46 protein-coding genes and 1 pseudogene (2 of these 47 running past the window's edge) are annotated in these 57,671 nt (G+C 72.1%); 28 read left to right on the top strand and 19 right to left on the bottom strand.

Translation table 11 applies throughout. The features are described from left to right. The 4 genes from gcvT to AC0B61_RS24425 form a co-directional block, all read left to right on the top strand. Positions 1-170, top strand: the 3' portion of a protein-coding gene (gene gcvT / locus AC0B61_RS24440; RefSeq protein WP_471742866.1) for a glycine cleavage system aminomethyltransferase GcvT. 952 nt of this gene lie to the left of the window's left edge; 170 of the gene's 1,122 nt are visible here — the last part of the coding sequence; its start codon lies beyond the left edge, outside the window; the stop codon is at positions 168-170. A 96-nt stretch (positions 171-266) separates the two neighbouring features. Then, on the top strand, positions 267-641 hold the full coding sequence (gene gcvH, locus AC0B61_RS24435; RefSeq protein ID WP_471742865.1) for a glycine cleavage system protein GcvH: 375 nt from the start codon (positions 267-269) through the stop codon (positions 639-641). 79 nt (positions 642-720) lie between these two features. Further along, positions 721-2,001 (top strand): serine hydroxymethyltransferase, encoded by a 1,281-nt coding sequence (gene glyA, locus AC0B61_RS24430; protein ID WP_471742864.1) that lies wholly within the window; start codon positions 721-723, stop codon positions 1,999-2,001. Between the two features lie 218 nt (positions 2,002-2,219). Beyond that, positions 2,220-3,587 (top strand): L-serine ammonia-lyase, encoded by a 1,368-nt coding sequence (locus AC0B61_RS24425; RefSeq protein ID WP_471742863.1) that lies wholly within the window; start codon positions 2,220-2,222, stop codon positions 3,585-3,587. 93 nt (positions 3,588-3,680) lie between these two features. Here the strand turns inward: AC0B61_RS24425 and AC0B61_RS24420 are convergent, their stop codons facing one another. Then, the gene (locus AC0B61_RS24420) at positions 3,681-4,274 is read right to left on the bottom strand and encodes an NADPH-dependent FMN reductase (protein WP_471742862.1); all 594 of its coding nucleotides are present in this window, start codon (positions 4,272-4,274) and stop codon (positions 3,681-3,683) included. 146 nt (positions 4,275-4,420) lie between these two features. Here AC0B61_RS24420 and AC0B61_RS24415 point away from each other — a divergent pair, with 146 nt between their 5' ends. Next, the gene (locus AC0B61_RS24415) at positions 4,421-5,221 is read left to right on the top strand and encodes a TetR/AcrR family transcriptional regulator C-terminal domain-containing protein (RefSeq protein WP_471742861.1); all 801 of its coding nucleotides are present in this window, start codon (positions 4,421-4,423) and stop codon (positions 5,219-5,221) included. Positions 5,222-5,312: 91 nt separating this feature from the next. On the opposite strand, the gene AC0B61_RS24410 is transcribed toward AC0B61_RS24415, so the two are convergent. Next, entirely contained in the window at positions 5,313-6,176 is an 864-nt protein-coding gene (locus AC0B61_RS24410) for a DMT family transporter (protein WP_471742860.1), read from the bottom strand. Between the two features lie 279 nt (positions 6,177-6,455). Between AC0B61_RS24410 and tnpA the strand changes: the two are divergent. After that, positions 6,456-6,635 (top strand): annotated as a pseudogene (tnpA, locus tag AC0B61_RS24405) (IS200/IS605 family transposase); the annotation flags it as partial. Between the two features lie 69 nt (positions 6,636-6,704). Here the strand turns inward: tnpA and AC0B61_RS24400 are convergent. Together AC0B61_RS24400 and AC0B61_RS24395 are read right to left on the bottom strand one after the other, a co-directional pair. Next, positions 6,705-6,953 (bottom strand): hypothetical protein, encoded by a 249-nt coding sequence (locus tag AC0B61_RS24400; RefSeq protein WP_471742859.1) that lies wholly within the window; start codon positions 6,951-6,953, stop codon positions 6,705-6,707. Between the two features lie 231 nt (positions 6,954-7,184). Next, positions 7,185-7,619 carry an ATP-binding protein gene (locus AC0B61_RS24395; protein WP_471742858.1) on the bottom strand — a complete coding sequence of 145 codons (435 nt, stop codon included), beginning with the start codon at positions 7,617-7,619 and terminating at the stop codon, positions 7,185-7,187. A 162-nt stretch (positions 7,620-7,781) separates the two neighbouring features. On the opposite strand from AC0B61_RS24395, the gene AC0B61_RS24390 reads away from it, so the two are divergent. The 3 genes from AC0B61_RS24390 (at position 7,782) to AC0B61_RS24380 (ending at position 9,838) form a co-directional block, all read left to right on the top strand. After that, positions 7,782-8,591, top strand: a complete 810-nt coding sequence (locus tag AC0B61_RS24390; protein ID WP_471742857.1) for a helix-turn-helix domain-containing protein — start codon at positions 7,782-7,784, stop codon at positions 8,589-8,591. Beyond that, positions 8,588-8,788 (top strand): DUF397 domain-containing protein, encoded by a 201-nt coding sequence (locus AC0B61_RS24385; RefSeq protein WP_471742856.1) that lies wholly within the window; start codon positions 8,588-8,590, stop codon positions 8,786-8,788. Before AC0B61_RS24390 ends, AC0B61_RS24385 begins: the two co-directional genes overlap by 4 nt. A 186-nt stretch (positions 8,789-8,974) precedes the next feature. Then, complete coding sequence (locus AC0B61_RS24380; RefSeq protein WP_471742855.1) at positions 8,975-9,838, top strand: hypothetical protein; 864 nt, start codon at positions 8,975-8,977, stop codon at positions 9,836-9,838. Between the two features lie 288 nt (positions 9,839-10,126). Here AC0B61_RS24380 and AC0B61_RS24375 read toward each other — a convergent pair whose 3' ends face one another. The 4 genes from AC0B61_RS24375 to AC0B61_RS24360 form a co-directional block, all read right to left on the bottom strand. Continuing rightward, positions 10,127-10,672 (bottom strand): ATP-binding protein, encoded by a 546-nt coding sequence (locus AC0B61_RS24375; protein ID WP_471742854.1) that lies wholly within the window; start codon positions 10,670-10,672, stop codon positions 10,127-10,129. A 139-nt stretch (positions 10,673-10,811) separates the two neighbouring features. Continuing rightward, positions 10,812-12,056 (bottom strand): L,D-transpeptidase, encoded by a 1,245-nt coding sequence (locus AC0B61_RS24370; protein ID WP_471742853.1) that lies wholly within the window; start codon positions 12,054-12,056, stop codon positions 10,812-10,814. Positions 12,057-12,361: 305 nt separating this feature from the next. After that, a complete protein-coding gene (locus tag AC0B61_RS24365) occupies positions 12,362-13,621 on the bottom strand; it encodes a L,D-transpeptidase (RefSeq protein ID WP_471742852.1) in 1,260 nt (419 codons plus the stop codon). Positions 13,622-13,865: 244 nt separating this feature from the next. Beyond that, positions 13,866-15,113 carry a L,D-transpeptidase gene (locus AC0B61_RS24360; RefSeq protein WP_471742851.1) on the bottom strand — a complete coding sequence of 416 codons (1,248 nt, stop codon included), beginning with the start codon at positions 15,111-15,113 and terminating at the stop codon, positions 13,866-13,868. Positions 15,114-15,336: 223 nt separating this feature from the next. Between AC0B61_RS24360 and glgX the strand changes: the two genes are divergently transcribed. The 3 genes from glgX to AC0B61_RS24345 all read left to right on the top strand — a co-directional run bounded on the left by glgX (position 15,337) and on the right by AC0B61_RS24345 (position 21,432). Further along, positions 15,337-17,598 (top strand): glycogen debranching protein GlgX, encoded by a 2,262-nt coding sequence (gene glgX / locus AC0B61_RS24355; RefSeq protein ID WP_471742850.1) that lies wholly within the window; start codon positions 15,337-15,339, stop codon positions 17,596-17,598. A gap of 115 nt (positions 17,599-17,713) precedes the next feature. Beyond that, the gene (locus AC0B61_RS24350) at positions 17,714-19,585 is read left to right on the top strand and encodes an ABC transporter ATP-binding protein (protein WP_471742849.1); all 1,872 of its coding nucleotides are present in this window, start codon (positions 17,714-17,716) and stop codon (positions 19,583-19,585) included. Then, on the top strand, positions 19,582-21,432 hold the full coding sequence (locus tag AC0B61_RS24345; RefSeq protein ID WP_471742848.1) for an ABC transporter ATP-binding protein: 1,851 nt from the start codon (positions 19,582-19,584) through the stop codon (positions 21,430-21,432). Before AC0B61_RS24350 ends, AC0B61_RS24345 begins: the two co-directional genes overlap by 4 nt. Before the next feature lie 96 nt (positions 21,433-21,528). On the opposite strand, the gene AC0B61_RS24340 is transcribed toward AC0B61_RS24345, so the two are convergent. Together AC0B61_RS24340 and glgP are read right to left on the bottom strand one after the other, a co-directional pair. Next, positions 21,529-22,428, bottom strand: coding sequence for a hypothetical protein (locus tag AC0B61_RS24340; RefSeq protein WP_471742847.1), 900 nt, complete (start codon positions 22,426-22,428; stop codon positions 21,529-21,531). A gap of 162 nt (positions 22,429-22,590) precedes the next feature. Beyond that, on the bottom strand, positions 22,591-25,260 hold the full coding sequence (glgP, locus tag AC0B61_RS24335; RefSeq protein WP_471742846.1) for an alpha-glucan family phosphorylase: 2,670 nt from the start codon (positions 25,258-25,260) through the stop codon (positions 22,591-22,593). A gap of 1,136 nt (positions 25,261-26,396) precedes the next feature. On the opposite strand from glgP, the gene AC0B61_RS24330 reads away from it, so the two are divergent. The 8 genes from AC0B61_RS24330 to pyk all read left to right on the top strand — a co-directional run bounded on the left by AC0B61_RS24330 (position 26,397) and on the right by pyk (position 39,944). Beyond that, complete coding sequence (locus AC0B61_RS24330; RefSeq protein ID WP_471742907.1) at positions 26,397-28,352, top strand: alpha-1,4-glucan--maltose-1-phosphate maltosyltransferase; 1,956 nt, start codon at positions 26,397-26,399, stop codon at positions 28,350-28,352. Beyond that, entirely contained in the window at positions 28,349-30,073 is a 1,725-nt protein-coding gene (treS, locus tag AC0B61_RS24325; RefSeq protein ID WP_471742845.1) for a maltose alpha-D-glucosyltransferase, read from the top strand. The genes AC0B61_RS24330 and treS overlap by 4 nt, the downstream gene beginning before the upstream one ends. Before the next feature lie 276 nt (positions 30,074-30,349). Further along, on the top strand, positions 30,350-31,840 hold the full coding sequence (locus tag AC0B61_RS24320) for a maltokinase N-terminal cap-like domain-containing protein (protein WP_471742844.1): 1,491 nt from the start codon (positions 30,350-30,352) through the stop codon (positions 31,838-31,840). A gap of 136 nt (positions 31,841-31,976) precedes the next feature. Next, positions 31,977-34,412 (top strand): 1,4-alpha-glucan branching enzyme, encoded by a 2,436-nt coding sequence (glgB, locus tag AC0B61_RS24315; RefSeq protein ID WP_471742843.1) that lies wholly within the window; start codon positions 31,977-31,979, stop codon positions 34,410-34,412. A gap of 50 nt (positions 34,413-34,462) precedes the next feature. Further along, positions 34,463-34,822, top strand: coding sequence for a hypothetical protein (locus AC0B61_RS24310; protein WP_471742842.1), 360 nt, complete (start codon positions 34,463-34,465; stop codon positions 34,820-34,822). A 151-nt stretch (positions 34,823-34,973) separates the two neighbouring features. Further along, positions 34,974-37,139 carry a phosphate acetyltransferase gene (pta, locus tag AC0B61_RS24305; RefSeq protein ID WP_471742841.1) on the top strand — a complete coding sequence of 722 codons (2,166 nt, stop codon included), beginning with the start codon at positions 34,974-34,976 and terminating at the stop codon, positions 37,137-37,139. Next, positions 37,136-38,422 (top strand): acetate kinase, encoded by a 1,287-nt coding sequence (locus tag AC0B61_RS24300; RefSeq protein ID WP_471742840.1) that lies wholly within the window; start codon positions 37,136-37,138, stop codon positions 38,420-38,422. Before pta ends, AC0B61_RS24300 begins: the two co-directional genes overlap by 4 nt. Before the next feature lie 94 nt (positions 38,423-38,516). Beyond that, entirely contained in the window at positions 38,517-39,944 is a 1,428-nt protein-coding gene (gene pyk, locus AC0B61_RS24295) for a pyruvate kinase (RefSeq protein ID WP_471742839.1), read from the top strand. 100 nt (positions 39,945-40,044) lie between these two features. On the opposite strand, the gene AC0B61_RS24290 is transcribed toward pyk, so the two are convergent. The 4 genes from AC0B61_RS24290 to AC0B61_RS24275 all read right to left on the bottom strand — a co-directional run bounded on the left by AC0B61_RS24290 (position 40,045) and on the right by AC0B61_RS24275 (position 44,715). Next, the gene (locus AC0B61_RS24290; RefSeq protein ID WP_471742838.1) at positions 40,045-41,526 is read right to left on the bottom strand and encodes a hypothetical protein; all 1,482 of its coding nucleotides are present in this window, start codon (positions 41,524-41,526) and stop codon (positions 40,045-40,047) included. Continuing rightward, complete coding sequence (locus tag AC0B61_RS24285) at positions 41,523-42,206, bottom strand: DUF6114 domain-containing protein (protein ID WP_471742837.1); 684 nt, start codon at positions 42,204-42,206, stop codon at positions 41,523-41,525. Before AC0B61_RS24285 ends, AC0B61_RS24290 begins: the two co-directional genes overlap by 4 nt. Positions 42,207-42,338: 132 nt before the next feature. After that, on the bottom strand, positions 42,339-43,007 hold the full coding sequence (locus tag AC0B61_RS24280) for a DUF6230 family protein (RefSeq protein WP_471742836.1): 669 nt from the start codon (positions 43,005-43,007) through the stop codon (positions 42,339-42,341). 700 nt (positions 43,008-43,707) lie between these two features. Continuing rightward, positions 43,708-44,715 carry a tetratricopeptide repeat protein gene (locus tag AC0B61_RS24275; RefSeq protein WP_471742835.1) on the bottom strand — a complete coding sequence of 336 codons (1,008 nt, stop codon included), beginning with the start codon at positions 44,713-44,715 and terminating at the stop codon, positions 43,708-43,710. 561 nt (positions 44,716-45,276) lie between these two features. Between AC0B61_RS24275 and AC0B61_RS24270 the strand changes: the two genes are divergently transcribed. Beyond that, positions 45,277-45,828: a TetR/AcrR family transcriptional regulator gene (locus AC0B61_RS24270; RefSeq protein ID WP_471742906.1), complete on the top strand. Its 552-nt coding sequence runs from the start codon at positions 45,277-45,279 to the stop codon at positions 45,826-45,828. A gap of 81 nt (positions 45,829-45,909) precedes the next feature. Here the strand turns inward: AC0B61_RS24270 and AC0B61_RS24265 are convergent, their stop codons facing one another. The 3 genes from AC0B61_RS24265 to AC0B61_RS24255 all read right to left on the bottom strand — a co-directional run bounded on the left by AC0B61_RS24265 (position 45,910) and on the right by AC0B61_RS24255 (position 48,762). Beyond that, positions 45,910-47,595 (bottom strand): acyl-CoA mutase large subunit family protein, encoded by a 1,686-nt coding sequence (locus AC0B61_RS24265; RefSeq protein ID WP_471742834.1) that lies wholly within the window; start codon positions 47,593-47,595, stop codon positions 45,910-45,912. A gap of 216 nt (positions 47,596-47,811) precedes the next feature. After that, the gene (locus AC0B61_RS24260; protein ID WP_471742833.1) at positions 47,812-48,153 is read right to left on the bottom strand and encodes a DUF3817 domain-containing protein; all 342 of its coding nucleotides are present in this window, start codon (positions 48,151-48,153) and stop codon (positions 47,812-47,814) included. Positions 48,154-48,225: 72 nt separating this feature from the next. After that, a complete protein-coding gene (locus tag AC0B61_RS24255) occupies positions 48,226-48,762 on the bottom strand; it encodes a MarR family winged helix-turn-helix transcriptional regulator (RefSeq protein WP_471742832.1) in 537 nt (178 codons plus the stop codon). A gap of 496 nt (positions 48,763-49,258) precedes the next feature. Between AC0B61_RS24255 and AC0B61_RS24250 the strand changes: the two genes are divergently transcribed. Then, on the top strand, positions 49,259-50,890 hold the full coding sequence (locus AC0B61_RS24250; protein ID WP_471742831.1) for a M4 family metallopeptidase: 1,632 nt from the start codon (positions 49,259-49,261) through the stop codon (positions 50,888-50,890). Positions 50,891-51,289: 399 nt separating this feature from the next. Next, entirely contained in the window at positions 51,290-52,915 is a 1,626-nt protein-coding gene (locus AC0B61_RS24245) for a M4 family metallopeptidase (RefSeq protein ID WP_471742830.1), read from the top strand. 197 nt (positions 52,916-53,112) lie between these two features. Here the strand turns inward: AC0B61_RS24245 and AC0B61_RS24240 are convergent, their stop codons facing one another. Continuing rightward, positions 53,113-53,424, bottom strand: coding sequence for a DUF3817 domain-containing protein (locus AC0B61_RS24240; RefSeq protein ID WP_471742829.1), 312 nt, complete (start codon positions 53,422-53,424; stop codon positions 53,113-53,115). 275 nt (positions 53,425-53,699) lie between these two features. On the opposite strand from AC0B61_RS24240, the gene AC0B61_RS24235 reads away from it, so the two are divergent. The 5 genes from AC0B61_RS24235 to AC0B61_RS24215 all read left to right on the top strand — a co-directional run bounded on the left by AC0B61_RS24235 (position 53,700) and on the right by AC0B61_RS24215 (position 57,439). Continuing rightward, positions 53,700-54,497, top strand: a complete 798-nt coding sequence (locus AC0B61_RS24235; protein ID WP_471742828.1) for a DUF2127 domain-containing protein — start codon at positions 53,700-53,702, stop codon at positions 54,495-54,497. A gap of 93 nt (positions 54,498-54,590) precedes the next feature. Then, a complete protein-coding gene (locus AC0B61_RS24230) occupies positions 54,591-55,229 on the top strand; it encodes an AIM24 family protein (RefSeq protein ID WP_471742827.1) in 639 nt (212 codons plus the stop codon). Further along, positions 55,229-55,879 (top strand): AIM24 family protein, encoded by a 651-nt coding sequence (locus AC0B61_RS24225; protein WP_471742826.1) that lies wholly within the window; start codon positions 55,229-55,231, stop codon positions 55,877-55,879. The genes AC0B61_RS24230 and AC0B61_RS24225 overlap by 1 nt, the downstream gene beginning before the upstream one ends. Positions 55,880-56,073: 194 nt before the next feature. After that, a complete protein-coding gene (locus AC0B61_RS24220) occupies positions 56,074-56,883 on the top strand; it encodes an AIM24 family protein (protein ID WP_471742905.1) in 810 nt (269 codons plus the stop codon). Positions 56,884-56,923: 40 nt separating this feature from the next. Continuing rightward, the gene (locus AC0B61_RS24215; protein WP_471742825.1) at positions 56,924-57,439 is read left to right on the top strand and encodes a MarR family winged helix-turn-helix transcriptional regulator; all 516 of its coding nucleotides are present in this window, start codon (positions 56,924-56,926) and stop codon (positions 57,437-57,439) included. A gap of 68 nt (positions 57,440-57,507) precedes the next feature. Here AC0B61_RS24215 and meaB read toward each other — a convergent pair whose 3' ends face one another. Continuing rightward, positions 57,508-57,671, bottom strand: the 3' end of a protein-coding gene (meaB, locus tag AC0B61_RS24210) for a methylmalonyl Co-A mutase-associated GTPase MeaB (RefSeq protein ID WP_471742824.1). 793 nt of this gene lie beyond the right edge of the window; 164 of the gene's 957 nt are visible here — the last part of the coding sequence; its start codon lies beyond the right edge, outside the window; it ends in the stop codon at positions 57,508-57,510.

Here is a 57,671-nt window from a genome sequence, read left to right as displayed (position 1 = left end):
TCGGCCGGATCACCTCCGGCGCGCCGTCCCCGACGCTGGGGCAGCCGATCGCGATGGCCTACGTCGACGCGGAGCACGCCGCCCCCGGCACCACCGTCGCGGTGGACGTGCGCGGCAAGCACGAGCCGGTGCGGGTCGTGGCGCTGCCGTTCTACAAGCGCGCCCGCTGAGGCCGGCCGCCCCCCTTTTCCCGTTCCCGCACGTCGAAGCCGTCCACGCGGCGGCCCGCTTCGCCGTACCCGCTTCCCATCCTGGAGAATGACGCCATGAGCAACCCCCAGCACCTGCAGTACACCGAAGAGCACGAGTGGCTGACCGCCCCCGTGGACGGTGTCTCCACGATCGGCATCACCAAGCACGCCGCCGACGCGCTCGGTGACATCGTCTACGTGCAGCTGCCCGAGGTCGGCGACACCGTGACGGCGGGCGACACCTGCGGCGAGCTGGAGTCCACCAAGTCGGTCAGCGACCTGTACTCCCCGGTGACCGGCGAGGTCGTCGAGACCAACCAGGACGTCGTGGACGACAACGGCCTGGTCAACAGCGCCCCCTTCGAGGGCGGCTGGCTGTTCAAGGTGCGCGTGGAGTCCACCGGCACGCTGCTCAGCGCGGACGAGTACGACGCCTTCATCAAGGCCTGACCCGCTCGTGTCCGGGCGGGCCGCGCGCGTCGGCCCGCCCCACCGTCCCTCCCCTCTCCTCCCCTGGGAAGACCACACCATGACGGTTCTCAACCAGTCCCTGCACGCCCTCGACCCGGAGATCGCCGCCGCGGTCGACGCCGAGCTGCACCGCCAGCAGACCACGCTGGAGATGATCGCCTCCGAGAACTTCGCCCCGGTGGCGGTCATGGAGGCCCAGGGTTCGGTGCTCACCAACAAGTACGCGGAGGGCTACCCCGGCCGCCGCTACTACGGCGGCTGTGAGCACGTCGACGTGGTCGAGCAGATCGCGATCGACCGCGTCAAGGCCCTGTTCGGCGCCGAGCACGCCAACGTCCAGCCGCACTCGGGCGCGCAGGCCAACGCCGCGGCGATGTTCGCGCTGATCCAGCCGGGCGACACCATCCTGGGCCTGAACCTGGCCCACGGCGGTCACCTGACCCACGGCATGAAGATCAACTTCTCCGGCAAGCTCTACAACGTGGTCGCCTACCACGTGGACGAGAAGACCGGCCAGGTCGACATGGCCGAGGTCGAGCGCCTCGCCAAGGAGCACCAGCCGAAGCTGATCATCGCCGGCTGGTCCGCCTACCCGCGCCAGCTCGACTTCGCCGAGTTCCGCCGCGTCGCCGACGAGGTCGGCGCGCTGCTCATGGTGGACATGGCGCACTTCGCCGGCCTGGTGGCCGCCGGGCTGCACCCGAACCCGGTGCCGTACGCGGACGTGGTCACCACCACCACCCACAAGACCCTGGGCGGCCCGCGCGGCGGCGTCATCCTGTCCAAGGCCGAGTGGGCCAAGAAGATCAACTCGGCGGTCTTCCCCGGCCAGCAGGGCGGCCCGCTGGAGCACGTGATCGCCGGCAAGGCCGTCGCCTTCAAGGTCGCCGCGTCCGAGGAGTTCAAGGAGCGCCAGCAGCGCACCCTGGACGGCGCCCGGATCCTCGCCGAGCGCCTGCTGCGGGACGACGTCGCCGAGGCCGGCGCGTCCGTGCTCTCCGGCGGCACCGACGTCCACCTGGTCCTGGTCGACCTGCGCAACAGCGTGCTCGACGGCCAGCAGGCCGAGGACCGGCTGCACGAGGTCGGCATCACGGTCAACCGCAACGCCATCCCGAACGACCCGCGCCCGCCGATGGTCACCTCGGGCCTGCGCATCGGCACCCCGGCCCTCGCCACCCGCGGCTTCCAGGCCGAGGACTTCCGCGAGGTCGCCGACATCATCGCCGAGGCGCTCAAGCCCGCCTTCGACGAGACCGTCGCCGCCGCGCTGAAGGCCCGCGTCACCGCGCTGGCCGACAAGTACCCGCTGTACCCGAACCTGGCCAACCAGGAATAGTCCGCACCGGCCGGTCCTGGGCGACCGGCCGCAGGTGACCGGCCTCACCCCTCCGGCGCACCGTGGACCCCGGGGCACCGCGCACACTGGACAGTGCGCGCGGTGCCCCGTCCCATGTCGGCCGCACACCGCCTCCCGCGCCCGCCGCGCAGCCCCGCCCAGCCCCGCCCAGCCCCGCCCGCAAGTCCTTCCACGAGACCAGACAAGGACGTCCCTCCGTGGCCATCAGCGTCTTCGACCTCTTCTCCATCGGCATCGGCCCGTCGAGCTCCCACACCGTGGGCCCGATGCGCGCCGCCCGGATGTTCGCCCGCCGGCTGCGGTCCGAAGGCCTGCTGGCCCAGGTGACGGGTGTGCGGGCCGAGCTGTACGGCTCCCTGGGCGCCACCGGTCACGGCCACGGCACCCCGAAGGCCGTCCTGCTGGGCCTGGAGGGCCACTCGCCCCGCACCGTCGACGTCGACCGGGCCGACCAGGACGTCGAGCGGATCACCACCGAGAAGCGGCTCAACCTGCTCGGCGAGCACCCCATCGACTTCGACCCGGACAGCCGGCTGGTCCTGCACCGCCGCCGCTCGCTGCCGTACCACGCCAACGGCATGACCCTCTGGGCGTTCGCGGCGGACGGCTCCACGCTGCTGGAGAAGACCTACTACTCGGTCGGCGGCGGCTTCGTCGTCGACGAGGACGCGATCGGCGCGGACCGGGTCAAGCCCGACGACACCGTGCTGAAGTACCCCTTCCGCACCGGCGACGAGCTGCTCCGCCTCAGCCGGGAGACCGGCCTGTCGATCTCCGGCCTGATGCTGGAGAACGAGAAGGCCTGGCGCAGCGAGGAGGAGATCCGCACCGGGCTGCTGGAGATCTGGGCCGTGATGCAGGAGTGCGTGCGGGCCGGTATGAGCCGCGAGGGCATCCTGCCGGGCGGTCTCAAGGTCCGCCGCCGGGCCGCCTCGGGCGCCCGGGCGCTGCGCGCCGAGGGCATCGGCCCGGCCAACGCGATGGAGTGGGTGACGCTCTACGCGATGGCGGTCAACGAGGAGAACGCCTCCGGGCGCCGGGTGGTCACCGCGCCGACCAACGGCGCGGCGGGCATCATCCCGGCCGTACTGCACTACTACCTGAACTTCATCCCGGGCGCCGACGAGGACGGCATCGTCCGCTTCCTGCTCGCGGCCGGCGCCATCGGCATGCTGTTCAAGGAGAACGCCTCCATCTCCGGCGCCGAGGTCGGCTGCCAGGGCGAGGTCGGCTCCGCCTGCTCGATGGCCGCGGGCGGCCTCGCCGAGGTCCTCGGCGGCACCCCCGAGCAGGTCGAGAACGCCGCCGAGATCGGTATCGAGCACAACCTCGGCCTCACCTGCGACCCGGTCGGCGGCCTCGTCCAGATCCCCTGCATCGAGCGCAACGGCATGGCCTCGGTCAAGGCCGTCACCGCGGCCCGGATGGCGCTGCGCGGCGACGGGCGGCACCACGTCTCGCTGGACAAGGCGATCAAGACGATGAAGGAGACCGGCGCCGACATGAAGATCAAGTACAAGGAGACCTCGCGCGGCGGCCTCGCCGTGAACGTCATCGAGTGCTGAGCACCGGCTGACCGCTCGCCGGTCACGGGCCCCCGGGCGGAATCCCCCTTCCACCCGGGGGCTTTCGCGTGCCCGGCGGCCGACGCCCTCGGGTCAGGCGGCGAACGGGCGGGCCTGGCGGGCCTCGCGCAGCGCCCCGGCCCACCAGGCGAGCTGGTCGAGCAAGGTCTTGGCGGCGGCGTCGGCAGCCGGGTCGAGGGCCTTGCCGTCGGCGTCGAAGCACTGGGCACCGCCGTGGAAGCTGACCGTGTTGCGGATCGTCACCGCGTTCAACTCGGCCATCACCACGCGCAGTTGCTCGACGGCCCGAAGGCCGCCGGAGAGGCCGCCGTAGGAGACGAAGGCGACCGGCTTGCCGTGCCACTGCCGGTTGTGCCAGTCGATGGCGTTCTTCAGCGGGGCCGGGAAGCTGTGGTTGTACTCGGGCGTGACGAACACGAACGCGTCGGCGTCCTCCAGCCGGGGCGACACGGCGGCGAGCAGCGCGGCCTCGTCCGCCGGCAGTTCGCCGCCGAAGGACGGGAAGGTGGTCGGCAGCGGGGTCTCCACCAGGTCGACCAGGTCGACGGTCATGTCGCCGCGGGCGTCGAGGTGGCCGCGCAGCCAGTCGGCGACGACCGGCCCGAACCGGCCGTTGCGGGTGCTTCCGACGATGACGGCGACCTTCAGGTGCTGCTCCGTGGACATGGTGGTCCCCCTCCGGGATGGGCGTTGTGTACGACGTATCTGTTGGATACAACGTACACACTGGCGCGTACGGCGTCTACTACTGATACGCCGTACACATGGGGTGCTACGGTCGGACGGACCCGCAGTCGAAAGGAGCCCGCCCCATGCCCGCTCAGCAGGCCCCCGCCGGGGACACCCCCGCGAACGGCGACGACAAGGCCGGTGACGGCAGAACCGGTGACGACAAGGCCCGTGACGACAAGGCCCAGGTCTCACTGTGGGAGCGCCTCGCCCGCCCGGCCCCCGCACCGCGCACCACCCTGACTCCGCAGCGGATCGCCGAGGCCGCCGTGGCCATCGCCGACGCCGAGGGCCTGGACGCCGTCACCATGCGCCGCCTGGCCGGCGACCTCGGCGTCGCCCCGATGGCCGCCTACCGGTACGTCTCCGGCAAGGACGAACTCATCGAGCTGATGGTCGACTTCGCCTACGGGAGGCTTCCCCTCGACGCCCCCGCCGACGGCTGGCGGGACACCATGCGCGCACTCGCCGTGCACCTGCGGGCGATGAACCTGGCCCACCCGTGGACCGTCCGGGCGGCCACCCCGTTCGCCCTCAGCCCCAACCAACTCGCCGTCCCCGAGCACGCGTTCGCGGCCCTGGCCGAACAGGGCCTGGACGCCGACACCACCATGGCGGTGTTCCGCACCGTCACCGGCTACGTCCACGGCTCAGTCGCCGCCGAAGTCGCCCTGGCAACGCTCCGCCGCGAGCGCGGCTGGTCCGACGGCGACCAGACCAGGGCCGGCCTCGCCCCCCGGATGACCTGGCTGATGAACACCGGCCGCTACCCCAGCTACCACCGGTACCTGCACGAGGCCACCCGCAAGGACGACCCCGACTGGCAGTTCGAGACCGGCCTCGACTGCGTCCTCGACGGCATCGCCGCCCACTTCGGCATCTGACCCGCCGATCAGGCCTTGGAGAGCGCAGGAAGTCGGCCGGGCCAGCAGAGTCGCCGGCCGGACTTCCTGCGCAGCGCCGGCGGCAGGCGGGTTATCGGCGTCCGGGGAGGGCCAGGACGGCCAGTCCTCCGGCAAGGACGGCGAGGCCGCACCAGGAGGCGGCGGGCAGTCGCTCGCCCAGGACGGCCACGCCGAGGACGGCGGCGACGGCGGGCTCGGTGAGGGTGAGGGTGGTGGCCGTCTGGGCGGTGGTGTGCCGCAGGCCGTGGCCGAACAGGCGGTAGGCGAGGAAGGTGGTGATCACCGCGAGGTGCAGCACCACGCCCGCCCCGCGCACCGAGGCGAGCCAGGCCTGGTCACCGGCGAGCAGCACCGGCAGGACGATCAGCGCCCCGCCGCCGAACATCGCGCCCATCACCCCGCCCGAGGGGTGCCCGGCCGCGATCAGCCGCCCGCCGATCAGCGAGTACACCGCGTACGAGAGCCCAGCGAGCGCGGCCAGCAGCACCCCGAGGAGGTCCACGGCCGGGCCGCGCCCGGCGAGTTCGGGGCCCAGCACCAGGACGCCGCAGCCGAGCACGGCCAGCGCCGTCGCCCCGGCCCACCGCCCGCCGGGCCGCCCCTGCCGGGCGAGCCACCCGAGCAGCCCGGTGAACACCGGCGCGCCGCCGAGGGCGATCACGGTGGCCACCGCCACGCCCGTACGGCTCACCGCCGGGTAGAAGGTCAGCGGGTAGCCGGCCACCGCGACCGCACCGGCCACGAGCAGCCACCGCTCGCGGGGCCCGCACGCCCGGGGCAGCGCGCGGGCGGCACGGTCGGTGAGGAAGAGGAGGAGCCCGCCGAGCACCAGCCCGGCGGCCCCGATCCCCGCTGCCGGGGCCCCGCCGGGCGCCAGCGAACCGGCCGTCCCGGTGGTGCCCCAGAGCACGGCGGCGAGCAGGATCGGCCCCACGCCGCCCCGCGAGCGGACGCAGGCGCGGGCGGACCGGGGGGTCGTGGGCAGGGAACGGGCAGGCGAGGACAAACGATTCGGCACAGTCGTGAACTTCCGTCGTCGAAGACCATCAGGGGGACTGGTTCCAAGAACGGACGCACGCCATCAGCCCACGGCGGCCGCCATCAGGCCGGGCCGGGGACGAAGGGGATCAAGCCGCCGAAGCGCGCGCCCGTTCAGGCGCCGAGCGGCGGCAACACGACGTGCCAGTACAGGTTCACGGGTCGATGGTACCCCTCCAAGCTGGTCAACAGCCTCAAGGGCGTCAGCTCTCGCAGGATGCGCCAGGAGTTCCCCGAACTGCTCCGCCACTACTGGCGCGCACAGAAACTGTGGTCCGGTTCGTACTTCGCGGGCTCAGTCGGCGGCACGCCGATCAGCGCCCTGCACCAGTACATCGAGCAACAGAACCACCCCGTCCGGCCTGCGGGTCAGAGCATCACTCGGAATCGCTTCACCCCCAGCCCGAAGGCCGGAGCACTGCGATTAGCTCTGGTAGCGCTTCCGTAGTTCTTCTACATCGAGCAGCACGCGCTCTGTGCCGCATTCCGCGATCTCGAGGTCTGCGGCACGCAGCAGCGCGATGAATTCCGGGTGCTGGTCCGGGTTCTCAAGGATTCGCGCCGTACCGATGCCGCCCGCGCCCTGCAGCCGTCTGCTGAACTGGAGGCCCCGGGCGAACCAGTCGTACACCGGACGGAAGTCGTCCTGCCAGGAACGGGCCGCGAGGGTCATGAAGAGGACGTTGGGTTCGGTGATGTTCTCGACCAGCTCCAGCTCTCGCCGGTGCTGTGAGTCACCGATCTCCAGCAGGCCTTCGGCAATCCTGAAAGGGCTGCCACGCGCCGGCGGCTCTCGAACCGGTTCACTCCGGTGAACCCGGCTTCTCCGCGAGACCTCCGCCGGGTGCGGGCGCCGGAAGTCGGGTGGGCCGACTTCCGGCGTGGGGGGTGGCGGTGGGAGTGGTCAGTCGTGCGGGTTGGCCGGGGTGGGGAGGGCGAGTTCGCACCAGATGGTCTTGCCGATGTAGCCCTCGCCCCGGGGTTCGGCGCCCCAGGAGGTGGCGAGGGCCGCGACGAGTTCGAGGCCCCGGCCGGACTCGTCGTCCGGGGTGGCGTGGCGGATGGTCGGGATGACCGAGTTCGCGTCGGAGACCTCGATGCGGAGCACGGAGCACGTGGGGAGGAGGACGCGGACGCCGATCATCCGGTCACGCGGGGAGCGGGCGTGGCGGCAGGCGTTGGTGACGAGTTCGCTGAGGAGGATGAGGCCGGTCTCGGCGGCGTCGACGGGCACCTCCCACTCGAAGGCCTGCCGGATGAAGCGGATCCGGGCACGGCCGGCACTGCGGGGGAGGCGGGGGAACATCCACTCGACGGCGTCGACGGGCTGAGTGAGCATCAGGATCCTTGAGGGCGTGTACGGACGGCGTCACTCGCGAGTGCTGAGTTCGGCCATTTCACCCTTCAAGAGTCGGCAGGCGGGCATAGCCTCGGGAGTGACACCGCAGGTACAACGACAGCTTGACCGCCCTGTGACCAGGGCAGGGAGGGGCGCCGGGCGATGAGCACGCCGAAGGAGTACCCGATGTCGTGGAAGTACTGCGGCGATCAGCTCAAGCGGTGGCGCATTCGCGCGGGTGTGACCCGGGAGCAGTTGAGCCAGGCGTCCAACTACGACATCGAGAGCGTGCGGTCGATGGAGGCCGGGAGGCGGCGGCCAACGCTCAAGGTGCTTCAGGCGGCGGATGAATTGTGCGACGCGAAGGGGATGTTGGTGGGGGCTCATCCATACCTGGCCCCGGAGACCAAGTCCGCCCGCAGCGACGTCTTCTTTGATGTCGAGGAGGAGGCGGTTGCCTGCTACTCCTACGAAGCCCTTCACATCCCAGGCTTGTTGCAGACCGAGGCCTACGCAAGGACACTTCTCAGCTACCACATGCCGCCAGTGAACAGCGCTACCGTTGAAGAACGCCTGGCAATCCGCCTCAAGCGACAGGCGCGACTCGACCTACCCGAGGTGTTGTTCAGCTTCACGATCTACGAAGCCGCCTTCCACACCTCCATCGGCGGCAGGGAAGTCATGAAGGAGCAGCTCCGCCGGTTGCTGGAGGTCGAACACTCGCGCAACATTCAGATCCAGGTCGTGCCCATCGGACAGATCGCTCCCTCCGGGCTCGCAGGGTGTCTGATCATCCTGGAAACGCTCGACAATGCGCAATTTGCATATGTTGAGACACATGGAACGAATGCACTCCACTCCGAACCTCGACTCGTCGGCGAGCTCAGCCGACGCCACGCAATGATCCGCGCGCAAGCCTTGAACGCGCAGGAATCGGCACAGCTCATCAGGAAGACACTGGAGCAACTATGAACACCGCGCTGCTGTGGTTCCGCTCTAGCTACAGCAACTTCGAGGGCGGCGCTTGCGTCGAGGTCGCCTCCTTCCCCTCCGCCATCCACGTCCGGGACTCCAAGGACAAGGCCGGCCCGACCCTCATCTTCTCCCCCGAGGCCTGGTCCGCCTTCGTCTCCTTCGCGGCCGAAGCTCAAGCCGCGCGAGCCGAGTGACCCCTTAATGGAACGGTGAGGTAACCACCTCCCAACCACCCTCGCGTGCAGCACATATGACTTATCGTCACGACTACGCCACAGCCAGTTCCCCCGTGTAGCGTGCGCATCAACGAAACAACCCCCGCCGGTGCTACCAACACCGAACGGGGGTCTGACCGACACGATCGAAAGAGACTCGATCCCGTGGCTACCCACGACTCTACCGCCATGGCCTCCCCCGGGTACGGCAAGCAGTCCGCTCCGGACCAACGCCCCTGCGCCGCCGCCGACTTCGCCCATCTCCCGGCGCGCGAGGCGTACCTCGCCTCGCTCGTCGACCGGCTTCCCGACGGTGCCGCCATGGACGCGAAGACCCTCGCCGTCCTCCAGCCGCACTACGGGCAGATGGCCTGCCGTACGGCCCTCAACCGGCTTTCCGCCGCCGGTCACCTACGCCGCGTCCGCGAGCGGGTCGGTGAGCGGCAGTGCCGTTGGGTGTTCCGCACCTACTTCTCGCGGACTCCGCGTTCCGACGCCTGGTGGGCGCACTTCCTCACCGCCGGGGAGGCGTCAACGCCCGCCGCACCCGATCCCCCGGAGGAGCGAAAGCTCAACCGCACTTCGCCCGTCTCGGCCGCCTATGCCGCCCTCGCCGGTCTCGGTCTCGCGGATTCCCGCCTCGCGCTCTCCGCCGCCGACTGTGCCGCGCTGGAACCGCTGGCCGCCGAGTGGCTGGACCGGGGCGCCACGCCCGCCCTCTTCACTGCCGCGCTCACCGCGGGTCTGCCGCCGGACGGCGTCCACAGCCCGGTCGGCTTCACCCGCCGCCGGCTGCTCGACAAGATGCCCCCGGAACGCCCACTGCTCCCACAGCGGGCCACCCGCCTCATCGAGTGCACCGACTGCCGTACCCCGTGCCGACCACCCGCGCTGCTCGGCGGCCTCTGCCGTGCCTGTCGCGGCAACGAGGCGATCATCCCGCCGCCCCGCCGGCGGCCCTCCGCCACCGCCGTCCGCCGCCATGCCGACCGCGTCCGGCAGGCCATGGCCACATCGCCCTCGCCATGAATATTCACAGGAATCTGCGTGAACCTATGCAAAATCCAAAGGTGAACTAGGTTACAAACCTTGCATTCCAAGTCGGCCGGTTTGCCCACATGCTGAGATCATGGGATAGTCGAGACATCGACTTCGGCGGGCCCGACCTGGCACTGCCGACGCCCATCGCGCGGCACGCACCCCCTTGGCCGGCGCGATGACTTGCAGGGGCCCCCATCCGCCGGACCACGGCGAATCCCGGGGGCCCTGCGCGTATCCGCTCGCACTCGCGCGAGGCCGCGCCAAGCCGCTCAGCTCTCAGTGCCGCTCGCGCACCTTCAGCTCGAACCAGACGCCCTTCCCGCGCGGCAGCAGGTCCGCCCCCCAGCGGTCGGAGAGCTCGTCGACGATCTTCAGCCCCCGCCCGCACTCGTTCACCGGCTTGGGTTCGGCGAGGATCATGCAGGGCAGCGCCCGGGATGAGTCGCGGACCTCGATGCGCAGCCAGCCGGGCTTGCGGCTGACGTGCAGGCCGATGGTGCGCCCGGCGGCGTGCCGCACGGCGTTGGACACCAGCTCGCTGGTGAGTAACTCACCGGCTTCCAGGAGCTGGTGGAGGTCCCAGGACTCCAGGACGGACAGCACCAGCCGCCGGGCCACCGGCCCCGACTCCGGCCGGGACGGCAGTCGCACCTCGCTCGGCGAGGACTGATCGCACAGCCTGCCGGAATACATCTCCTCCAGCTCCGCGGAGCTGAGCCGTTCCAGCGCCGAGAGCGATCCCTGGACGTCGATCCAGAACGCCGCGGCGACAGTTCCGGCCCCGGGAACTGATGACTGATCTGTTTCGCCCCAACCCGCCATGCGGACCATCATTGCGGAACGCAAGCGGCCGCGTACGGACAATGAGCAAACGATCTCCCCCGAGTCGGCATATGCCGCATGCAAGAAGGGGTCGACCCGAGCCTCTGTACGTCAAGCCCGAGTTGACCCCCGAGCCGTCCTACCAGGAGCTCCACGGCAGGTTCCAGCCACTCAGCCCGTTCGAGGGGTCGAGCGTCTCCTTCTTGACGGAGTTCTTGACGATCACCACGTCCCCGACGATCGAGCCGTCGTAGAACTTTCCCATCGAGGTGGAGTCGCCGCCGCCCTCGACGTCCTTGAGGCCGACACAGCCGTGGCTGACGTTGTCGCCGCCGAAGATGCTGTTCTTGGCCCACCAGTTGCCGTGTACGTACGTCCCGCTGGTGGTGAGCCGCATCGAGTGCGGCACCTGGAGGTCGTAGGGCGCGCCGGTCATGCCGGGCAGGGTGCTGGACTGCATCCGCACCGTGCCCTCCTTGGACATGACGACCATGGTGCCGTTCCAGGTGGGGTGGTCCTCGGAGCCGGAGGTGATGTCGATCTCGGAGTTCTGGCCGTCCCCACGCGCGACGGTCATCTTGTGCGCGGCGGCGTCAACCGTCGAAATCTGGGATCGCCCGATCGTGAAGGGCTCGTCCCGGTCCCCGCCGTACACCCCGGGGGTGATCTCGACGCTCTTGAGGCGGTAGTGCACGACCACCTTGGTGCCGGGCGCCCAGTACTGCTCCGGACGGAAGTCCAGCCGGCGGTCGCCGAACCAGTGGCCCTTCACCGCGGTGCCGTTGGTGGTCTCGAAGGTGATGCCCTTGGCGACGTCGTCCTTGTTCTTGACGTCCTTGCTGAACTCCACCGAGACGATCATGCCGACGCCGTACGTCGCGTCGTTGTCCACGTTGTCGGAGGCCTTGGCGAGCGCCGTCGGGGTCAGCGTCGTGAAGTTGCTGTCCGCCGTGGCGACCGCGCCGTCGGCGTCCGCGGCCATCGCGCTGACCTGGTAGGCGGTGCCCACCGCCAGGGCGGCCGAGGGCGTCCAGGAGGAGCCGTCGGCGGAGATCGTGCCGGGGACCTCCTTGCCGGCCTTGTCGCTCACCTTCACGGTGGTGAGCTTGCCGCCGGTGGCGCCGACCTTGACCGTGTTCGGCGCCACGTCCACCGAACCGGCCTTGGGCTCGATGCTCACCGCGGCCTTCGAGACCTTCGGCACCGCGCTGGTGGGCGCCGCCGCCGGCGGGGAGGCGGCCGCACCGGCCCCCAGATCGGCCTTGGCCGCGCTGCCGCCCCCGCCCCCGTTACCGCCCCCGCCACTGCCACCGCCACAGGCGGCCGTCAGTGTCATCGCCCCGCCGACCAGGCCGGCGACCACCACTCTGCGTATCGACCTCAACGTCGAATCCCTCCCTCGGAACTGACCGAACTGACCGAACTGCCCGCATTGCCCGCACTGCTCGCACTGCTCGCACTGCTCGCACTGCCCGCACTGCCCGAACCCTGAACGCCGTGAACGCCGTGAACGCCGTGAACGCCGTGAACTCCCCGGGGGCCCGCGACGGCCCTGCCGGAAAGGTTGCGCCATGCCCGGGGCCGCACGCCCCGGAAACCGGAGCGGCCCGACCCCAACGGGTGAGGATCGGACCGCTCCGCGAGAACACCGGAGTGCCCGGACTACCCGGGCGAACCTCCGGGTAGGGCCTACCAGTTGGCCCAGGCCACGTTCCAGCCGCCGAGCCCGTTGTCGGGGGCGACGGTCTTCTCCTTGGTGTTCACGATCTTGACGACGTCACCGACCATCGAGTCGTTGAAGAACTTGCCCGCCACCGAGGTGTCGCTACCGCCCTTCACGTCCTGCATCGACACGCAGCCGTGGCTGGCGTTGGTCTTGCCGAACGGGCTGGCCCAGTAGTTGCCGTGGACGAAGGTGCCGGAGGTGGTCAGCCGCATCGCGTGCGGCACGTCCTGGATGTCGTACTCGCCGCCGAGACCGACGGTCTGCGAGTTCATCCGGGTGACCTTCTCCTTGGACATGACCACCATGGCCCCGCCCCAGGACGGCGTGGCGTCCGCGCCCAGGGTGACCGGCACCGTGGTGCTCTGGCCGCCCCGCTCGATCGTCATCTGGTGCGTCTTGGCGTCCGCGGTGGCGATCTGCGAACGGCCGATGGTGAACGGCTCGTCCTTGTCCACGTCGCCGTAGACGCCCGGGGAGACCTCGACGTTCTTCAGCCGGTACTTGATGGTCACCTTGGTGTCCGGCGCCCAGTACTGCTCCGGGCGGAAGTCCACCCGGCGGTCGCCGAACCAGTGGCCCTTCACCACGGCGCCGTTGCTGGTCTCGAAGGAGATGCCCTGGACCACGGCGTCCTTGTTCTTGACCGCCTTGTTGAACTCCACCGAGACGATCATGCCGACGCCGTAGGTGGCGCCGTCGCTGATGTTGTCGTTGGTGGAGACCTTCTTGTCCGGCGTCAACGTCGTGAACGAGGTGGTGGACGCGGCCACCAGCCCGTCGGCGTCCTTGGCCTGCGCGTTCACCTTGTACGCCATGCCGACGGTGAGCGCCGCGGCGGGCTTCCAGCCGGCGCCGTCCGGGGTGATCGCGCCCGCGACCGGCTTGCCGTCCTTGTCGGTCACGTCGACCGTCGTGAGCTTGCCGTTGGCGACGGACACCTGCAGCCCGGTCGGCTGGACGTCCTGGGCTCCGTCCTTCGGCTCGACCGCGATCACCGCGGCCGAGGTCTTCGGCGCCGCCGAACCGCCCGCGTCCCCCGACGCCGGCGCACTGGCCGCGCTGCCCCCGCCCGAACCGGCCGATCCGCCGGAACCACTGCCCTTGTCGTCGTTGCAGGCCGCGGTGAAAAGCAGCACCCCGCCCAGGGCCAACGCCATCGCACCCCGGCGGCCGTAGCGGCTGGTGGTACGTATCGCGGCGCCGGCTGTCTTACCCGTCTTCACGGTTTCTCCCCTCCCGGTATCCACTCACTTGACGCGTTGAGTGCCGCCATGAGTTGCACCGGACGTGGATCTTTCCTGCCGGGCTGCGGACGCGCCGGAGCAGGATAACCGGGCTGTTCGAACGAGCCCGCAGCGGTGCCCGCGCTGAACCGGGTGAAGCCGGGGTGAACCGGACGTGAAGGGCGTGAAGGGCGTGAAGGACGTGGAGCTGCGGGCGCCGGTGGCTACCGCAGGGCGTCCGCGGCTACCGCAGGGCGCTCCCGGCCAGCCACTGCTCCCACGGCAGGTTCCAGTCGTTGAAGCCGTTCTGCGGCGGTACGACGTCCCCCGTCGACGCCTTCACCTCCACCACGTCCCCCGGGATGGTGTGCTCGAACAGCCAGCCCGCCGGGGTGTCCTTGCTCGTCCCGCCCTTGGTGTCGGCCAGGCCGATGCAGCCGTGGCTGGTGTTGGCGCTGCCGAACGCCCCGGGGTTGGACCAGTAGTTGCCGTGGAGGAAGGTGCCGGAGGTGGTCAGCCGCATCGCGTGCGGCACGTCCTTGATGTCGTACTCGTCGCCCATGCCGACGGACTGCGAGTTCATCCGGGTCACCTTGTACTTCTCCGACACCACCATCACCCCCCGGTAGGTGGAGTGCTCGGGGCTGCCGCCGGAGACCTTGAGCACCCGCACCGCCTTTCCGCCCTGGCCGGCCCGGACGGTCAGGGTGTGCGCGTCCAGGTCGACGGTGGAGACCTGCGCCCGGCCGATGGTGAACCGCACGTCCCGGCTCTGGGTGCCGAACTCGCCCGGCGCGCCCTGCACGTCCTTCAGCCGCAGCACCACCGCGACCCTGGTGCCGGCCGCCCAGTACTGCTGCGGGCGGTAGTCCAGCCGCTGGTTGCCGAACCAGTGCGCGGCCACCGGCGCCGGCGGGTCGGCACTGACCTGGACGGCCTTCTCCACCGCCGCCCGGTCGGTGATCGGGCGGCTGAAGCGCAGCGAGACCGGCATGCCGACGCCGACCGTCGAGCCGTCCTCCGGCGTGAAGAAGGCGACGAAGGTGTGCGCCCGGGCGGCGGTCGAGAACGCCGAGTGCTGGGCCGCCTTCTGGCCCTGGTCGTCCTCGGCGACGGAGTCCAGGGTGAACGCGGTGCCGAGCGGCAGCGGGCCGTCGGGCGCCCAGCCGGCGCCGTCCGGGCCGATCGTGCCGGGCACCTCGGTGCCCTTGGCGTCGGCCAGGCGGACCGCGACCAGCCTGCCCTGCGACGCGCTCACCCGGACCATGCCCTCCGGCTGCACGTCCACCGCGCCGTCGGCCGGCAGCGCGGTGAGCACCGCCCGGGACGACTGCGGCACGGCGACCGCCCCCGCCCCGGCTCCGAACCCGGCCCCGACCGCGTCCCCGGCGGGCGCGGCCGGGGAGCCGCCACCGCCGCACCCGGTGAGGACCGCCAGGCAGCAGGCCACCGCCGCCACGCCCCGCGCCCACACCCGTCCTCGGCGCCGCATCCCGGGGCCTCCCACTGTTCACGTCCGACGCCCCGAACAACGAGCCCCACCGACCCGGGGACACGCGGAGGCCCCCGCGATCCCGCCGCCCGCACCCCCTCCACCGCCGGCCCCCTGCCCGCCATCCGCCGGTAAGCCCCCGTTCAGCGGCTTCCGAGCTGCGCAATCCGGGAAAGAGGAAGTGAACGGGGTCCGGGACACCCCGCCCAGGGAGGGAACGGCCATGGCGTCAGGGCAGGAGCTGGAAGCCGGGGTACGGCCGGGCGACGGCCCGCACCCCGCCGAGCCACCGCACCCCACCGAGCCGCCGCGGCCCGGCAGCTGGCAGCCGCTCGGCGCCCGCTTCCGGACCGACCAACTCGGCGTCCAGGGCACCAACTTCGCACTCTGGGCGGGCGGCGCCGAAGCCGTCGACCTGTGCCTCTTCGACGACGGCGGCCGGGAGAGCCGGCACCGCCTCACCGAACAGGACTTCCGGATCTGGCACGGCTTCCTCCCCGGCGTGCGCCCCGGCACCCGCTACGGCTTCCGCGTGCACGGTCGGTGGGATCCGTGGACCGGCGCCCGCTGGAACCCGGCCAAGCTGCTGCTCGACCCGTACGCCCGCGCCGTCGACGGCTGTTACACCTCCCACGACGCGGCCTGCGCCGCCGTCCGCAACTGGCCGGAGGCGGACGTCGCCGACACCGTCCGGGACAACCGCGACTCCGCCCCCTTCGTGCCCAGAGGCGTCGTCGTCGACGATGACGACGACTGGTACGACGACCACCGCCCGAAGACCCCGTGGGCCGAGACGGTGCTCTACGAGCTCCACGTGCGCGGCTTCACCATGCGCCACCCCGACATCCCCCCGCACCTGCGCGGCACCTACGCCGGCCTCGCCCACCCCGCCGCCATCGCCCACCTCACCCGCCTCGGCGTGACGGCCGTCGAACTGCTGCCGGTGCACCAGTACGCCAGCGAGGACCACCTGCAGGCCCGCGGCCTGGTCAACCACTGGGGCTACAACACGGTCGGCTTCTTCGCCCCGCACGCCGGCTACTCCGCGTCCGGATCGCGCGGCGGCCAGGTCGGCGAGTTCAAGCGGATGGTCCGGGCCCTGCACGCCGCCGGGATCGAGGTGATCCTCGACGTCGTGTTCAACCACACCGCGGAGGGCGGCGAACTCGGCCCGATGCTCTCGCTGCGCGGCATCGACAACGCCGCCTACTACCGCCTCCCCCCGAACCGCCCGCGCGGCTACGCCGACTACACCGGCTGCGGCAACACCCTCGACACCCGCCGCCCCCAGGTGATCCGGCTGATCACCGACTCGCTGCGCTACTGGGTCGCCGAGATGGGCGTGGACGGCTTCCGCTTCGACCTCGCCGCCGCCCTCGCCCGCGGCGGCGCGGGCGGCGGCGACGGCGTGGACATGGACCACCCGTTCCTCGCCGCCGTCTCCCAGGACCCGCTGCTCAGCCGGGTGAAGCTGATCGCCGAACCCTGGGACGTCGGCCCCGGTGGCTACCAGGTCGGCGGCTTCCCCCCGCTGTGGGCCGAGTGGAACGACAAGTACCGGGACGCCGTACGGGACTTCTGGCGCGGCGCCCGCCCGGACGTCCGCGAGCTCGGCTACCGCCTCGCCGGCTCCTCCGACCTCTACCAGCGCGGCGGCCGCCGCCCGTACGCCTCCGTCAACTACGTCACCGCGCACGACGGCTTCACCCTGCGGGACCTGGTCTCCTACGACCGCAAGCACAACGAGCGCAACGGCGAAGCCAACCGGGACGGCACCGACGACAACCGCTCCTGGAACCACGGCACCGAGGGCGAGACCACCGACCCGGACATCAACGCCCTGCGGCTGCGTCAACTGCGCAACCTGATGGCCACCCTGCTGCTCTCCGCGGGCGTCCCGATGATCACCGCCGGGGACGAACTCGGCCGCACCCAGGGCGGCAACAACAACGCCTACTGCCAGGACAACGAAATCAGCTGGCTGGACTGGTCCCTGCTGGCCGAGCCCGGCTGGCAGGAGCTGTGCGACCTGACCGCGCGGCTGGTCCGGCTGCGCCGGAGCCACCCGGTGCTGCGGCAGCGGGCGTTCTTCTCCGGCCGGGCCGCCACCCCCGGCGGCCAGCCCGACCTCGCCTGGTTCACCCCGCTCGGCAAGGAGATGACCGAGGCCGACTGGTTCACGCCGACCGCCTGCCTCGGCATGCTGCTCTCCGGCACCGCGATGACCGAACGGGACGACACCGGACGGCCGTTGCGGGACGACAGCTTCCTGCTGCTGCTCAACGCGGGCCCCCAGGAGACGGTCTTCACCCTGCCCGGGGAGCCCTGGACGGCGCCGGACACCGCGTACGAGACGGTGGTCGACACAGCCGGGGCGGCCCCGCGCACAGCTGGGGCAGCCCCGGGCGCGCCGGGCCCGCGGGGCGCCGTCGTCCTGGGCGGGCGCTCCCTGCAGCTGCTGCGCGCCCCCACGCCCGCCGTCTGACGGGCCCGCCCCGCCGGCGCACGGCCCGCCCGGGTGGCCGGTTCTCGCCGCGCGCCGCCGACAGGGGCGAAAAACCGGATGAGAAGTGACGGCTTCTCTGCCTACCCTCACCGCGATGGCCGAGAACCGACAAGACACCGACAACCCGCCCGCCGACGGACCCCCCGGGCCGCGCCGCAGCACGGCCCGCTCCCTGCTGCGCCTGTGGCCGTACGCCCGCGCCGTCCGCAGCCGACTGGCCGTGTCGGTGACGGCGGCCACGCTCGGCATGCTGAACACACTCGCCGTCCCGGTGATCCTCGGCCGGATCGTGGACGGCCCGCTCGCCCAGCACGACCTGGCCGCCCTCTGGCCGCTGGTCGGCCTGCTGCTGCTCGTGGGCCTCCTCGAAGCCGGGCTGTTCTACACCCGCCGGGTGGTGCTGGCCCGCCCCCTGGCCGGGCTGGAGACGGCGATGCGCGGCGACCTCTTCGCCAAGCTCCAACGGCTGCCGGTCTCCTTCCACGACCGCTGGGGCTCCGGCCAGTTGCTCTCCCGGGCCACCGCCGACATGTACACCATGCGGCTGTTCCTGGCCTTCCCGCTGGTCTTCCTGATCGTCAACTCGGTGATGTTCCTGGCCGGCACGGTGCTGATGTTCACCCAGGACTGGCGGCTCGCGCTGATCGCCCTGATCCCCGTCGGCCCGCTGTTCCTGCTCACCCGGCGCTTCGAGGCCGGCTACTCCGGCGCCGCCCGCCTCGCCCAGGACCAGAACGGCGACCTCGCCACCGTGGTCGAGGAGTCCGTCCTCGGCATCCGGATCCTCAAGGCCTTCGGCCGCCACCGCTCGATGGCCGAACGCTTCCGCGCCCGGTCCCAGGAGCTGCGCCGTACCGAGCTGCGCAAGGCGCACCTGCTCGCCAACCTCTGGGCCGTCATCGTCGGCCTGCCGGAGGTCGTCCTCGGCTGCGCCCTCGCCGTCGGCGCCTACCTGGTCGCCCACGACGAGCTGAGCGCCGGCGGCCTGGTCGCCTTCCTCTCCACCGCGCTCGCGCTGCGCTGGCCGGTCGAATCGCTCGGCTGGCTGCTCGCGTACGCCAACGAGGCCGCCACCGCCACCGACCGCTTCTTCGAGGTGCTGGACGAGCCCGACACCCCGGACCCCGGCACCGCCACCGGCACCGCCACCGGCCTCGCCACCGGCCTCGCCACCGGCCTCGCCACCCGGGACGGCATCCGCTTCACCGGCGTCCGCTTCCGCTACCCCGACGCCCCCGAGGGCAGCCCCGACCTGCTGAGCGGCATCGACCTGCACATCCGCAGCGGCGAGACGATGGCCCTGGTCGGCGCCACCGGCAGCGGCAAGACCACGCTCACCGCACTGCTCCCCCGGCTCTACGAGGCCACCGCCGGCACCATCACGCTGGACGGCCGGGACATCCGCGACCTGCCCCGGGAGCGGCTGCGCGAGCTCGTCGCGGTCGCCTTCGAGGAGCCCACGCTGTTCTCCGCCACCGTCCGGGAGAACGTCCTGATGGGAGCCCCGGGCGCGAGCGCGGAGCAGCTGCGCTCCGCCCTCGACACCGCCCAGGCCGGCTTCGTCGGCATCCTCCCCGAGGGCGTGGACACCGAGGTCGGCGAGCAGGGCCTGAGCCTGTCCGGAGGTCAGCGCCAGCGCCTGGCGCTGGCTCGCGCGGTGGTCGGCGACCCGGCCTTCCTGGTCCTGGACGACCCGCTCTCCGCCCTGGACGTGCACACCGAGGCGCTGGTCGAACGCGCCCTGCGCGACGTGCTCGGCACCACCACCGCCCTGGTGGTCGCCCACCGTCCCAGCACCGTGCTGCTCGCCGACCGGGTCGCCGTGCTGGCGGGCGGCCGGATCGAGGCCGTCGGCACCCACCAGGAGCTGCTGCGCGACTGTGCGCACTACCGCGAACTGATGTCCGGCGAGGCCGCCGTCGCGCCCGGAGGAAGTCTCGTGCCCGAAGGAAGTACAGCCCCGTGACCACGACCGTGGAACCCACCCGGACCGGACCCGCCGACGCCGAGGACCAGCTGCCCCCGCCACCGGCCGACGAGGAGGACATCCCCGTCCCGCCCGGCGCCCCCCGGGCGCTGCTGCGCTCGCTGCTCGGCCCGCACCGGGCCCGGATCGCCGTCGCGATGGTGGTCATCCTGGTCCAGCAGGCCGCCCTGCAGTCCGGCCCGCTGCTGGTCGCGGTGGCGATGGACCGTGCCGTCCCGGCGCTGCGCGAGCACGACTCCGGCCCGCTGGTCGCGGTGGTCGCCGGCTACCTGTTCTGCGCGCTGCTCAGCCCCGTGCTGCAGTGGCTGTTCATCAAGATCAGCGCCCGGGTCAACCAGGACATCCTGCTGGAGCTGCGCGGCCGGATCTTCCGGCACGCCCAGCGGCTGAGCCTGGACTTCCACGAGCGCTACACCTCGGGCCGGATCATCTCCCGGGCCACCAGCGACATCGACGCGCTGCGCGAACTGCTCTCCGAGGGCCTGCAGGAGCTGCTGACCGTCTTCCTGTCGGTCTGCTACATCTCGGTGCTGCTGCTGGTGCTGGACTGGCGCCTCGGCCTGGCCGCGCTGGTGTCCACCGTGCCGCTGGGCCTGATCGCCCGCTCGTTCCGCCGCCGCTCGCGCCGGGTCTACCGCCGCTCCCGCACCTCGGCCGCCTCACTGATCGTCCGCTTCACCGAGACGATGAACGGCATCCGCCCGGTGCAGGCCTTCCGCCGCGAGAAGGCCAACGACGCCGCCTTCGCCGCGGTCAACCGGCAGTCCGCCACCGCCACCGCGGACGGCCTGCTGGAGATCGCCCGCTACGTCGGGCTCTCCCGCGCCACCGCCAACCTGTGGCTCACCGGCGTGGTGCTGTTCGGCGCCTACCTGGTCGTCGACGACTCGCTGGCGCTGGGCGCGCTCACCGCGTTCACGCTCTACCTGCGCCGGCTCTACGACCCGATCGACCAGCTGGCGATGTTCCTGAACAGCTACCAGTCGGCCGCCGCCGCGCTGGAGAAGATCGCCGGCCTGCTCGCCCACGAGCCGACCGTCGCCGAGCCGGCCGAGCCGAAGGAACTGCCGCGGACGGCCGGGAAGGGCCGGGGCCGCGAGGTGTCCTTCGAGCGGACGGGCTTCGCGTACCGCACCGGCAAGCAGGTCCTGGCGCCCTTCGACCTGCTGGTCCCCGCCGGTCAGACGGTGGCGGTGGTCGGCGCGACCGGCGCCGGCAAGTCGACGGTCGCCAAGCTGCTGGCCCGCTTCTACGACCCGACCGAAGGCCGGATCCGGCTGGACGGCGTGGACCTGCGCGAGCTGCCCGGCCCCGAACTGCGGCGCGGGGTGGTGATGGTCACCCAGGAGTCCTTCCTGTTCTCCGGCACCGTCGCCGAGAACATCACGATCGGCCGCCCCGGCGCCACCCGCGCGGAGGTCGAGCAGGCCGCCCGCGACATCGGCGCCTACGAGTTCATCGCCGCACTGCCGGACGGCTTCGACACCGACGTGCGCAAGCGCGGCGGCCGGATCTCGGCCGGCCAGCGCCAGCTGGTGGCCTTCGCCCGCGCCCTGCTGGCCGACCCGGCGGTACTGATCCTGGACGAGGCGACCAGCTCCCTGGACGTCCCCGGCGAGCAGGCCGTCCAGCGGGCGATGCGCACGGTGCTGGCGGGCCGGACGGCGGTGATCATCGCCCACCGGCTGTCCACCGTGGAGATCGCCGACCGCGTCCTGGTGATGGACCAGGGCCGGATCGTGGAGGACGGTTCGCCGCGCGAGCTGATCGACGGCTCCGGCCGCTTCGCCGCCCTGCACCGGGCCTGGCGGGACAGCCTGGTCTAGAGCCGGCCACGGGGTGCCCGGCACCCCGGCCCATGAATGTGCCCGTCCGGGTGCGCCGTTACGCACCCGGGCGGGCCTCCACGTTCTGCCGCGCCGTCAGTCGACGTCGACCGAGTAGGTGGTGTGCCAGTCCGGCGAGGGGCAGTCCTCCTGCGCGGCCACCACGTCCAGCGTCCCGCCGGGCAGCACCTGTCCGGCGACGGTCGCCGGATCGATCACCACGGCCGGGTCGATGAAGACCGCGTTCTGGTAGCGCGGCCCGGTCGGGAGGTGACAGGTCAGCGTCCGTGCCCCGGTCGCCGTGCAGTTGTACGGCGCCGCGCCGGTCAGCGTGGTGTGCTCCGGCGTGGTGATCGCCACGTCGACCGGGTGGGTCGAGTACGAGGGGCCCGCGTTGTACACCCACAGCGGCAGGGTGATGGTCGCGCCGGGCTTGCCGGTGAAGTCGCCCGGCTGCAGCACCGGGTGGCCGGCCGACCAGGCGGAGGAGGCCCCCACCATGAAGTGGGCCCGGGTGTCGGCGGTGGTGAGGCTGTACGGCGTGGTGTGGCCGGACTGGTCCGGGTCACCCGGGTAGAAGGCCTGGACGTCGCCGCTGATCGTGACGAACGGCGAGGTGATCGGCGCGACGTACAGCGCCAGCCGCTCGACCGAGGTCGCCCCCGGCGCCAGGCCGGCCGGAATCCCGTACGAGCTGCCCGTGCCGAAGTAGGTGAGGGTCACCGGCGGCTCGGCCGACCGCACCACACCGGGCGCCGGGAAGTGCACGACCACCAGGGTCGCGTCGCTGGTGGCCGCCGGGCCCCGGTTGGTGACCCGCACCTCCAGCGTTCCGGTCTCGCCCGGCACCACCGGGTCCTGGGGCGGGCAGAGCTCGACGGACAGCTGCGCGGTCGCCGGTGGCGCCGCGAGCGGGGTGGTGGCGGCCTGGGCCGGCCACGCCAGGAGGAGGACGGACAGCGCGGCGAGGCCGGCCACGCGCATGGTTCGCGTCATGACCGTCACGTTCCCCCCGCCCGACACTCCGGGCAACCGGGTGGCTGCCGTCCGTGGCACTCCGGACGGCAGCCACCCCCGTGCGGCGCTCCCCCCTTGCGGTCGACCGCCCGGCGGTCGTCCGCCGGAGGGTCGACCAGCGGGCGCCGGCCCGCCGTGGCGTCAGCGCAGCAGCCCCGCGTCCATCCCGGTCGACTCGGCCGGCAGCGCGACCAGCCCCAGCTCGGCCGGGGAGGCCAGCCGCGGGTGGGCGGGCAGCACCCGGACGGTGTAGCCGAACGGGCCCGTCCGGCACAGCTCCAGCGAGCCCTCGTAGCGGGTGCGGCCGTCCAGGTCCGGCCCGCCGACGGGCTTGAGGGCGAGCACGCAGGCGTCCGCGATGCCGTCCGACTCGTCCACCCGGCCGGAGACCACCTGCACCTCGACGTCGCCGGCCTGCAGCGTTCCGAGCGCCACCTGCACCCGCAGCGCCAGCGAGCTGCCCAGCTCCTGGGCCTCGGCCGGGCAGTCCGCCTCGACGTGCTCGACCCGGACGGCCGGCCAGGCCTCCCGGACCTTCGCCTTCCAGACCGCCAGCTCCCGCGCGCCGCGGTGGCGGTCCGCCGCCAGCTCCCGCTGGGCCAGCCCGGCCGGGGCGTACAGACGTTCGACGTACTCCCGGACCATCCGCCCCGCCAGCACCTTGGGCCCGAGGGTGACCAGGGTGTGCCGCACCATGGCGATCCAGTGGTGCGGCAGCCCGTCCGCGTCCCGGTCGTAGAACCGGCCGGCGACCTGGTCCTCGATCAGGTCGTAGAGCGCGGCCGCCTCGATGTCGTCCCGCCGCTCGGCCTCGCCGCTGTCCGGGTCCAGCGCCCCGCCGCTCTCGTCGGCGGTGGGGATCGCCCAGCCGTTGCGGCCGTCGTACCACTCGTCCCACCAGCCGTCCAGGACGGACAGGTTGAGGCAGCCGTTGAGCGCGGCCTTCATCCCGGAGGTGCCGCAGGCCTCCAGCGGACGCAGCGGGTTGTTCAGCCAGACGTCGCAGCCCGGGTAGAGGTGCTGGGCCATCGCCATGTCGTAGTCCGGCAGGAACACGATCCGGTGCCGGACGGCCGGGTCGTCGGCGAAGGCGACCATCTGCTGGATCAGCCGCTTGCCGCCGTCGTCGGCCGGGTGGGCCTTGCCGGCCACCACGATCTGCACCGGCCGGGTGGGGTGCAGCAGCAGGGCGCGCAGCCGCTCCTGGTCGCGCAGCATCAGGGTGAGCCGCTTGTACGAGGGCACCCGGCGGGCGAAGCCGATGGTGAGCACGTCGGGGTCGAGCACCGAGGAGACCCAGCCCAGTTCGGCGTCGCCGGCCCCGCGCTGGCGCCAGGAGGCGCGCAGCCGGCGGCGGGCCTCGTCCACCAGCTGGGCGCGCAGGCTGCGGCGAAGGTCCCAGATCTCGGCGTTGCCGATCGCCTCCAGGCCGGTCCAGCGGGTGACCTCGCCGGTGGTCATCGCCTCCTCGGCGCGCTCGGCGCCGATCTCGGCGGCGCCGAGCCGGACCACCGCCGGGTCGATCCAGGTGGCGGCGTGCACGCCGTTGGTGACCGAGGTGATCGGCACCTCGGAGGGGTCGAAGCCGGGCCAGAGGCCGTGGAACATCGATCGGCTGACCGCGCCGTGCAGGGTGGAGACGCCGTTGGCGCGCTGGGCCAGCCGCAGGCCCATGGCGGCCATGTTGAACAGCTTCGGATCCCCGCCGCGCCAGGTCTCGGCGCCGAGCGCGAGCACCTGGTCGACCGGCACGCCGGCCAGCGCGGCGTCCCCGCCGAAGTGCCGGGCGACCAGGTCGCGGTCGAAGCGGTCGATGCCGGCCGGGACGGGCGTGTGGGTGGTGAACAGGGTGCCGGCCCGGACGGACTCCAGGGCGGCGGCGAAGTCCAGGCCGGCGGCGTCCTCGGCGACCAGCTCGCGGATCCGTTCGACGCCGAGGAAGCCGGCGTGGCCCTCGTTGGTGTGGAAGACCTCGGGGGCGGGGTGCCCGGTGAGCCGGCAGTAGGCGCGCACCGCCCGGACGCCGCCGATGCCGAGCAGCATCTCCTGCAGCAGCCGGTGCTCGCTGCCGCCGCCGTACAGCCGGTCGGTGATGTCGCGTTCGGCCGGGGAGTTGGCCTCGATGTCGGAGTCGAGCAGCAGCAGCGGCACCCGGCCGACCTGGGCCTTCCAGATCCGCGCGGCCAGGGTCCGGCCGCCGGGCAGGGCGAGGTCGACCCGGCTGGGGGTGCCGTCGGCCTCCCGCAGCGGGCTGACCGCGAGCTCGTCCGGGTCGAGCAGCGGGTAGCGCTCCTGCTGCCAGCCGTCCCGGCTCAGGGACTGCCGGAAGTAGCCGTGCCGGTAGAACAGCCCGACGCCGATGACCGGGACGCCGAGGTCGCTGGCGGCCTTGAGGTGGTCGCCGGCCAGGATGCCGAGCCCGCCGGAGTACTGGGGCAGCGCGGCGGCGATGCCGTACTCGGGCGAGAAGTAGGCGATCGCGGCGGGCAGCGGGGCAGCCTCGGTCTCCGGCCGGCGGGCCTGGTACCAGCGCGGGCCGGTCAGGTAGTCGCGCAGGTCGTCGGCGAGGTCGCCGAGTCTGCGCAGGAACCGCCGGTCGGTGGCGAGCGCGGCGAGCCGGACGGCCGGGACCTCCCCGAGCAGCCGCACCGGGTCCTCCCCGGTCGCGGCCCAGACCTCCGGGTCCACGGACCGGAACAGGTCCCTGGTCTCGGGGTGCCAGGACCAGCGCAGGTTGAGGGCCAGCTCGTGCAGCGGCTGGAGTTGTTCGGGCAGGACGGTGCGGACGGTGAATCTGCGGATTGCCTTCACGGCGTGAAGCGTAGCCGCGGCGGTCTGCCCGACAGTGGGTCAAGTGGGCTATTGGGCATCCGTTCGGGCTATTGATGAGATCGCATTCGGCGCATTGGACTGCACAGGGGGCGCGCGCGGCGCACATTTCGAGAGGCCGCGCTACCAATGCGTGAACTCTGCGGTACGGGCCCATTTCCGATGGCGCATCCACCCGCGAGAAGGCCCGAAACTCCTGTCGTACCGCTGCAAAAACCTTGTCGCCGATGCGAGGATGGCCGAAGGTCGTTGATGCTGCGGCAAGTGCGGCGACGGGTGGCGCCCGCCTTGAAGCAGCACGTCCGAATCCATTTCGCGTTGGCCGTTCCCGTTCTTCCTAGCCCATTCGGCGCTCACCGCGCGCCCACGCGTGTCCTCGTGCCCGGCCCGCTCGTTCACGGGTGGACCGGGCCGCCCAGGGGCGTGCCCCCGGAGGCGTGCGCCGGGACGCGCACGGGTTCCGGGGCATCCCGCCACCGGCACGGCGGGCGCCGGGCAGGTTGCCGGGGACGGCGGCGCGGGCAGGCTCCGGTCGCACGTCCTCCCCACCCAGCAGTCCTCCCGGCACTCCCCTGGCCCGACCCCGGCCCGCGGGAGCCGCCGCCGATCTCGGGCAGGAGTTTGGCATGCACGGCGACACGTGGGACCAGTCCACACCGGTGGCCGAAACCATCGACGCAGCGGTCGCGGAATCGGCCGGACGGATGGATTCTGACACTCGGACAGATCCGGCGATGCCGGCGCCCAGGACGTCCGGGGCGGTGCGTGCCGGATCCTCCGAAGCCCAGCCCCCCGCAGCACAGCCCTCCGCAGCTCAACCCCCCGCAGCCCAGCCCTCCGCAGCGGCCCGACAACCCGGGGCCGAGGAGGACCGGACCGCGGCACCCCGCAGGCGCACCACCACGCGCCGCACCACCGCCACCGCGTCGACCGCCACCCCCGAGGCCGGCGCCGGGGCCGACACCGCGCCGCGCCGCAGGCCCGCCGCCAAGAGCGCCGCCAAGCCGGCTGCCGCACCCGCCGCCGAACCGGCCGCAAAACGGGCTGTCAAACCGGCTGCCAAACCGACTGCCAAACCCGCCGCCAAGTCCTCCGCCCGCAAGACAGAGAGCGACACCGTGATCGGCCGCATCCCCGTCCTTGACGTCAGCCCCCTCGTCGACGCCGGCCGCCGCCCGGCCAAGGCCGTCGTCGGCGAGACCTTCCTGGTCACCGCGACCGTCTTCCGCGAGGGCCACGACGCCGTCAACGCCAACGTGGTGCTGCGCGACCCGCGCGGCCGCAGCGGCCCGTGGACGCCGATGCGCGAGCTCGCCGAGGGCACCGACCGCTGGGGCGCGTACGTCACCCCGACGGCGCCCGGCCGCTGGTCGTACCTGGTGGAGGCGTGGAGCGACCCGGTCGCCACCTGGCGCAGGACCGCCTCGGTGAAGCTGCCCGCCGGGATCGACACCGCGCTGGTCCTGGAGGAGGGCGCCCGGCTGCTGGAGCAGGCCGCGACCGGGGTGCCGAAGAAGGAGGGCCGGGCGCACGTGCTGGCCGCCGCCGACGCACTGCGCGACCCGGGCCTGACGCCGCTGTCCCGGCTGGCCGCCGCGCTCGCCCCCGAGGTGCTGGAGCTGCTGGCCCGCTACCCGCTGCGCGAACTGCTCAGCGCCTCCCGTCCGCTGCCGCTGCAGGTGGACCGCGAGCGCGCGCTGTTCGGCTCCTGGTACGAGTTCTTCCCCCGTTCGGAGGGCGCCGTGGTGGACCCGAACGGCGTCGAGCCGCCGCGCTCGGGCACCCTGCGCACCGCCGCCGAGCGGCTGCCCGCCGTCGCCGCGATGGGCTTCGACGTGGTCTACCTGCCGCCGGTCCACCCGATCGGCCGAGCCTTCCGCAAGGGGCCGGACAACACCCTGACGGCCGGTCCGCACGACGTCGGCTCGCCCTGGGCGATCGGCTCCCCCGAGGGCGGCCACGACGCCGTCCATCCCGACCTCGGCACCATCGAGGACTTCGACCACTTCGTCACCGAGGCCCGGGCGCTGCACCTGGAGGTGGCGCTGGACTTCGCCCTCCAGTGCTCCCCGGACCACCCCTGGGTGAACAAGCACCCGGAATGGTTCAGCCACCGCGCGGACGGCACCATCGCGTACGCCGAGAACCCGCCGAAGAAGTACCAGGACATCTATCCGATCAACTTCGATCAGGACATGGACGGAATCGTCAAGGAAACCGTTCGAATCCTTCGGTTCTGGATGGCCCACGGCGTGCGGATCTTCCGGGTCGACAACCCCCACACCAAGCCGGTCGTGTTCTGGGAGAAGGTGCTCGCCGACATCGCCCGCACCGACCCGGACGTCCTGTTCCTGGCGGAGGCATTCACCCGCCCCGCGATGATGCACACCCTGGCGAAGATCGGCTTCCACCAGTCGTACACGTACTTCACCTGGCGCACCGACAAACCCGAACTCACCGAGTACCTCACCGAACTCACCGGTGACACGGCCGCCTACATGCGCCCCAACTTCTTCGCCAACACCCCCGACATCCTGCACGGCTACCTCCAGCACGGCGGCCGCGCCGCCTTCGCGATCCGCGCCGTGCTCGCCGCCACCCTCTCCCCCAGCTACGGCGTCTACGCCGGCTACGAGCTGTACGAGAACGAGCCCGCCCACCCGGGCTCCGAGGAGTACCTGCACTCGGAGAAGTACGAGCTGCGCCCGCGCGACTGGACCCGCACCGACACCCTCGCCCCGCTGCTGACCGTGCTGAACCGGCTGCGCCGGCGCCACCCCGCCCTCCAGCAGCTGCGCGACCTGCGCTTCCACCCCACCGACAACGACCAGGTGATCGCCTACTCCAAGACCGCGACCACCCCCGAGGGCCTCACCGACCAGGTCGTCACCGTGGTCAACCTCGACCCGCACCACGTCCAGGAGGCCACCGTCACCCTCGACGGCGACGGCCCGTACGCGGTGCACGACGAGCTCACCGGCGCCGTCTACACCTGGGGCCGGCACAACTACGTCCGGCTCGATCCCTCAGCCGAGCCGGCTCACCTCCTCACGGTTCGGAGGAACCCAGCGTGACAGTGAACGAGCCCGTTCCCGACACCTTCCCGGAGACCTCGAAGAAGAACCTGGACCCGGAGTGGTTCAAGCGTGCGGTGTTCTACGAGGTGCTGGTGCGGTCCTTCCAGGACAGCAACGGCGACGGGGTCGGGGACCTCAAGGGGCTCACGGCCAAGCTCGACTACCTCCAGTGGCTCGGGATCGACTGCCTCTGGCTCCCCCCGTTCTTCGCCTCGCCGCTGCGCGACGGCGGGTACGACGTGTCCGACTACACCTCGGTGCTGCCGGAGTTCGGCGACCTCGCCGACTTCATGGAGTTCGTCGACGCCGCGCACGCCCGCGGCATGCGCGTGATCATCGACTTCGTCATGAACCACACCAGCGACCAGCACCCGTGGTTCCAGGCCTCCCGGACGGACCCGGACGGGCCGTACGGCGACTTCTACATGTGGGCCGACGACGACAAGCAGTACCCGGACGCCCGGATCATCTTCGTCGACACCGAGACCTCCAACTGGACCTACGACCCGGTCCGCAAGCAGTACTACTGGCACCGCTTCTTCTCGCACCAGCCGGACCTCAACTACGACAACCCCCGGGTCCAGGCCGAGATGATCGCCGGGCTGCGGTTCTGGCTCGACCTCGGCATCGACGGCTTCCGGCTGGACGCGGTGCCGTACCTGTTCGCCCGCGAGGGCACCAACTGCGAGAACCTGCAGGAGACCCACGAGTTCCTCAAGCGGGTCCGCAAGGAGATCGACGCCGACTACCCCGACACCGTGCTGCTCGCCGAGGCCAACCAGTGGCCGGAGGACGTCGTCGACTACTTCGGCGACTTCACCTCGGGCGGCGACGAATGCCACATGGCGTTCCACTTCCCGGTGATGCCGCGGATCTTCATGGCGGTGCGCCGCGAGTCGCGCTACCCGGTGTCGGAGATCCTCGCCAAGACCCCGCAGATCCCCGGCGGCTGCCAGTGGGGCATCTTCCTGCGCAACCACGACGAGCTGACCCTGGAGATGGTCACCGACGAGGAGCGCGACTACATGTACGCGGAGTACGCCAAGGACCCCCGGATGCGCGCCAACGTGGGCATCCGGCGCCGGCTCGCCCCGCTGCTGGAGAACGACCGCAACCAGATCGAGCTGTTCACCGCCCTGCTGTTCTCCCTGCCCGGCTCGCCCGTCCTCTACTACGGGGACGAGATCGGGATGGGCGACAACATCTGGCTCGGCGACCGCGACGGCGTGCGCACGCCGATGCAGTGGACCCCGGACCGCAACGCGGGTTTCTCCTCCGCCGACCCGGGCAGGCTCAGTCTGCCGCCCATCATGGATCCGGTGTACGGCTACCAGGTGACCAACGTCGAGGCGCAGCAGAGCAGTTCGAGTTCGCTGCTGCACTGGACGCGTCGCATGATCGAGATCCGCAAGCTCAATCCGGCGTTCGGCCTCGGCAGCTACGCCGAACTGCCGTCCAGCAACCCCGCCGTGCTGGCCTTCGTGCGCGAGTACGAGGGGGACCTGGTCATGTGCGTGAACAACTTCTCGCGGTTCGCGCAGCCGACCGAACTGGACCTGCGGCAGTACGGCGGCCGGTACCCGGTCGAGCTGATCGGCGGGGTGCGCTTCCCGTCGATCGGCGAGTGGCCCTACCTGCTCACCCTGGCCGGGCACGGCTTCTACTGGTTCCAGCTCCGGCAGCCCCCGCGCCTGAGCGGGACCAGGCGGTCGAAGTAACGATCCGCCGCACCCCACCACGCCCCGTCTGACCAGCGCCGACCGCACCCGCGCCGACCGCACCACCAGACCCTCCGGGGGCGCCAGTTGAGCCCGGCGCCCCCGGAGTTCTCTGCACCGCCGCGTACGGAGAACAGCCCAACGGCCACCCACACGAAGGCGTGACACCCGAGCCACGCTCGCGTGCCGCGACCGCCGCGCCGCCGAAATCCGGAAGACTGACGGACCCGGCCACGACCCGTCGGGCAGTCCGCGTACTTCCGGGGAAAGGGAGTCATGTCCGAAATCTCCCGTTCTCAAGCCCATGTGCAGGACGACGCCCCGGCCGGCTCCGCCGCGCCGACGGGCGCGCGGGGCACCGGGGCCCGGAGAACCGCCCTGGGGGTCAGCGAACTCGTCCAGGCGGCGCTGCCACTGATCGCCGCGTGGCTGCCCACCCAGCGCTGGTACGCCGGAAAAGGACGGCCCATCACCGGCCTCACCCCAGTCGTCGGCACCCCGCTGCAGGTCGGCGATCCCGCCCTGCTGCACCTGCTGCTGCGGGTCGAACACGCCACCACGGCCGGCGCCCCCCACGGGGACATCTACCAGCTGCTCCTCGGAATCCGCTCGAACGGGCTCGGGGACATCGGACCCGGCGCGGTACTCGGCCGGCTCAACCAGGGCCCGTACGACGGCGCGACCCTCTACGACGCGGTGCACGACCCCGAACTCACCGGACGCCTCCTCGAACACCTCGCCACCGGCGACCGCTTCGGCTCCCTGTCCTTCCGCCGCACCCCCGGCTCCGGACTCCCCGCCAACCTCCCCGGCCGCGCCTCCACCGCCGAACAGTCCAACAGCTCGGTCATCTACGGCACCTCGTACATCCTCAAACTGTTCCGCCGCATCCACCCCGGCACCAACCCCGACCTCGAACTCTCCCTCGCGCTCTCCCGGGCCGGCTCCACCCGCATCCCCCGGGTCGCCGCCTGGTTCGAGAGCCGGATGGAACGCGCCGAACCGGCCACCCTCGGCCTGCTCCAGCGCTACCTGCCCGACGCCGAGGACGGCTGGGAACTCGCCCTCGACCAAGTCGGCCGGCTCAAGGGCGACCGCTCCCCCGGCAACTTCGCCATCGAGGCCCACCGGCTCGGCCGGGCCACCGCCGAAGTCCACCGGGTCCTCGCCCGCTCCATGCCGGTCGCCCGACTCGACCGCACCCAGACCGGACGGCTCGCCACCGCGATGGCCGACCGGCTCGACAGCGCCGTCGCCGCCGTCCCCGGGCTGCTGCGCTTCCGGGCCGCACTGCGCACCGCCTTCCAACAGCTCGCCGACGCCCACCCGGACGGCCTGCCGGTCCAGCGCATCCACGGCGACCTCCACCTCGGACAGGCCATGCGGACCCCGCACGGCTGGGTCCTGCTGGACTTCGAGGGCGAACCCGCCAAATCCGTCAACGAGCGCCGCGAACCGCAGCCCGCCCTGCGCGACGTCGCCGCGATGCTCCGCTCCTTCGACTACGCGGCCGCCCACCTGCTGGCCGGCGGCCCCGTCGACCCGGAACTGGCCCACCTCGCCGCCGCCTGGGCCCAGCGCAACCGCACCGCCTTCAGCGCCGGCTACACCGCCGGCGGCGGCGCCGACCCGGCGGCCTCACCGGAACTGATGCGGGCACTGGAGATCGACAAGGCGGTGTACGAGGTCGTGTACGAGGCCCGGCACCGGCCCAGCTGGCTGCCGATCCCGCTGGCCGCGATCAACCGGCTCGCCCTGTCCGTCTGATCCGCCGCTCCCCGCGCTTCCGTCCCTCGTTCTCCCGCCCCCTGCTCTCCCGCTCCACCTACCGCCCGCTCGTCGCACCGCCGCTTCCGCACCGCCCGCCGGAGTTCGCCCACCCCCGCCGCAGGAGGACCACGCCGTGACGCCGCTCGACCCGACCGGCCGCACCAACCGCCCAGTTCCGGCCACCTTCCTGGCCGGGCCGGGCACACCCCCGGCCGAGGCCCGGAAGCCCCGGAAGGACCCGAAGGACTGGAAGGACCAGGAGGACCGGAAGGACTGGGAGGACCGGGAAGTCTCGCCGCCCCGGGACCAGGCCCCGGCGGCGAGCGGGCCGGCCGCCACACCGGCCACCACGCCGGCCGCCGCCCCGTCCGGGGCCCTGCGCCTGCCCGAGGCGCCGCTGCCACCGTCCGAGGTGGAGCGGCTGGTGAGCGGACAGCACCACGACCCGCACGCGCTGCTCGGCGCGCACCCCGTGCACGGCGGCACGGCGATCCGGGTGCTGCGCCCGTTCGCCGAGCGGGTCGTCGTCGAGACCCCGCAGGGCCCGGCCGAACTCACCCACCAGCAGGGCGGGCTGTTCACCGGGCTGGTGGCCGGCGGCGAACTGCCGGACTACTCCCTGCTCGTCAGCTACCCCGGCAGCGAGCCCCTGCGCCAGCACGACGGCTACCGCACCCCGCCCACCCTCGGCGAACTCGACCTGCACCTGATCTCCGAAGGCCGCCACGAGCAGCTGTGGCGGGCGCTCGGCTCCCACGTGCGCACCGTCGACGGCGTGGCCGGCACCGCCTTCGCGGTCTGGGCGCCGAACGCCGTCGGAGTCCGGCTGATCGGCGACTTCAACCACTGGGACGGCACCGGGCACCCCATGCGCTCGCTCGGCTCGTCCGGGATCTGGGAACTGTTCGTCCCCGGCCTCGCCGAAGGCGCCACGTACAAGTACGAGGTGCACACCCGGCAGGGCTGGGTGCTCGACAAGGCCGACCCACTGGCCCGGGCCGCCCAGTGCCCGCCCGGAACCGCCTCGGTGGTCACCTCCTCCACCTACACGTGGCAGGACGACGAGTGGATGGCCCGCCGGGCCCGCTCCACCCACCACCGGTCACCGATGTCGGTGTACGAGCTGCACCTGCCGTCCTGGCGCCCCGACCTCACCAGCTACCGTGCCATCGCCGACGAACTGCCCGGCTACCTCAAGGAGTTGAACTTCACCCACGTGGAGTTCATGCCGGTGATGGAACACCCCTTCGGTGGCTCCTGGGGCTACCAGGTGTCCGGCTACTACGCCCCCACCGCCCGCCTCGGCGGCCCCGACGACTTCCGGCACCTGGTGGACACCCTGCACCGGCACGGCATCGGCGTGATCGTCGACTGGGTGCCCGCGCACTTCCCCAAGGACGACTTCGCGCTCGCCCGCTTCGACGGCGAACCGCTGTACGAGCCCGCCGACCCGCTGCGCGCCGAGCACCCGGACTGGGGCACCCTGGAGTTCGACTACGGCCGCAAGGAGGTGCGCAACTTCCTCGTCGCCAACGCCGTCTACTGGTGCGAGGAGTTCCACATCGACGGCCTGCGGGTAGACGCCGTCGCCTCGATGCTCTACCTCGACTACTCCCGCGAAGGCGGCGCCTGGACGCCCAACCTGTTCGGCGGCCGGGAGAACCTGGACGCGGCCTCCTTCCTGCAGGAGATGAACGCCACCGTCTACCGGCGCTGCCCCGGCGTGGTCACCATCGCCGAGGAGTCGACCGCCTGGGAGGGCGTCACCCGGCCCACCGACGCCGGCGGCCTCGGCTTCGGACTGAAGTGGAACATGGGCTGGATGCACGACTCCCTGGTCTACATGTCCAAGGAGCCGGTGCACCGCAAGTACCACCACAACGAGATCACCTTCTCCATGGTGTACGCCTACTCCGAGAACTACGTCCTGCCGATCTCGCACGACGAGGTCGTCCACGGCAAGCAGTCCCTGGTCTCCAAGATGCCCGGCGACTGGTGGCAGCAACGCGCCAACCACCGCGCCTACCTGGGCTTCATGTGGTCCCACCCCGGCAAGCAACTGCTGTACATGGGGCAGGAGTTCGCCCAAGGCGCGGAATGGCACCACGAACAGGGCCCGCAGTGGTGGGTGCTCGACCCGCAGTGGCCGGCCCACCGCGACCACCTCGGGGTGCGCCGCCTGGTCCGCGACCTCAACCGGCACTACCTCGACACCCCGGCCCTGTGGGAACTGGACACCACCCCGGACGGCTTCCGCTGGCTCGACGGCGGCGCCGCCGAGGACAACCTGCTCTCCTTCGTCCGCTACGCGGCCGACGGCTCACCCCTCGTCGCGGTCTGCAACTTCTCCCCGGTCGTCCGACACGGCCGCCGGGTCGGCCTGCCCCGCCTGGCCGGCCGCGACCAGCTGTGGGAGGAACTGCTGAACACCGACGCCGAGGCCTACGGCGGCAGCGGCACCGGCAACTCCCAGCCGGTCAAGGCCGAGCCGGTCGAATGGGACGGCCAGCCCCGCTCCGCCGAACTGATCGTCCCGCCCCTCGCCACCATCTGGCTCCGCCCCGCCTAGCGAGCACCTCGCCGCGCCCCCCGGAACGCGAACCGCTCCGGGGGGCTTCCGTGCTGTGGCCGCTGGCCTGCTGGGCTGCACTCGCCCGCACCCGGCTGGTCGGAGGGATCGTCGGCGCCGCCCTGTCGGGCCAGGCGATCGTACTGATCGGGCTGGAGTACGAGTGGTGGCCCCTCCTCGCGGCGGCCGAGTTGACGGTGGCGTACCCGTTCAGCTCGCTTCTCGCGATCCTCCTCGGCGTGCTGGCCGAACGACGGCTGCACGGCCATCGCCCCGAATCGGCGGAGAGCCACCGAGTCGGCGGCGCGACGGCCGGCCTCGTCGGCCACGCGATCGTCGGCGTGGTCAGTACTTCGGAGACCCGGCCCAGCCCTGACCTCTTTGGGGACCGGAGGCCGACCGCGCGATGACCGGCCGCCTCGCCGGCGGGCTCCGGGGCCCTGCCTGGCAGGGCCTTCGCCCTTGCCCGGCCCCGGCCGCCTGTGCTCGCGGACGGGCGTTCGGGGTGCGAAGGTATGGTCGATATGACCACCTTCTGAGGCGACGGACGGAGACACCCACGTGGCGCGCAGCGTGTACGTGACCGGGATCGACCGGGGGGACGGCCGGCAGGCGGTGGAACTCGGGGTCATGGAACTGCTCACCCGCCAGGTGGACCGGATCGGGGTCTTCCGCCCGCTGGTGCACGCCGCCGCGCCCGGGCGGCCGGGCTCGGACCACGTGGTCGAGCTGCTGCGCGGCCGGTACCGGATCGACCAGCCCAGCACCGAGCTGTACGGCCTCACCTACGAGGAGGCCGCCGCGCTGCAGGCCGCGCTGGGCCAGGACGAGCTGGTCTCCGTCCTGGTCGACCGCTTCCGCGCGCTGGAGCGGCGCTGCCAGGCCGTCCTGGTGCTCGGCACCGACTTCGCCGACACCAACATCCCGGACGAACTGGCCTTCAACGCCCGCCTCGCCAACGAGTTCGGCGCCGCGGTGCTGCCGGTGGTCGGCGGGCACAGCGACGACCCGGAAGCCGTGATCGCCGAGGTGCGCAACGCCCACCGGGCGTACACCGACCTCGGCTGCGAGACCCTGGCGATGATCGCCAACCGGGTCGCCCCGGGCGCCAGGCAGCAGATCCAGCGCACCCTCGCCGAGAAGCTGCCGATCCCCGCCTACGTCATCCCGGAGGAGCCGGCCCTGGCCGCGCCGACCGTGGCGCAGCTGGTCGAGACGACCGGCGCCGAGGTGCTGCTCGGCGACGCCGCGGGCCTGGCCCGGGACGTGCGCGGCTACGTCTTCGGCGGCGCCATGCTGCCGACCTTCCTCGACGCGCTGACCGAGGGCGCGCTGGTCGTCACCCCCGGGGACCGCGCCGACCTGGTGATCGGCTCGCTGGCCGCGCACGCCGCCGGCGCCCCGCCGATCGCCGGCGTGCTGCTCACCCTCGGCCAGCATCCCGGCCCGAACGTGATGGCCCTGGCCGCGCGGCTCGCCCCCGGCACCCCGGTCGCGGTCGTCCCGGAGGGCAGCTGGCCGACCGCCGCGACCCTGACCCCCCTGGAGGGCAAGCTCACCGCGGCCAGCCCGCGGAAGGCCGAGATCGCCCTCGGGCTGTTCGAACTGCACGTCGACACCGCCGAGTTGACCAACCGGATCGAGGTCGGCCGGTCCGAGCGGGTCACCCCGATGATGTTCGAGCACGAGCTGCTGGAACGCGCCCGGTCCGGCCGCCGCCGCGTCGTACTGCCCGAGGGCACCGAGGAGCGGGTACTGCGCGCGGCCGAGATCCTGCTGCGCCGCAACATCTGCGACCTCACCCTGCTCGGCGAGGCGGACGCGGTGCGCCGCAAGGCCGCGAGCCTCGGCATCGAGCTCCCGCCGGAGGAGCCGGGCGCCGACCGCGCCCAGGTCCGGATCGTCGACCCGACCACCAGCCCGCTGCGCCGCCAGTTCGCCGAGCTGTACGCGCGGCTGCGGGCCCACAAGGGGATGACCGTCGAGCTGGCCCTGGACGTGGTCACCGACGTCTCCTACTTCGGCACCCTGATGGTCCAGGAGGGCATCGCGGACGGCATGGTGTCCGGCGCGGTGCACTCCACCGCGGCGACCATCCGGCCCGCCTTCGAGGTGATCAAGACCTCGCCGGGCGCCTCGATCGTCTCCTCCGTCTTCTTCATGTGCCTGGCCGACAGGGTGCTGGTGTACGGCGACTGCGCGGTCAACCCCGACCCGGACGCCCAGCAGCTGGCCGACATCGCAATCCAGTCCGCCGCCACCGCCGCCCAGTTCGGCGTGGAGCCGCGGGTCGCGATGCTCTCGTACTCGACCGGCACCTCCGGCTCCGGCGCGGACGTCGACAAGGTGCGCAAGGCCACCGAGATCGTCCGCGAGCTGCGGCCGGACATCCTGGTCGAGGGCCCGATCCAGTACGACGCGGCGGTGGACGCACGCGTCGCGGCCACCAAGCTGCCGGGCTCGCCGGTGGCCGGGCGGGCCACCGTGCTGATCTTCCCGGACCTCAACACCGGCAACAACACCTACAAGGCCGTCCAGCGCTCCGCCGGCGCGGTCGCGGTCGGCCCGGTGCTGCAGGGGCTGCGCAAGCCCGTCAATGACCTCTCGCGCGGGGCGCTGGTGCAGGACATCGTCAACACCGTCGCGATCACCGCCATCCAGTCCCAGTCCCAGCCCGAGTCCGAGCCCCGGTTCCAGTCCGAGGGCCACAAGGAGCCGCAGGCATGAGCGAAGGAACCCGCGTCCTGGTGCTGAACGCCGGATCCTCGTCGGTGAAGTACCAGCTGATCGACATGCTGGACGGCACCCGCCCGGCCTCCGGGCTGGTCGAGCGGATCGGCGAGGCCGGCGGCCGACTCGTGCACACCCCGCACGCGGGCGACCGGCGCGAGACGCTGCAGGCCTTCCCGGATCACGCCGCCGCGCTCAAGGCCGTCGCCGAGGAGCTGGCCGCCGACGGCCTCGGACTGGACTCCCCCGAGCTGGCCGCGATCGGCCACCGGGTGGTGCACGGCGGCAAGCGGTTCACCCAGCCGACCGTGATCACCGACGAGGTGCTCAAGGAGATCCGCCGGCTGATCCCGGTCGCCCCGCTGCACAACCCGGCCAACATCACCGGCATCGAGGTGGCCCGCGCGCTGCGGCCCGACCTGCCGCAGGTCGCCGTCTTCGACACCGCCTTCCACGCCTCGATGCCCGAGTACGCGGCCCGGTACGCGATCGACAAGGCCGTCGCCGACGAGCACCGGGTGCGCCGCTACGGCTTCCACGGCACCTCTCACCAGTACGTCTCGCGGGCCACCGCCCGGCTGCTCGGCAAGGACCCGGCCGAGGTCAACGTCATCGTGCTGCACCTGGGCAACGGCGCCTCCGCCTCGGCGGTCAGCGGCGGGCGCTGCGTGGACACCTCGATGGGCCTGACCCCGCTGGAGGGCCTGGTCATGGGCACCCGCTCGGGCGACATCGACCCCGGCGTCGTCTTCCACCTGCACCGGGTCGGCGGGCTGTCCGTCGACGAGATCGACGACCTGCTCAACCGCCGCAGCGGCCTCCGCGGCCTGTGCGGCGAGAACGACATGCGCGAGATCATGCGCCGGGCCGACGAGGGGGACGCGGACGCCCGGCTCGCCTTCGACTCGTACGTCCACCGGCTGCGCAAGTACATCGGCGGCTACTACGCGGTGCTCGGGCGGGTGGACGCGATCGCGTTCACCGCGGGCGTCGGGGAGAACGCGGCGCCGGTGCGCGCGGCGGCCACCGCGGGGCTGACGGAGCTGGGCATCGCCGTCGACCCGGAACTGAACTCGGTGCGCTCCGGCGAGCCCCGGATCATCTCGCCCGCCTACGCCCGGGTGGCGGTCGCGGTGGTGCCGACCGACGAGGAACTGGAGATCGCCCGGCAGGCCTTCGCGCTGGTGCACCGGGAGCTCCCGAACCCCCTGGAGCCCCGGGAACGCCGGGATGCGGCGGGGGCGCCACAGTCCCGGAAATCGTCGGAGTCCGCGGACTGACACGAAATCGTCTCACTCCTCGGAACCATTCGTCGGCGATTCCTCCCGCTCCATGCCGAATGCACGCATAACACGAACGGATAGACTGATCGATATGCGCCGAGCGAAAATTGTCTGCACCCTGGGTCCGGCGACGGACTCCTACGAACAGCTGAAGGCCATCGTCGAAGCGGGCATGAACGTCGCCCGACTGAACATGAGCCACGGCAACCACGCGGACCACGAGGAGCGGTACCGCAAGGTCCGCCAGGTCTCGGAGGACACCGGCAAGGCCATCGGCGTCCTGGCCGACCTCCAGGGTCCGAAGATCCGTCTGGCCACCTTCGCCAACGGGCCGGTGACCGTCGACAACGGCGACGAGTTCACCATCACCACCGAGGACGTCCCCGGTGACCAGCACATCTGCGGCACCACCTACAAGGGCCTGCCCGGCGACGTGAAGCCCGGCGACCCGATCCTGATCAACGACGGCGTCATCGCCCTGGAGGTCGTCAGCGTCGACGGCCCGCGGGTGAAGACCGTGGTGATCGAGGGCGGCGTGCTCTCGAACAACAAGGGCATCAACCTGCCCGGCGCGGCCGTGAACGTGCCCGCGCTGTCCGAGAAGGACAAGGACGACCTGCGCTTCGCCCTGCGCCTGGGCGTCGACATGGTCGCCCTGTCCTTCGTCCGCAACGCGGACGACATCAAGGACGTCCACGAGGTCATGGACGAGGTCGGCATCCGGGTGCCGGTCATCGCCAAGATCGAGAAGCCGCAGGCCGTCGAGGCCATGGAGGAGATCGTCCTCGCCTTCGACGCCATCATGGTCGCCCGCGGCGACCTCGCCGTGGAGTACCCGCTGGAGCGGGTGCCGCTGGTCCAGAAGCAGCTGGTCACCCTGGCCCGCCGCAACGCGAAGCCGGTCATCGTCGCCACCCAGATGATGGAGTCGATGATCCACGCCTCGCGCCCGACCCGCGCCGAGGTCTCCGACGTCGCCAACGCCATCCTGGACGGCACCGACGCGGTCATGCTCTCCGCCGAGTCGAGCGTCGGCAAGTACCCGATCGAGACCGTCCGCACCATGAGCCGGATCTGCGAGACGGCCGAGGAGGAGCTGGTCTCCCAGGGCCTCCAGCCGCTCAACCCGGGCCGCAAGCCGCGCACCCAGGGCGGCTCGGTCGCCCGCGCGGCGTGCGAGCTGGGCGACTTCCTCGATGGCAAAGCGCTGGTCGCGTTCACCAAGTCCGGTGACACCGCCCGCCGGCTGTCGCGCTACCGCTCGCCGATCCCGGTGATCGCCTTCACCCCGGACGTCGCCACCCGCAACCAGCTCTCGCTGAGCTGGGGCGTCGAGGCGTACGTGACCGAGCAGGTGGCCACCACCGACGCGATGGTCGCGCAGGTCGACCGGGAGCTGCTGAAGCTCGGCCGGCTCGCCGACGGCGACACCGTCATCGTCACCGCCGGTGTCCCGGTCGGCATCCCCGGCACCACCAACATGGTGCAGGTGCACCACCTGGGCACCCGGGGCGAGTGAGCACCCCGCACGCCCGAACGCCCGTGGGGCGGTCCTCCTCGGAGGGCCGCCCCACGGGCGTTCACGGTGTGCGCGACGTGTCGGCGCGGCGGGGCGGGCGCTACTTGTCGCTGTAGGGCGCGTTGTCGTTGAACAGGTGCATCCCCGGGATGTGCAGGGTGCCGCCGAACTGGCCCGCCTGCTTGGCGGTGACGCCGGTCAGCTCCAGGTCCAGCGGGATCGGGATCGCGCCGATCAGGTCGTACAGCCAGCGCGGCAGGGTGTCCGGGGTGAGGGTGATCTCGCCCAGGTCGATCGGGATCGGCAGGCCGAGCAGCTTGGACAGGTGGCCGGACAGCCGCTCCACATACATGGTGACCTGGCCGTCGCGCATGGTCGAGGTGGACCCCTTGGCGCCCTGGACGTGGAAGGTCACCCCGTTGCCCTCCAGGGTCGACATGTCGAGGTTGTCGATGTCGACGCTGTCGACCACGAACTTCAGGACGCGCTTGCTGCCCTTCGGCGTCTTCACGTCGTAGACGCCGTGGAAGACCGCGCCGTGCAGGGCGAGGCGGCTGGTCTGCAGCGTCCAGTTCTGCTCCGGGACGACCTGCCCGGGGGCGGCCGCGCCGGCGGTCAGACTCCGGGCGTCCACCGCGCAGTTGGGGTTCGCGGTGGGCGACGCGGACGGCGAGCCCGAGGCGCCCGGGGTGGGTGAGGAGCTACCGGAGGCGCCCGCGGTGGGCGCCGCCTTGGGGCTCGCCTTCCCGCTCGGCGTCGCGGCGGGCGAGGCGGTGCCGCCGGAGGGCTGGACCGCGGGCGGCGCGGCGTCCTGGGCGGCCGGGGCCTGCTGCGGGGCGGGCTGGGCCGGGGTGCCCGCGCGCGGGGCCGGGGCGGCCGGAGTGGTGGCCGGTGCCGGCGTCGTGCCCGGCTGGGCGCTCGGATCGGCGCTCGGGCTCGGGCTGGGGCTCGGCGAACCGTTCGGGTTCAGCAGGTGGTTGATGCCGCCGACGATGTCGTCGATCAGCCCGGCCTGGGTGGCCGTGCCGGTGCCCGTCCCGGAGCCCTGGTAGACCCCGCTGGTCGTGACCGCACCGCCGGTGGCGGCCGAGCGGGCGGCGGGCGGCTGGGTGGCGGGCGTCGCCGCCGACGGCGGCTTGACCGGGGAGGTGGGCTGCTGGGCGGGGGCGCCGGTCGGCGGCTGGGCCGGTACCGTACTCGGGCCGGTGGCGGGCCCGGTCGAGGATCCGCTCGTGGGCCCGGTCGTGGGCACCGTGCCCGGAACCGTGGTCGGGACCGTGGTCGGCGTGCTGGACGGGCCCGGCGGCGGCTCGGGCAGCTCGCTCTTGGCGACGGGCGTCTCGATCGGCGCGACGTCCGGCACCGCGACCGGCGCGTTGCCGCAGGGCTTGCCCGCCGCGGACTCGGCGAGCGCCGGGTTGGGCGTGTAGGCGGCGGCCATCAGCAGCGCGGTCGGCACCGCGGCCATGGCCAGCGCCCGGCCTCTCAGCCGCACCCGTACGGGCGTGCGCGGGGCCGCGTGCCGGCCGGAGCGCTGCGCGGGGACGGCCGTGCCGTCGGTCTGCTCGGCCGGCCCGGTCACCGCGCTCCCTCCGGATCGACGGCGCCGTTCTGCTTCGGGACGGCGGCTTCGGCGGCCGGCTCCTGCGGCGTGCCCTGAGCGGGCAGCTTGGCGGTGGGTGCCTCGGCCGGCTCGGCGGCCGGCTCGGTGGCGGCATCGGGCCCGGTGGCGGCATCGGGCCCGGTAGTGGCAGCGGGCTCGGTGGCGCTCGCGGGCGCGGCGGCGACGCTCGCGGCCACCGCGTCCTTGCCCCGGCGGCGGCGCCCGCCCTTGGCGGCCGCCTCGGCCTTCGGCTCGGGCAGCGGCGCCCAGGAGACCATCAGGCCGCCGCCGATCAGGCCCGGCAGCAGTGCCATGCCGAATCCGGCCAGGTTGGACACCGGGATCGAGACCAGCGTCAGCAGGATGGTCGCGATGCCTGCGAAGACCCGGACCAGCGGCTGGAACCAGCCGGTCAGGCCGAGCAGGATCATCAGGACGCCGATGATCAGCGAGCCCGCCCCCGCCGTGGTGGACATCGCGATGGTCACGGCGCCGAGCGCCAGGTGGGCGTACGGGAAGTACAGGATCGGGACGCCGGCGATCATGGCCAGCAGGCCGCCCCAGAAGGGCCTGGTGCGGCGGAACGCGCGGAAGTGCCGCCAGAGCCACCCGATCGGATTCTGGTGACCGGCCCGGGTTTCGACCGTTGCGCTGGACATGGTGCAGCTCCTCGATGTCTCTACGAGGGGAAGAACATTGGCGTGAGGCCGGGAACGGCGAAAGGCTCGCCGCCCCCGGCCCTGGGAGTCCCGTCAGTCGGGCGCGCCGGGCGGCGCGCCGTCAGGCGGGGCTCAGAAGCACTCGTTGCCCGGGCCGTCGCCGTGCTTGAGCGAGAGGTGCAGGCCGTTGAGCACGAACTTGCCGGCCGAGGTGGCGCGCGCGGTCTGCTGGACGCCGTTCAGGGTGGCCTCCGGCGCGGTCTGGGCGAAGCCCGTGGCGCCGGTCGGCAGGCCCTTGCCCCCGCCCGCCTTCTGGACGGCCTGGTGGGGCGCCCAGCCCTGGGTCGCCGAGCCGGTGAGGGTCGAGGCGTCCTGGCCGATGTTGATGTTCTTGAAGGTCGCGTCGGCCTTCAGTTCTTCCAGGTCGATGAGCAGGTTGTCGGCGTGCACCGGCGTGCCGTTGCCGCCCGCGTTGAGCTGGAGGGTGATCTTGCCGAGGCCGAACGTGGACAGGTCGGTCACCACCGACTGGCACAGGTCGGTGATGTCGGCCGAGTCGAAGGCCGAGACGGCGACCGGGTGCGGCGCGCCGTTGGCCTCGATGTCGACGGTGCCGAACTGGGCGAAGTTCTTGCCCTCCAGGTGAGGGGTGCTCACCTTGAACTGCTGGCCGGAAATGCTGAACGAGGCGGCGAGCGCGCTGTTGGCGATCGAGACGCCGACCATCGCGGTGGCCGCGACGCTCGGCACCATCACCAGGGCGAAGCGCTTCCAGCGGGTCTTGCCGTAGGTCTTGGACATGCGAGTCCTCCTTCTAGGACGTACATCTCCGGCTCCCCGGCGGCGCGTCCAGCACCGGTGGGGGCCTGGGATGGGAGAGAGCTACGTCCTCGGTAGCGGAGAGCGCCTTGGGCGTCGTCGGACGCGGGAGCGGCCTGCGTACAGCGGCCCTCCCGGCCAAGCACCGGCCGTCCTTGCGGGGCGGCGGGCAGGACCGACGACATCGGCGATCACCCCCGAGCGACAACCAGCGACCGCGCAGGGCCGCGCGGCCGGTCGAAGGACAGGAACCGCCGTGGGACCGCGGATACCCCCCTGCCCTCCCTACCGCCGGCCGGGGCCGGCGGCTCGCCCGGTGGGGATCCCGCGCTCCGCGTGCCGACGGGTGGTCGGCGGGCGTGGAGGCTGGGACCGGGCGTCGCCGATCGTGCTTGAATCCCGGGCGAAGCACAAGGGGTGCCTTACTGACGGGTAACGCAACATCCGGTGGCGTCGATCATGGAATGGGCGGGATCCGCACCCTGCGTGATGCCTTGAAGGAAACGTGACGACGAAATCCGTCGGAAACACCCGCGAAACACCCGTGGACGGTCACGTATAGTGACCACCCACGGGTGAAATCAAGATTTGGTAAACCTCTGTCCCGCTGACCGGATTGTCGCCAAATCACCCGGCGACACCGCAGGTCATCCGCCGTGCCAGGCGGCGGCCCGGAACCGGCTCAGAACAGCACGCGCGCCAGCGCCGTACGGGCCGCGACGACCCGCGGGTCCTCCGGGCCGATCACCTCGAACAGCTCCAGCAGGCGCAGCCGGGCGGTGTCCCGGTCGGCGCCGGCCGTCCGCCCGACGGTGGTCACCAGCCGCCCGAAGGCGTCCTCGACGTGGCCGCCGACCAGGTCCAGGTCGGCCGCCTGGAGCTGGACCTCGACGTCCTTCGGGTCGGCCGCGGCCGCCGCCCGGACGGCCTGCAGGTCGAGGCCCTCGACCCGGCGCAGCAGCTCGGCCTGGGCCAGGCCCAGCCTGGCCTCGGTGTTGCCCGGCTCGTCGGCCAGCACGTTCCGGTACGCCTGGATGGCGCCGCCCAGGTCACCGGCGTCCAGCGCGTCGTGCGCGGCGGCCAGCGCCGGGTCCTCGGGGCGCTCCGGGGCGGCGGCCGGGGCCTCGCCCGGGGCGGCCGCAGCCGGGGCGCCGGCCACGCCTCCCACGCCGAAGCGCTGCTCGGCGACCAGGATCAGCTGGTCCAGCACCTTGCGGACGTTGGCGGCGCTCTCCGCGCCCTGGAACAGCGGCACCAGCTGGCCGGCCACCACGGCCATCACGGCCGGGATGCCCTGGATGCCGAACTGCTGGGCGAGCAGCTGGTTGGCGTCCACGTCGATCTTGGCGAGCACGAAGCGGCCGGCGTACTCCTCGGCCAGGCTCTCCAGGATCGGGCTGAGCTGCTTGCAGGGGCCGCACCACTCGGCCCAGAAGTCGATGACGACCGGCACCTCGGCGGAGCGCTGGACGACCTCGGCCTCGAAGGTGTCCTCGGTGACGTCGAGGACGAGCTGGTACGCGGACTGGGCGGTGGCCGACCCGTCCGCCTCGGCGGCGGCCGCCTGACGGGCCCGCTCGGCCCGGGCCTGCTCGGCCTTCTGGGCGGCCTCGCCGGCCGCCTTCACTGCGGCGAGGTCGACCGCACCGCGCAGGGCGGAGCTGTTGAGACGCGAATTCCGTGGCTGCATGGCACCATCCTCCCCCGAACGCACTGCTCGCGGGCACCAACCTCGGGAAAGTCGCCCCGCGCGGATCGCACGGCGCTGGTTCCCGGGCGTCGCGCCCGTCCCCCGGTAGCCTGGACCGTTCGGCGCGGATCCCCACCCGCGCCTGCGCCGCCCCCGTCCCACGGAGTGCGGCGCCTGGTTGTCACTGCTTTCGCTACGAGTCGTAGCGTAACTGGAGCCGGTGGCCCGGCCGCAAGCCCCACCGGCGGTTCGGGGACGTGACCTGCCCCACTTTCCCGGGTGGCCCGGCTGCCCGAAACGGCGAACAGTCGCTACCGTTGCCGAACCCCACTCAAGTTACTTACCAGTAAAGCGCAAGGAGGCCCGGTGCCGGCCGCCCAGCCCCCCGCGAGCCCACAGCGCACGCGCCCCCCGAGACCGGCGTCCGCCGACCAGGCGCCGGCGGGCACCACCCCGGTCGGTACCGCCCCGGGCCGTACCGCGCCGAGCAGCACCGCCCCGGAGGCCGCCGTCGCCGCCCGGGCCAAGGGCCGCCCGCGCAGCGCCGCCGCCGACCGCGCGATCCTCGACGCCACCCGCGAAGCCCTCGCCGAACTCGGCTGGGGCGGACTGACCATGGGCCACGTGGCGACCCGCGCCGGCGTCGCCAAGACCACCCTGTACCGCCGCTGGCCGTCCAAGAACGAACTCGTGGTCGACGCCGTCGCCAGCCTCTTCGACGACCTCGTGATGCCCGACCTCGGCAGCCTGCGGGCCGACATCGAGGCCGTGGTGGCCCAGTTCGCCGACCTGCTGGCCCGCCCCGAGACCCAGGCCGCGCTGCTCGCGCTGTTCGCCGAGGGCACCCGCGACCGGCAGCTGCACCGCCGGATCCGCGAGGCCATCGTGGACCCGCAGAAGCACCTGGTCCGCCAGGGCCGGGCCGCCGCCCAGGCCCGCGGCGAACTCGAGGCGGACCTCGACGCCGAAGCGGCCCGCGAGGAGGTCGACATCATCTTCGACACCATCGCGGGCACGGTCGAACACCGCGTCCTGGTCAGCGGCGAGCCGATCACCCCGGCCTGGACCCGCCGCTTCACCGACCTGCTGCTCGGCCCGCTCACCACCTGCTGAGGCCGCCCGGGCATGCCGCGGCCGCCCGTACGGAATCCCGTACGGGCGGCCGCGACCGCGGTCAGCGGACGGTCAGAACGCTCAGAACATGGCGTTCTCCTGGTACGTCCCCCACTCCTGCCGCAGCGCGTTGCAGATCTCGCCGAGCGTCGCCTCGGCGCGCACCGCGTCCAGCATCGGCGGGATCATCGACTCGCCCGAGCGTGCCGCCGCCAGCATGGCGTCCAGCCCGGCCCGGACGGCCGCCTCGTCCCGCGCCGCCTTGCGCTCGACCAGCCCGCGCACCTGCTCGCGCTCGACCTCGTGGCTGACCCGCAGGATCTCCAACTCCTTGGTGACGCTGCCCGGGTGGCAGTTGACGCCGACCACGCGCTTGTCGCCCTTCTCCACCGACTGCTGGTACTGGAAGGCCGCCTCGGCGATCTCGCCGGTGAACCAGCCCTCCTCGATGCCGCGCAGGATGCCGGAGGTGATCGGGCCGATCTCGTGGTCTTCGCGGCCCTTGTCCAGGATCCGCCGGAAGATCGCCTCCGCCTGCTCCTCGATCCGGTCGGTCAGCGCCTCGACGTACCAGGAACCGCCCAGCGGGTCGGCCACGTTGGCGACGCCGGTCTCCTCCATCAGCACCTGCTGGGTGCGCAGGGCGATCTCGGCGGCCTGCTCGGAGGGCAGGGCCAGGGTCTCGTCCAGGGCGTTGGTGTGCAGCGAGTTGGTGCCGCCGAGCACCGCGGCCAGCGCCTCGACGGCGGTGCGCACCACGTTGTTGTACGGCTGCTGCGCGGTGAGCGAGACGCCCGCCGTCTGGGTGTGGAAGCGCAGCCACTGCGCCTTGTCCGTCTTGGCGCCGAAGCGGTCGCGCATCCAGCGGGCCCAGATCCGGCGTGCGGCACGGAACTTGGCGATCTCCTCGAAGAAGTCCAGGTGCGCGTCGAAGAAGAAGGACAGGCCGGGCGCGAAGACGTCCACGTCCAGGCCCCGGGACAGGCCCAGTTCGACGTAGCCGAAGCCGTCCGCGAGGGTGTACGCCAGCTCCTGCGCGGCCGTCGCCCCGGCCTCGCGGATGTGGTAGCCGGAGACGGAGAGCGGCTTGTACGCGGGGATGCCCTCGGCGCAGTAGGCCATCAGGTCGCCGATCAGGCGCAGGTGCGGCTCGGGGGCGAAGAGCCACTCCTTCTGCGCGATGTACTCCTTGAAGATATCCGTCTGCAGGGTGCCGTTGAGGACCGCCGGGTCGACGCCCTGGCGCTCGGCGGCGACCAGGTACATGCAGAAGATCGGGACGGCCGGGCCGCTGATCGTCATCGAGGTGGTGACCTCGCCGAGCGGGATGCCCTGGAACAGGACCTCCATGTCGGCGGCCGAGTCGATGGCCACGCCGCAGTGGCCGACCTCGCCGAGCGACTTGGGGTCGTCGGAGTCGTAGCCCATCAGGGTCGGCATGTCGAAGGCGACCGAGAGGCCGCCGCCGCCCGCGTCCAGGATCATCCGGTAGCGCTCGTTGGTCTGCTGCGCGTTGCCGAAGCCGGCGAACTGGCGGATGGTCCAGGTGCGGCCCCGGTAGCCGGTCGGGTGCAGGCCGCGGGTGTACGGGTACTCGCCGGGCCAGCCGATCCGCTCGAAGCCCTCGTAGGCCTGCCCGGCGGGCGGCCCGTAGACGGGCTCGACCCCGTCCCCGGACAGGGTGGTGAAGTCCGCGTCACGCTTGCGGGCCTTGTCGTAGCGCTGCTGCCAGCGCTGCCGTCCGCGCTCGATCTCCTCGGCGTCCATGACCCCGCACTCCGCTCCGTACGGCCGCCACGGCGAAGGGCGGCACAGCTGTTAGGACGTCCTACCAATTTACTCGGACGTCCTACTACTTGTCGATGGAGGCCCGCCACGGGCGCGCCGGGCAACGCCGAGGGCCCCTCCCCGGAGCGGGGAAGGGCCCTCGTGCGGCCTGTCGGCCCTGCGCGGCCTGGTCGGCCCTCGCGCGGCCCGTTCGGCTCAGACGCCGGCCGGCTGGCGGGCGCCGGTGCCCGCGGGCAGCTTCTCGGCGGCCTCGCGGGCCACCTTGCGCTCGAAGACGAAGGAGAGGAACGGGATGCAGCCCGCCGCCAGGGTCAGCACCAGCCGGCCGAGCGGCCACTTCAGCTTCTGCCCGAGCAGGAAGGTCACCACGAAGTACCCGATGTACAGGTAGCCGTGCAGCATCGCGACGTAGGTGGTCAGTTCCTCGGCCGCGCCGAAGCCGTACTTCGCGACCATGAAGCCGCAGAACACCAGCAGCGCCACACCGGTCGCAATGGCCAGGGCCCGGTACCAGCCCAGCAGGGGGGTCGCCTTCATACTGTTCCTCGCCTCGGCAGTTTCGGCCGGTACGCCCGGATCCGCGCACCGCTTCCACGAGGGTAGCCGCCCTCACGGCCGCGCCGGCGCAGCCCCCTCCTCCGGCTCGGTGAAGTCGCCGGCCGCCACCCGCAGCGGCCTGAGCAGCTCGAACACCTGGCGGCACTGGTCGGGGCCGTACTCCTCCAGCCCGAACTCCATCGCCACCAGCTCCCGGGTGGCCTCCTCGACCACCTCGCGGCCGCGCCCGGTGATCGTGGCCAGCACGCCGCGGCCGTCCAGCGGGTTGGGGCGGCGGGTGACCAGGCCGGCCCGTTCCAGGCGGTCGACGGTGTTGGTCACGCTGGTCGGGTGGACCATGAGCCGCTCGCCGATCTTGGAGAGCGACAGCTCCCCGGTCCGGCTGAAGGTGAGCAGCACCAGGGCTTCGTAGCGGGCGAAGGTCAGCCCGTACGGCTTGAGCACCGCGTCCACCCGGGAGAGCAGGATCTGGTGGGCGCGCATGATCGAGGTGATCGCCGCCATCGAGGGGACTCCGCCCCAGCGGCGGGTCCACAGCTCGTCGGCGCGGGCGATCGGGTCGAAGTCGAGTGCGAGGGGCTTGGCCACCTCCCCACCGTACCGGCGGACGGGACGGGTGCTACCAGCCGTCCTGATGGTGGACAAGCGGGACGCGTGGCGGGAACCCGCCAACCGGACGGCCAGGTCCATACCAGGACATTGCACCGGTGTGAACGCGCGGCAACGGGCGCGCGGCGCCGGGGGGTTGGCCACCGATCGCGCCAACACCGCTCCGGCAGGCCCCGGTTCGGTCGGGAACCCACGGCGGGGCGGGGTGATCCATCCCATTTGTCGGTCCGTTCACAATCCTTCGCCTTGGCGGGACTTGGCCAATCCATGAGCAAGACCTGTCATTTGATTTGCTCGATTGTCATGCTTTCCGCCAACCCCGTCCGGTAGCCACCACCCCCACCCACCGGTGGCCAGCCGCTCGACCGCCCGGGGTCCTGCACGTCAGCGCCCGTCCTGCCCCTCAGGTGCCGACCCCGGCCCCCGGGACGAGGTGCGACCGCGCCCACACGCGGTTTCCCGGAAGGACTCGTCCGTGAAGCGAAAGCTCGCCGCAGTCGCCGTACTCTCCGCCACCGCCCTGCTCACCGGGGTCGTCCAGGTCGGCGGCGTGGCCATGGCGGATCCCGCCTCGCACGCCAGGTCCGGCGACCGGCTCGCCGACCTGCTCTCCCTCGCGAACGGCCAGTCCGGCAAGCTGGCGCACGCCCTGGCCCTGGGCGGCCAGGAGCAGCTGGTGGCCAAGGACGCCGTGGTGGACGCCGACGGCACCCGCCACTTCCGCTACGAGCGCACCTTCGCCGGCCTCCCCGTCCTGGGCGGGGACCTGGTGGTGCACCAGAAGGCGGACGGCTCGACCACCTCCGTGGACAAGGCCACCGGCGCGCAGATCGCCCTGCCGAGCCTCACCCCGCAGATCGCCGCCGACAAGGCCGCCGCCCAGGCGACCGGCGCCGTGCAGTCCACCGTCGGCATCGCCGCCGACGAGGACGAGGCGCCGCTGACGGCCGTGCGGCAGACCGGCAAGTCCGAGCTGGTGGTCTGGGCCACCGACGGCAGCCCGCGCCTGGCGTACCGCACCACCGTCGAGGGCGAGCGCGCCGACGGCACCCCGAGCAGCCAGGTGCTGGTCACCGACGCGGCGAGCGGACAGGTCCTCTCCAGCCACGAGCAGGTGCAGACCGCCTCCGGCACCGGCAAGGGCGTCTTCGTCGGCAGCGTCCCGCTGACCACCACCCAGAGCGGCAGCTCCTTCCAGCTGAAGGACGCCTCCCGCGGCGGCCAGTCCACCTTCACCCTGAAGAACAGGACCTCCGGCTCCGGCACCCTGGTCGCCAACACCACCGACAGCTTCGGCAACGGCCTGTCCTCCAACGCGGAGTCCGCCGCCGTGGACGCCCAGTACGGCGCCGCCGCGACCTGGGACTTCTACAAGAACACCTTCGGCCGCAACGGCATCAAGAACGACGGCGTCGGCGCCACCAGCCGGGTCCACTACGGTTCCAACTACGTCAACGCGTTCTGGAACGACAGCTGCTTCTGCATGACGTACGGCGACGGCGCGAGCAACACCCACCCGCTCACCGAACTGGACGTGGCCGGCCACGAGATGAGCCACGGCGTCACCTCCGCCACCGCCGGCCTGAACTACTCGGGCGAGTCCGGCGGCCTGAACGAGGCCACCTCGGACATCTTCGGCACCATGGTCGAGTGGTACGCCAACCTCGCCTCCGACAAGCCGGACTACCTCATCGGCGAGCTGATCAACATCAACGGTGACGGCAAGCCGCTGCGCTACATGGACCAGCCGTCCAAGGACGGGCGCTCGGCCGACTACTGGTCGTCCTCGGTCGGCAACCTGGACGTCCACTACTCCTCCGGCGTCGCCAACCACTTCTTCTACCTGCTCGCCGAGGGCAGCGGCGCCAAGACCCTCAACGGCGTCAGCTACAACAGCCCCACCTCGAACGGCTCGACCCTCGCCGGCATCGGCCGGGACAAGGCCGCGCAGATCTGGTACCGCGCGCTGACCACCTACTTCACCTCCACCACCGACTACGCGGCGGCCCGCACCGGCACCCTGAAGGCCGCGGCGGACCTGTACGGCGCCAACGGCGCCGAGTACAACGCGGTCGCCGCGACCTGGAGCGCCGTCAACGTCAACTGACGTACGGAGCAAGCGGATCCGGACGCCCGGGGCCCTGCCGGAGGGCAGGCCCCGGGCGTCCGCCTGTACCGGGGCTGTCAAGGCCGCCCGACTGGCGGGGTTCCGCCAGGGGGGACGAACCGCCGATACCGGACAACCGACGGCAACTGACCCATCCGTACCGGCACTTGGCGGTTCCTGGCCAATCCCCGGAGGCGGCCTGTCCATTCCTGCCAGAGATTGTCATGCTTCTGACCAAGCCCCGTCCGACCTCCGCCACCCCCACCCAACCGGCGGAGCGTCGGGAACCGCACGGGAGCAGCACGTCCGCGCCCTACCGCCCCACGGCGTCAACCCCGGCGCCCCGGTACGCGGCGCACCCGCACGCACCCGCGGGTCTCGTGGAAGGAACCCCCGTACGTGAAGCGAAAGCTGACTGTCGGAGCCGTACTCTCCGCCACCGCACTGCTCGCCGGCGTCATCCAGATCGCCGCCGCCCCCGCCCAGGCCGCCGCCCCCGCGCCGGAGCAGCAGCAGTCCGCGCTGCTCGCGCTGGCCGCCGGGCAGAGCGCCCCGGTCGCCCAGGCCCTGGCCCTGGGCGGCCAGGAGAAGCTCGTGCCCAAGGACGTGGTCGTGGACCGGGACGGCACCCGCCACCTCCGGTACGAGCGGACCTACGCCGGCCTGCCGGTGATCGGCGGCGACCTGGTCGTCCACCAGAAGGCCGACGGCTCGGTGGGCTCGGTCGACCGGGCCTTCGCGGGCCGGCTGTCCGTACCCAGCCTGACCCCGGGCCTGGCCGCGCCCCAGGCCTCCGAGCAGGCCACCGCCGCGGTGCGGGCGACGGTCGGCACCGCGGCCGACGAGGACGAGGCGGCCCTCGCCCGGGTCGACGGCGCCGACGCGCCCCAGCTGGTGGTCTGGGCCGCCGACGGCACCCCGCGCCTCGCCCACCGCACCGTCGTCCGCGGCGAGCGGGCGGACGGCACCCCGAGCCGCCAGGAGGTCGTCACCGACGCCGCCACCGGCCAGGTGCTCTCCAGCCAGGAGCAGGTGCAGACCGCCTCCGGCACCGGCAAGGGCGTCAACGTCGGCACCGTCACCCTGACCACGACCCAGAGCGGCTCGTCCTACCAGCTCAAGGACGCCACCCGGGGCAACCAGTCCACCACCGACCTCAAGGGCGGCACCTCGGGCAGCGGCACGCTGTTCGCCAACACCACCAACTCGTGGGGCAACGGCCTGCCGTCCAACCGCGAGTCCGCCGCCGTGGACGCCCAGTACGGCGCCGCCGCCACCTGGGACTTCTACAAGAACACCTTCGGCCGCAACGGCATCAAGAACAACGGCGTCGGCGCCTCCAGCCGCGTCCACTACAGCACCGGCTACGTCAACGCGTTCTGGGACGACTCCTGCTTCTGCATGACGTACGGCGACGGCTCCGGCAACACCCACCCGCTGACCGCCATCGACGTCTCCGGCCACGAGATGAGCCACGGCGTCACCTCGGCCACCGCCGGCCTGATCTACTCCGGCGAGTCCGGCGGCCTCAACGAGGCCACCTCGGACATCTTCGGCACCATGGTCGAGTGGTACGCCAACCTGCCCGCCGACCCGCCGGACTACCTGATCGGCGAGAAGCTCAACATCAACGGCAACGGCACGCCGCTGCGCTACATGGACAAGCCCTCCAAGGACGGCGCCTCGGCCGACAACTGGTCCTCCACCGTCGGCAACAAGGACGTCCACTACTCCTCGGGCGTCGCCAACCACTTCTTCTACCTCCTCTCGGAGGGCAGCGGCGCCAAGGTGATCAACGGGGTCAGCTACAACAGCCCGACCTCCAACGGCTCCACCGTGACCGGCATCGGCCGGAACAAGGCGGCCGCGATCTGGTACCGCGCGCTGACCGTCTACATGACCTCCACCACCAACTACAAGGCCGCCCGCGCGGCGACCCTGAAGGCCGCCACCGACCTGTACGGCGCGACCAGCACCGAGTACAAGACGGTCGCGGCGGCCTGGAGCGGCGTGAACGTCAACTAGCCAGACGTACACGTCAACCAGCCGGGTGTGCGCGTCAACCAGCCGGACGCGCGCGTCGACCAGCCGACCATCCCCGGTGTAAAACGGCGACAGGCTGCCGCGGCCCTTTGGGAGAGGAGGCCGCGGCAGCCTGTCGGCCGTCCGCGATGAGACCCGGGCGCGGCCCGAGTGAGACCCGGTCCGGGCCCGGTTGAGGCTCAGGCGACGGCGGGCTGCAGCTCGCCGCGCTCCTCGCGCGCCAGCATCCGCTCGGCGAAGAAGCCGCCGGTGGGCAGCACCGAGAGGACGAACAGCAGGATGCCGCGCTTGGCGTCCCACTTCTGCGCCTGCCAGGCCATGATCCAGAAGACCACGTACAGGATGAACAGGATCCCGTGGACCATGCCCATCACCGGGACGGCATCGAAGGACGTGGTCCGCTTCAGCACCGAGCAGATCAGCAGCAGGATGAACGAGACCCCTTCGGGGCCGGAGACCAGGCGCAGGCGGTGGACGGCGCTGCTGTTCACGGTGGGTACCTCACTACGGGGGTCGACGGCGCGGGCGTGCTTGTGAAGCGACTCACAAGCTTCCCGGCCATTATCACCGAGCACCCGTTCGCACCCCCGGCCGGGGGTGGGCACCGTGCCCGATCTCACAGGGCCCGCCCCGCTTGTCACAGCTGTGCGGCAGAACCCGGCCACACCCGGCCTCCTGCCACCGCCCGACCCCGGAAACCCCTATCCTGCTGCCCGCGCGCCCACGATCCGGGCGCCGACGCATCGCACACGGGGGTAACCACCACATGTTCAAGCGGGACTGGGACCGCAGGACCTGCGCCAAGCGCGGCCACATCACCTACGCGCCGGCCGAGCCCGAGCTGGCCTCCCGGCTGCACGCCGCCACCAGCCTCGGCGACGCCTGGCGCTGCCTGCGCTGCGGCGACTTCGCCCTCGGCGCCCCGCACGGCTCCGGGCCCGCCGCGGACGCGCCGCTGGTGCCGCGCGGCAAGGCCCTTCGGGACCTGTTCATCCTGCGCTTCCTGGCCGTCGAGCGGGTGCTGCGCGGACTGCTGATCATCGTGATGGCCTGGGCCGTGTGGAAGTTCTCCAACAGCCAGGACGCGGTGCACCGGATCTTCGACGAGAACCTGACGGTCTTCAAGCCGGTCACCGACCACTTCCACTGGGACCTCGACCACGCCCCGATCGTCGAGACGGTCCGCAAGACCTTCGACGCCAAGAAGAGCACCCTGCTGATCGTCGCGGGCGCGCTGCTGGCCTACGCCCTGATCGAGATCGTCGAGGCGGTCGGCCTCTGGCTCAACAAGCGCTGGGCCGAGTACCTGACGGTGGTCGCCACCGCGGCCTTCCTGCCGCTGGAGGGCTACGAGCTGAGCCACCACGTCAGCGCGGTGAAGGTCTGCACCCTGCTGCTGAACATCGCGGCGGTCCTGTGGATCATGCTCTCCAAGCGCCTGTTCGGGCTGCGCGGCGGCGTGGTGGCCTTCGAGGCGGAGCGCCACTCGGCCTCGCTGCTGGAGGTCGAGCAGGCCGCCGGCGCGGTCCCGCACCCGGGGCACGGGGCGCACGCCCGGTCCTGACCGGCGCGTTTTCGTCCCAGCCCGGTACCAGCCCGGTACCAGTCGAGCCCCCGACCCTCCCCGGGCCGCGGCCGCAGCGGCTAGATTGCGGCCGTGGCTCAGTTCAGACTCCAGGGATCGCGAGTGCTCGCCGTCGAGTTGGCCGGGGACGCCGTCAAGGCCAGACACGGCTCCATGGTCGCCTACACCGGGCAGATGACCTTCAAGAAGCTGACCGGCGGCGGGGACGGCCTGCGCGGCATGGTCGCCCGCCGGCTGACCGGCGAAAAGATGACCGTCATGGAGGTGAAGGGCCAGGGCACCTGCTACTTCGCCGACCAGGCCGCCGAGATCAGCCTGGTCCGGCTGAACGGCGAGGCGCTGTACGTCGAGGCGGACAACCTGCTCTGCACCGAGGCCGGCCTGCACACCGGCACCAGCTTCACCGGCCTGAACGGCATGTCCTCCGGCAACGGCCTCTTCACCACCAAGGTGGAGGGGCACGGCTGGGCGGCCCTCACCTCCAACGGGCCGGCCGTCATCCTGCGGGTCGACAGGAACATGCCGCTGCGCGTGGACCCGGGCGCCTACGTGGCGCACACCGGCAGCCTGCAGCGCAGCCTGAAGTCGGGCGCGGGCTGGACGACGGTGATCGGCGAGGGCGGCGGCGAGGCCGTCCAGGTCGAGTTCACCGGCGACGGCCTGGTGTACGTGCAGCCCTCCGAGAAGGTCACCGTCGGGGGTGACGTCTGATGGCCTTCACGAAGATCAACGGCAAGATGGTCGAGGCCCGGGTGGTGCCCGGGCAGCGGCTGTTCAGCCAGCGCGGCGCGATGCTCGCGTACAGCGGCGAGGTGCGTTTCACGCCGGACATCACCGGCGGGCAGGGCGGCGTGATGTCCATGATCGGCCGCCGGGTGGCCAACGAGGACACCCCGCTGATGACCGTCGAGGGCGAGGGCCGGGTGATGTTCGGCCACGGCGGCCACCACGTCCACGTGATCGACCTGGTCGGCGACACCCTGTACGTGGAGGCGGACCGGCTGCTCGCCTTCGAGGGCACGCTGCGGCAGTCCACCATGTTCATGGGCTCGCAGGGCGGGGTGATGGGCATGGTCCGCGGCCAGGTCACCGGGCAGGGGCTGTTCACCACCAGGCTGGAGGGCCACGGCTCGGTCGCGGTGATGGCCCACGGCGGCGTCTTCGAGCTGCCGATCGTCCCCGGCCAGGCGGTGCACGTCGACCCGCAGGCGTACGTGGCGCACCGCGGCGACGTGCGCAACAAGCTGTCCACCGCGATCGGCTGGCGCGAGATGATCGGCCGCGGCTCGGGCGAGGGCTTCCAGCTGGAGCTGTCCGGGCAGGGCGCGGTGTACGTCCAGGCGAGCGAGGAGAAGCTCTGATGTCCTACCCGCCGCAGCCCCCGTACGGGTCGCCGCACGACCAGCCGACCCAGCCCGGCTTCGCCGTCCCGCCGCCGCCCCCGCCGAACCACGGCCCGCAGCCGGGCTACCCGCCGCCCCCGCCCGCCTACCAGCCCCACCAGCCGCCCCACCAGCCGTACGCGCAGGAGGGGTTCGGCGGCCCGGTCGCCCCGCTGCCGACCGCGCAGGGCGGCGCCGGCCCGGTGGTGCACGACGCGTACAGCCTGCCGGTCAACGACAACGTCACCCCCTACGCCTTCTCGGTTGAGCTGAACGGGTCCTACTTCCTGCAGAAGGGCAAGATGGTCGCCTACTACGGCGACCTCACCTTCAAGGGCGTCGGCGCCGGGATGGTCGACCGGATGCTCGGGCAGCACTTCAACTCGCCGATGCACGCGTCGGACTGGGTGGTCGCCGAGGGCCACGGCAAGCTGCTGCTGGCCGACCGGGCCTTCGACCTCAACTCCTACGACCTGGAGGACGGCAACCTGACCGTCCGGTCGGGCAACCTGCTCGCCTTCGACCCGACGCTGCGGCTCAAGCAGTCGATCATCCCGGGCTTCCTCACGCTGCTCGGCACCGGCCGCTTCGTCGCCGCCTCCAACGGGCCGGTGCACTTCGTCGAGCCGCCGATCCGGGTGGACCCGCAGGCGCTGGTCGGCTGGGCGGACTGCCCGGCGCCGTGCCACCACTACGACCACGACTACCTGCACGGGGTGATCGGCGGCCTGCGGCGGCTGACCGGCATCGGCGGCGCCTCCGGCGAGGAGCACCAGTTCGAGTTCATCGGCGCCGGCCAGGTGCTGCTGCAGTCCAGCGAGAAGCTGATGGCCGAGCGGTCGGTCGGCCAGGTCGGGGCCGAGGCGGGCGTCCCGGTCGGCGGTGTGCCGCCCCAGCCGGGTTCGGCCGGGCCCGGCGGTGGTAACCCCAACGTGCCGGGGCTCGGTAACCTGGGCGACCTCGGGCGGCGTTTCGGCCTGTAAACTTGTACAAGATTGAACTAAATCCGCTATGCTGGATCCCATGGATACGCACACGATCGACACTGCGGACAACCCTCCGTCGCAGCCGGAGGAGGACACCCCCTGGCTGACCGCCAGGGAGCAGCGGATGTGGCGCGCCCATCTGGAGGTCGCCAAGCTGCTGGACTACCAGCTCAGCCGCGAACTCCAGCCCCACAACCTGGCGATCAACGACTACGAGATCCTCGTCGTGCTCTCCGAGGCCCCCGACCGCCGGATGCGGATGACCGACCTCGCGACCGCCACGCTCCAGTCGAAGAGCCGGCTCTCCCACCAGATCACCCGCATGGAGACGGCCGGCCTGGTCCTCCGCCAGGAGTGCCCCGGCGACCGGCGCGGCCTCTACGCCCACCTCACCGAGCAGGGCTGGGAGACCATGCAGCGCGTCGCCCCCGACCACGTGCGCAGCGTCCGGGCCCACTTCATCGACCGCTTCACCCCCGAACAGCTGGACGCCATGCACGAGGCCCTCGCCCCGATCGCCGAACACCTCCGCGGCCTCCGCGGCCGGCCGTAGGCATCCCGCCGGGTACGACGGAAGGGCCGGTCCCCGGGGACCGGCCCTTCCGTCGTACCCGGCCGCGCTCAGCTCGCCGTCAGGCCCGCGACGAGTTCGTCGGCCGCGCCGTACGGGTCGAGCGCGCCGTCGGCGACGCGTTCGGCGAGGGCGGCCAGGTGCCGGTCCCCGCGCAGGTCGCCGATCCGGGCGCGCAGTTCGGCCAGCGCGATCGCCTCGATCTCCTCGGCCG

Source organism: Kitasatospora sp. NPDC023385 (assembly GCF_055664045.1).
The sequence above is the reverse complement of the archived record's forward strand: the minus strand, read 5'-3'. Positions and strand labels throughout refer to the sequence as shown.

Bases quoted from the DNA above. Each gene is read 5' to 3' on its own strand.
- gcvH (WP_471742865.1), top strand. From the start codon at position 267: ATGAGCAACCCCCAGCACCTGCAGTACACCGAAGAGCACGAGTGGCTG.
- glyA (WP_471742864.1), top strand. From the start codon at position 721: ATGACGGTTCTCAACCAGTCCCTGCACGCCCTCGACCCGGAGATCGCC.
- AC0B61_RS24420 (WP_471742862.1), bottom strand. From the start codon at position 4,274: ATGTCCACGGAGCAGCACCTGAAGGTCGCCGTCATCGTCGGAAGCACC.
- AC0B61_RS24415 (WP_471742861.1), top strand. From the start codon at position 4,421: ATGCCCGCTCAGCAGGCCCCCGCCGGGGACACCCCCGCGAACGGCGAC.
- AC0B61_RS24400 (WP_471742859.1), bottom strand. From the start codon at position 6,953: ATGACCCTCGCGGCCCGTTCCTGGCAGGACGACTTCCGTCCGGTGTAC.
- AC0B61_RS24395 (WP_471742858.1), bottom strand. From the start codon at position 7,619: ATGCTCACTCAGCCCGTCGACGCCGTCGAGTGGATGTTCCCCCGCCTC.
- AC0B61_RS24390 (WP_471742857.1), top strand. From the start codon at position 7,782: ATGAGCACGCCGAAGGAGTACCCGATGTCGTGGAAGTACTGCGGCGAT.
- AC0B61_RS24385 (WP_471742856.1), top strand. From the start codon at position 8,588: ATGAACACCGCGCTGCTGTGGTTCCGCTCTAGCTACAGCAACTTCGAG.
- AC0B61_RS24375 (WP_471742854.1), bottom strand. From the start codon at position 10,672: ATGGCGGGTTGGGGCGAAACAGATCAGTCATCAGTTCCCGGGGCCGGA.
- AC0B61_RS24360 (WP_471742851.1), bottom strand. From the start codon at position 15,113: ATGCGGCGCCGAGGACGGGTGTGGGCGCGGGGCGTGGCGGCGGTGGCC.
- glgX (WP_471742850.1), top strand. From the start codon at position 15,337: ATGGCGTCAGGGCAGGAGCTGGAAGCCGGGGTACGGCCGGGCGACGGC.
- AC0B61_RS24350 (WP_471742849.1), top strand. From the start codon at position 17,714: ATGGCCGAGAACCGACAAGACACCGACAACCCGCCCGCCGACGGACCC.
- AC0B61_RS24340 (WP_471742847.1), bottom strand. From the start codon at position 22,428: ATGACGCGAACCATGCGCGTGGCCGGCCTCGCCGCGCTGTCCGTCCTC.
- AC0B61_RS24320 (WP_471742844.1), top strand. From the start codon at position 30,350: ATGTCCGAAATCTCCCGTTCTCAAGCCCATGTGCAGGACGACGCCCCG.
- AC0B61_RS24300 (WP_471742840.1), top strand. From the start codon at position 37,136: ATGAGCGAAGGAACCCGCGTCCTGGTGCTGAACGCCGGATCCTCGTCG.
- pyk (WP_471742839.1), top strand. From the start codon at position 38,517: ATGCGCCGAGCGAAAATTGTCTGCACCCTGGGTCCGGCGACGGACTCC.
- AC0B61_RS24285 (WP_471742837.1), bottom strand. From the start codon at position 42,206: ATGTCCAGCGCAACGGTCGAAACCCGGGCCGGTCACCAGAATCCGATC.
- AC0B61_RS24280 (WP_471742836.1), bottom strand. From the start codon at position 43,007: ATGTCCAAGACCTACGGCAAGACCCGCTGGAAGCGCTTCGCCCTGGTG.
- AC0B61_RS24275 (WP_471742835.1), bottom strand. From the start codon at position 44,715: ATGCAGCCACGGAATTCGCGTCTCAACAGCTCCGCCCTGCGCGGTGCG.
- AC0B61_RS24265 (WP_471742834.1), bottom strand. From the start codon at position 47,595: ATGGACGCCGAGGAGATCGAGCGCGGACGGCAGCGCTGGCAGCAGCGC.
- AC0B61_RS24260 (WP_471742833.1), bottom strand. From the start codon at position 48,153: ATGAAGGCGACCCCCCTGCTGGGCTGGTACCGGGCCCTGGCCATTGCG.
- AC0B61_RS24235 (WP_471742828.1), top strand. From the start codon at position 53,700: ATGTTCAAGCGGGACTGGGACCGCAGGACCTGCGCCAAGCGCGGCCAC.
- AC0B61_RS24225 (WP_471742826.1), top strand. From the start codon at position 55,229: ATGGCCTTCACGAAGATCAACGGCAAGATGGTCGAGGCCCGGGTGGTG.
- AC0B61_RS24215 (WP_471742825.1), top strand. From the start codon at position 56,924: ATGGATACGCACACGATCGACACTGCGGACAACCCTCCGTCGCAGCCG.